The 57,671-nt window shown below is 71.5% G+C and carries 40 protein-coding genes, 3 pseudogenes and 1 riboswitch (1 of these 44 only partly in view); of the genes and pseudogenes, 29 read left to right on the forward strand and 14 right to left on the reverse strand.

Annotation, left to right across the window (positions count from 1 at the left end; all coding sequences use genetic code 11):
• A partial coding sequence (locus AB0A61_RS04150) for a hypothetical protein (protein WP_361285698.1) occupies positions 1-286 on the reverse strand: 286 nt, incomplete at its 3' end.
• 30 nt (positions 287-316) lie between these two features.
• Between AB0A61_RS04150 and AB0A61_RS04155 the strand changes: the two are divergent.
• The 6 genes and pseudogenes from AB0A61_RS04155 to AB0A61_RS04180 all read left to right on the forward strand — a co-directional run.
• Positions 317-2,200: pseudogene (locus tag AB0A61_RS04155) on the forward strand (serine/threonine protein kinase); the annotation flags it as partial.
• A gap of 135 nt (positions 2,201-2,335) precedes the next feature.
• Positions 2,336-3,964 (forward strand): serine/threonine-protein kinase, encoded by a 1,629-nt coding sequence (locus AB0A61_RS04160; protein WP_361286239.1) that lies wholly within the window; start codon positions 2,336-2,338, stop codon positions 3,962-3,964.
• 102 nt (positions 3,965-4,066) lie between these two features.
• On the forward strand, positions 4,067-5,713 hold the full coding sequence (locus tag AB0A61_RS04165; RefSeq protein WP_361285701.1) for a protein kinase: 1,647 nt from the start codon (positions 4,067-4,069) through the stop codon (positions 5,711-5,713).
• Between the two features lie 107 nt (positions 5,714-5,820).
• A pseudogene (locus AB0A61_RS04170) lies at positions 5,821-6,578 on the forward strand (hypothetical protein); the annotation flags it as partial.
• A 198-nt stretch (positions 6,579-6,776) separates the two neighbouring features.
• A complete protein-coding gene (locus AB0A61_RS04175) occupies positions 6,777-8,390 on the forward strand; it encodes a succinic semialdehyde dehydrogenase (RefSeq protein ID WP_361285704.1) in 1,614 nt (537 codons plus the stop codon).
• Between the two features lie 52 nt (positions 8,391-8,442).
• On the forward strand, positions 8,443-10,248 hold the full coding sequence (locus AB0A61_RS04180) for a GMC family oxidoreductase (protein ID WP_361285707.1): 1,806 nt from the start codon (positions 8,443-8,445) through the stop codon (positions 10,246-10,248).
• 166 nt (positions 10,249-10,414) lie between these two features.
• Here AB0A61_RS04180 and AB0A61_RS04185 read toward each other — a convergent pair whose 3' ends face one another.
• Positions 10,415-11,392, reverse strand: coding sequence for an LPXTG cell wall anchor domain-containing protein (locus AB0A61_RS04185; RefSeq protein WP_361285710.1), 978 nt, complete (start codon positions 11,390-11,392; stop codon positions 10,415-10,417).
• 769 nt (positions 11,393-12,161) lie between these two features.
• Positions 12,162-12,458, reverse strand: a complete 297-nt coding sequence (locus AB0A61_RS04190) for a chorismate mutase (RefSeq protein WP_361285713.1) — start codon at positions 12,456-12,458, stop codon at positions 12,162-12,164.
• Between the two features lie 349 nt (positions 12,459-12,807).
• Here AB0A61_RS04190 and guaA point away from each other — a divergent pair, with 349 nt between their 5' ends.
• On the forward strand, positions 12,808-14,382 hold the full coding sequence (gene guaA, locus AB0A61_RS04195) for a glutamine-hydrolyzing GMP synthase (protein WP_361285716.1): 1,575 nt from the start codon (positions 12,808-12,810) through the stop codon (positions 14,380-14,382).
• A 9-nt stretch (positions 14,383-14,391) separates the two neighbouring features.
• On the opposite strand, the gene AB0A61_RS04200 is transcribed toward guaA, so the two are convergent.
• Entirely contained in the window at positions 14,392-14,865 is a 474-nt protein-coding gene (locus AB0A61_RS04200; RefSeq protein WP_361285719.1) for a pyridoxamine 5'-phosphate oxidase family protein, read from the reverse strand.
• A gap of 153 nt (positions 14,866-15,018) precedes the next feature.
• Between AB0A61_RS04200 and AB0A61_RS04205 the strand changes: the two genes are divergently transcribed.
• Positions 15,019-15,813, forward strand: a complete 795-nt coding sequence (locus tag AB0A61_RS04205; protein ID WP_361285722.1) for a class II aldolase/adducin family protein — start codon at positions 15,019-15,021, stop codon at positions 15,811-15,813.
• A 16-nt stretch (positions 15,814-15,829) separates the two neighbouring features.
• Here the strand turns inward: AB0A61_RS04205 and AB0A61_RS04210 are convergent, their stop codons facing one another.
• A complete protein-coding gene (locus AB0A61_RS04210) occupies positions 15,830-16,723 on the reverse strand; it encodes a DUF4429 domain-containing protein (RefSeq protein ID WP_361285725.1) in 894 nt (297 codons plus the stop codon).
• A 159-nt stretch (positions 16,724-16,882) separates the two neighbouring features.
• On the opposite strand from AB0A61_RS04210, the gene AB0A61_RS04215 reads away from it, so the two are divergent.
• Both AB0A61_RS04215 and AB0A61_RS04220 read left to right on the forward strand, forming a co-directional pair.
• A complete protein-coding gene (locus AB0A61_RS04215) occupies positions 16,883-18,160 on the forward strand; it encodes a hypothetical protein (RefSeq protein ID WP_361285728.1) in 1,278 nt (425 codons plus the stop codon).
• 214 nt (positions 18,161-18,374) lie between these two features.
• Entirely contained in the window at positions 18,375-18,905 is a 531-nt protein-coding gene (locus AB0A61_RS04220) for a DoxX family protein (protein WP_361285731.1), read from the forward strand.
• Positions 18,906-18,914: 9 nt separating this feature from the next.
• Here AB0A61_RS04220 and AB0A61_RS04225 read toward each other — a convergent pair whose 3' ends face one another.
• Positions 18,915-19,160 carry a hypothetical protein gene (locus AB0A61_RS04225; protein WP_361285734.1) on the reverse strand — a complete coding sequence of 82 codons (246 nt, stop codon included), beginning with the start codon at positions 19,158-19,160 and terminating at the stop codon, positions 18,915-18,917.
• The gene (locus tag AB0A61_RS04230) at positions 19,147-20,646 is read right to left on the reverse strand and encodes a PspC domain-containing protein (RefSeq protein WP_361285737.1); all 1,500 of its coding nucleotides are present in this window, start codon (positions 20,644-20,646) and stop codon (positions 19,147-19,149) included. Before AB0A61_RS04230 ends, AB0A61_RS04225 begins: the two co-directional genes overlap by 14 nt.
• A gap of 227 nt (positions 20,647-20,873) precedes the next feature.
• On the opposite strand from AB0A61_RS04230, the gene AB0A61_RS04235 reads away from it, so the two are divergent.
• From AB0A61_RS04235 to AB0A61_RS04260, 6 genes are all read left to right on the forward strand, one after another.
• Positions 20,874-22,166 carry a PspC domain-containing protein gene (locus AB0A61_RS04235; RefSeq protein ID WP_361285740.1) on the forward strand — a complete coding sequence of 431 codons (1,293 nt, stop codon included), beginning with the start codon at positions 20,874-20,876 and terminating at the stop codon, positions 22,164-22,166.
• The gene (locus AB0A61_RS04240; RefSeq protein ID WP_361285743.1) at positions 22,163-22,900 is read left to right on the forward strand and encodes a response regulator transcription factor; all 738 of its coding nucleotides are present in this window, start codon (positions 22,163-22,165) and stop codon (positions 22,898-22,900) included. The genes AB0A61_RS04235 and AB0A61_RS04240 overlap by 4 nt, the downstream gene beginning before the upstream one ends.
• Positions 22,901-22,963: 63 nt before the next feature.
• A complete protein-coding gene (locus AB0A61_RS04245; protein WP_361285746.1) occupies positions 22,964-24,223 on the forward strand; it encodes an ATP-binding protein in 1,260 nt (419 codons plus the stop codon).
• The gene (locus AB0A61_RS04250) at positions 24,223-24,936 is read left to right on the forward strand and encodes an RloB family protein (protein ID WP_361285749.1); all 714 of its coding nucleotides are present in this window, start codon (positions 24,223-24,225) and stop codon (positions 24,934-24,936) included. The genes AB0A61_RS04245 and AB0A61_RS04250 overlap by 1 nt, the downstream gene beginning before the upstream one ends.
• 143 nt (positions 24,937-25,079) lie before the next feature.
• Positions 25,080-27,839: a class I SAM-dependent DNA methyltransferase gene (locus tag AB0A61_RS04255; protein WP_361285751.1), complete on the forward strand. Its 2,760-nt coding sequence runs from the start codon at positions 25,080-25,082 to the stop codon at positions 27,837-27,839.
• Positions 27,840-27,864: 25 nt separating this feature from the next.
• Positions 27,865-29,004 (forward strand): restriction endonuclease subunit S, encoded by a 1,140-nt coding sequence (locus AB0A61_RS04260; RefSeq protein ID WP_361285754.1) that lies wholly within the window; start codon positions 27,865-27,867, stop codon positions 29,002-29,004.
• Here the strand turns inward: AB0A61_RS04260 and AB0A61_RS04265 are convergent.
• Positions 28,990-29,436 (reverse strand): ATP-binding protein, encoded by a 447-nt coding sequence (locus AB0A61_RS04265; protein ID WP_361285757.1) that lies wholly within the window; start codon positions 29,434-29,436, stop codon positions 28,990-28,992. The genes AB0A61_RS04260 and AB0A61_RS04265 overlap by 15 nt on opposite strands.
• Before the next feature lie 131 nt (positions 29,437-29,567).
• Between AB0A61_RS04265 and AB0A61_RS04270 the strand changes: the two genes are divergently transcribed.
• The 5 genes from AB0A61_RS04270 to AB0A61_RS04290 all read left to right on the forward strand — a co-directional run bounded on the left by AB0A61_RS04270 (position 29,568) and on the right by AB0A61_RS04290 (position 36,476).
• Positions 29,568-30,386: a helix-turn-helix transcriptional regulator gene (locus AB0A61_RS04270; protein WP_361285760.1), complete on the forward strand. Its 819-nt coding sequence runs from the start codon at positions 29,568-29,570 to the stop codon at positions 30,384-30,386.
• Entirely contained in the window at positions 30,383-30,631 is a 249-nt protein-coding gene (locus AB0A61_RS04275) for a DUF397 domain-containing protein (RefSeq protein WP_361285763.1), read from the forward strand. The genes AB0A61_RS04270 and AB0A61_RS04275 overlap by 4 nt, the downstream gene beginning before the upstream one ends.
• Positions 30,632-30,939: 308 nt before the next feature.
• Entirely contained in the window at positions 30,940-31,905 is a 966-nt protein-coding gene (locus AB0A61_RS04280) for a MarR family transcriptional regulator (RefSeq protein ID WP_361285766.1), read from the forward strand.
• A gap of 114 nt (positions 31,906-32,019) precedes the next feature.
• Positions 32,020-35,685 carry a type I restriction endonuclease gene (locus AB0A61_RS04285; protein ID WP_361285769.1) on the forward strand — a complete coding sequence of 1,222 codons (3,666 nt, stop codon included), beginning with the start codon at positions 32,020-32,022 and terminating at the stop codon, positions 35,683-35,685.
• 5 nt (positions 35,686-35,690) lie between these two features.
• Positions 35,691-36,476: a SprT family zinc-dependent metalloprotease gene (locus AB0A61_RS04290; RefSeq protein ID WP_361285772.1), complete on the forward strand. Its 786-nt coding sequence runs from the start codon at positions 35,691-35,693 to the stop codon at positions 36,474-36,476.
• A gap of 24 nt (positions 36,477-36,500) precedes the next feature.
• Here the strand turns inward: AB0A61_RS04290 and AB0A61_RS04295 are convergent, their stop codons facing one another.
• Positions 36,501-37,562, reverse strand: coding sequence for an NlpC/P60 family protein (locus AB0A61_RS04295; RefSeq protein WP_361285775.1), 1,062 nt, complete (start codon positions 37,560-37,562; stop codon positions 36,501-36,503).
• Positions 37,563-38,005: 443 nt separating this feature from the next.
• Between AB0A61_RS04295 and AB0A61_RS04300 the strand changes: the two genes are divergently transcribed.
• Positions 38,006-38,359: a hypothetical protein gene (locus AB0A61_RS04300; protein WP_361285777.1), complete on the forward strand. Its 354-nt coding sequence runs from the start codon at positions 38,006-38,008 to the stop codon at positions 38,357-38,359.
• A 52-nt stretch (positions 38,360-38,411) separates the two neighbouring features.
• Here AB0A61_RS04300 and AB0A61_RS04305 read toward each other — a convergent pair whose 3' ends face one another.
• On the reverse strand, positions 38,412-39,596 hold the full coding sequence (locus AB0A61_RS04305) for an NlpC/P60 family protein (RefSeq protein WP_361285780.1): 1,185 nt from the start codon (positions 39,594-39,596) through the stop codon (positions 38,412-38,414).
• A 7-nt stretch (positions 39,597-39,603) separates the two neighbouring features.
• Positions 39,604-39,760, reverse strand: a riboswitch (cyclic di-AMP (ydaO/yuaA leader).
• Between the two features lie 364 nt (positions 39,761-40,124).
• Between AB0A61_RS04305 and pcrA the strand changes: the two genes are divergently transcribed.
• The gene (pcrA, locus tag AB0A61_RS04310) at positions 40,125-42,608 is read left to right on the forward strand and encodes a DNA helicase PcrA (RefSeq protein WP_361285783.1); all 2,484 of its coding nucleotides are present in this window, start codon (positions 40,125-40,127) and stop codon (positions 42,606-42,608) included.
• Between the two features lie 92 nt (positions 42,609-42,700).
• Here the strand turns inward: pcrA and AB0A61_RS04315 are convergent, their stop codons facing one another.
• Positions 42,701-44,236: a M23 family metallopeptidase gene (locus tag AB0A61_RS04315; protein WP_361285786.1), complete on the reverse strand. Its 1,536-nt coding sequence runs from the start codon at positions 44,234-44,236 to the stop codon at positions 42,701-42,703.
• 338 nt (positions 44,237-44,574) lie between these two features.
• Entirely contained in the window at positions 44,575-45,441 is an 867-nt protein-coding gene (locus AB0A61_RS04320) for an alpha/beta fold hydrolase (protein WP_361285789.1), read from the reverse strand.
• Between the two features lie 617 nt (positions 45,442-46,058).
• Between AB0A61_RS04320 and AB0A61_RS04325 the strand changes: the two genes are divergently transcribed.
• On the forward strand, positions 46,059-46,475 hold the full coding sequence (locus tag AB0A61_RS04325) for a cobalamin B12-binding domain-containing protein (protein WP_361285792.1): 417 nt from the start codon (positions 46,059-46,061) through the stop codon (positions 46,473-46,475).
• Positions 46,476-46,624: 149 nt separating this feature from the next.
• Here the strand turns inward: AB0A61_RS04325 and AB0A61_RS04330 are convergent, their stop codons facing one another.
• Positions 46,625-48,256 carry a DUF5691 domain-containing protein gene (locus AB0A61_RS04330; RefSeq protein WP_361285794.1) on the reverse strand — a complete coding sequence of 544 codons (1,632 nt, stop codon included), beginning with the start codon at positions 48,254-48,256 and terminating at the stop codon, positions 46,625-46,627.
• Positions 48,257-48,530: 274 nt separating this feature from the next.
• Positions 48,531-49,886: an SWIM zinc finger family protein gene (locus tag AB0A61_RS04335; RefSeq protein WP_361285797.1), complete on the reverse strand. Its 1,356-nt coding sequence runs from the start codon at positions 49,884-49,886 to the stop codon at positions 48,531-48,533.
• 133 nt (positions 49,887-50,019) lie between these two features.
• On the opposite strand from AB0A61_RS04335, the gene AB0A61_RS04340 reads away from it, so the two are divergent.
• The 5 genes and pseudogenes from AB0A61_RS04340 to AB0A61_RS04360 form a co-directional block, all read left to right on the forward strand.
• Positions 50,020-51,243: an AAA family ATPase gene (locus AB0A61_RS04340; RefSeq protein WP_361285800.1), complete on the forward strand. Its 1,224-nt coding sequence runs from the start codon at positions 50,020-50,022 to the stop codon at positions 51,241-51,243.
• 147 nt (positions 51,244-51,390) lie between these two features.
• Positions 51,391-53,916: a DUF5682 family protein gene (locus AB0A61_RS04345; RefSeq protein ID WP_361285803.1), complete on the forward strand. Its 2,526-nt coding sequence runs from the start codon at positions 51,391-51,393 to the stop codon at positions 53,914-53,916.
• Positions 53,913-55,088, forward strand: coding sequence for a VWA domain-containing protein (locus tag AB0A61_RS04350; RefSeq protein WP_361285806.1), 1,176 nt, complete (start codon positions 53,913-53,915; stop codon positions 55,086-55,088). The genes AB0A61_RS04345 and AB0A61_RS04350 overlap by 4 nt, the downstream gene beginning before the upstream one ends.
• A 247-nt stretch (positions 55,089-55,335) precedes the next feature.
• On the forward strand, positions 55,336-56,541 hold the full coding sequence (locus AB0A61_RS04355) for a hypothetical protein (RefSeq protein WP_361285808.1): 1,206 nt from the start codon (positions 55,336-55,338) through the stop codon (positions 56,539-56,541).
• 248 nt (positions 56,542-56,789) lie between these two features.
• A pseudogene (locus AB0A61_RS04360) lies at positions 56,790-57,671 on the forward strand (hypothetical protein); its annotated part runs 71 nt beyond the window's last position; the annotation flags it as partial.

Raw genomic sequence — 57,671 nt, forward strand, 5'->3', positions numbered from 1 at the left:
TGGCGCGCGGGACGTTGGTGGGTTCGGTGGACGCCCGGGCGGTTTCGGGCAGGCCGGTGGCGCGGACGCGTTCGGGGGTTCGGCGGGCGCGGGCGACTTCGGTGACGGTGCGGCCTCCGGCCGAGGCGGTGGCGGTGCGGCCTCCGGCGGAGTGGGTTCGTTCGGTGGTGCTGGTGGCGCGCGGGACGTTGGTGGGTTCGGTGGACGCCCGGGCGGTTTCGGGCAGGCCGGTGGCGCGGACGCGTTCGGGGGTTCGGCGGGCGCGGGCGGCCGGGCTTCCGGGCATCGTCCGGATTCGGGTGCTCCGGGCGGCCCGGTGGGCGGTGCGGGAGATCCCGAGGCGGCGCGGCGGGCCGCGATCGAGGCGCGGGCGGTCGGTGGACTGCCCGCGGCCGGGGCCGACCCGGCGAGCGCGGCCGGGGCGCCGGGGGCGCCGGCCCGGCGGGCGCCGGAGAGCACCGGGGACATCAGGGCCGCGCGGGCGGGCGCGATCGCCGCGTACCGCGCAGGCGCCCGGGCGGCGGCCCGGGTGCAGCAGGCGCAGCAGAGTGCGCGCGCCGCGCTGCCCGGCGCCCGGCCGCCCGCCGAGGGCGATCCCCGGACCAGCGGCACCTCCCAGTCGCCGTATGCCCCCGGACAGGGCGCGGACCACCTGGCCGGCGGCACGCCCCCGGGCCGGATCGCCGACCCCTACGGCGTCCAGGCCGCCCCCTGGCCCGGCGCCGTCCCCCGCACCGGGTCCGGCGGCGCGGCACCGGCCACCGAGCAGGGCCAGGTACGCCCGGCGCTTCCCGCCGGGGGCAGCGTCGGCGGGGGGCAGCAGGGTTCCGCGGCCGGGTTCGCCGCGGATGCCGCCCCCGGCGTCCCGGAACTCGCGAGCGCGCCCCCCGACCGGCCCTCCACCCGCTGGGACGACCTCGCCGCCGGCACCCCCGTACGGAGGGGACCCGCCACCGCGTTGGCGGCCGAGCGGGCACGGCAGGCGCGGATGACCGTGGTCGGGCCGGTGACGGAGCGATGGGCGCCGGAACAGGCCGGGCCGGTGCACGAGAACTGGCAGCTGGCCGCGCCCATCGGGCCCGCGACCGACCTGTGGGCGCTGGGCGCGCTGCTGTTCCGCGCCGTGCAGGGGCACGCCCCGTACCCGGAGGAGTCGACCGCCGAGCTGGTGCAGCTGGTGTGCGCGGAGCCGCCCGCCTTCGCCGAGGAGTGCGGACCGCTCAGGCCCGTCGTGGAGTCGCTGCTGCGTCAGGACCCCACCGACCGGCTCGACTTCGAGGAACTGAGCGGCTGGCTGCGTTCGCTGGTGCGGTCCGCGCCCGAGGCGGAGGCCGGCGCGCACGTCGTCGCCGCCCCGCCCGCCGACCCGAGCCGGCTGCCGGTCGTCCGCCGCCGGGGCGAGCTGGTGCGCAGGCGGCGCGCCGGGCTGCCCGCCCCGCACGGCAGGCACAAGCGGCCCGGCAAGGAGGCCCGTTCACCGCGCCGCCTGGGCCGCACGCTGCTCCTGCTGGTCCTGCTCGTGCTGGCCGCGGCGATCGCCTACGCGATGCTGTTCATGCCGAAGTCCGGCCACGACGGCGCGGCCGGCGGCGACCGCACCGGAGCCGCGGGCGAGGCGTCCCCCGCCCCCGCGCCCTCCTCCGGTGGCGCGAGCGGCGCGCCCCGGTCCGGTCAGACCTCACCATCCGCGGACAACAGCGCCTCGCAGTCGACCGGTTCCGCCGAGACACAGACGACCGGCCCCGACGCCGCGGCGGGCTTCACCCTGCGCAAGGACGCCGGCTTCGAGATCGCCGTCGCCAAGGGCTGGGACCGCGCGCCGAAGAACGACCACGGCCAAGTGGTGTACTCGCACGGCGGTTTCGAACTCATCGTGGTGCCCGGCCGGGACGGCGCGGCCGAGTTCGGCAGCGACCCGATGGCGTACCAGCGGGAGAAGGAGTCCGAGCTCCAGGGCTACCGCGACTCCAGCTGGGCCACCTCCTCCGGGATGCGGACCATCCAGGTCGGCGGGCGGACCATGGCCGAGGGCCAGTTCACCTGGACCGACGCCGCCGGGCACGAGCTGTTCGTACGCAACCTCGCCATCCTTCTCGACGGGCGCTACCACGTGGTGCAGGTGCGCGGCCCGGAGACCCAGCGGGACGAAGTGACCAAAGTGTACGAGCAGGCGTCGGCGACCTACCGGTTCACGGGTTGATTCCGGCGGATCCCGCCCGTCTTGGGAAGCGACAACCGTCACAGTGCGGTCTCCTTGGCACCCCGCTGGTTCCCTGTTCGAGGGGTGGTCCTTACTCTGACCCTGTCAAGACCATTGCGGGGAAACGTGAATCAGATGCAGGGCCTGCTCCTCGCGGGCCGCTACCGGCTCGCCGACGCCATCGGCAGCGGTGGCATGGGCCGGGTGTGGCGCGCGCACGACGAGGTGCTGCACCGGGCCGTCGCCATCAAGGAGTTGACCGCCGCGCTCTACGTCTCCGAGAGCGACCAGGCGGTCCTTCTGGCGCGCACCCGGGCCGAGGCGCGCGCGGCCGCGCGGATCAACCACTCCGCCGTCGTCACCGTGCACGACGTGCTGGAGCACGACGGCCGGCCGTGGATCGTCATGGAGCTGGTCGAGGGTCACTCGCTGGCCGACGCGGTCAAGGAACAGGGCCGCGTGGAACCGACGGAGGCGGCCCGCATCGGGCTGTGGGTGCTGCGCGCGCTGCGCGCCGCCCACGCCGCCGGGGTACTGCACCGTGACGTCAAGCCCGGCAACGTGCTGCTCTCCCACGACGGCCGCGTCCTGCTCACCGACTTCGGCATCGCCCAGATCGAGGGCGACACCACCATCACCCGCACCGGGGAGGTCGTCGGCTCGGTCGACTACCTGGCCCCCGAGCGCGTCCGCGGCCACGACCCGGGCCCGGCCTCCGACCTCTGGGCGCTCGGCGCCACGCTGTACACGGCGGTCGAGGGCCTGTCCCCGTTCCGCCGCACCTCGCCGCTGACCACCATGCAGGCGGTCGTCGACGAGGAGCCCGCCGAGCCCAAGAACGCCGGTCCGCTCACCCCGGTCATCACCGCCCTGCTGCGCAAGGACCCGGCCACCCGGCCGGACGCGGCCGCGGCGGTGCAGATGCTGGCGGAGGCGGCGGAGGGGCGCCGGCCCAGCGCGGCGCAGGCGTATGTGCCGACCCAGTCGGTCGGAACCCATGGACACTCGGTCCCCGCCGGGACGGAAACCGCCGCGACGACGCGGTACCAGCCGGCGGCCACTCCGACGGCCGTCGGCCCGGCACACGCCCCGGCCCCCGCTCCGGCCCCGGCCAGGCGCCGCCGACTGCGCACCTTCGCTCTCGTGGTCGTGCTCGCTGCGCTCATCGGCGGGGGCACCGCGATCGCGCTGCAGAAGTGGGACGACCGCCGACAGCAGGACGACATCCATACGGCCGCGTCGAACACGCCCGCGCCGAGCCCGACGCACACCGGCGGCGCTGCGTCGAACGACCTCCCGGCCGGCTGGGTGCGCCGCACCGACCCCTACGGTTTCAGCATCGCCGTGCCCGGCGAGAAGTGGAAGCGACAGGAGTTCGACAAGGCCACCCATCAGGTCGACTACACGCCCGACGGTGGGAAGCACTTCATCCGCATAGCCATCGACACCTCACCGGACTTCGCCACCGCCCACGATCACCAGCTCGACCTGGAGCAGCAGCTGCAGCGGCTGGTCGACTACAAGCGGGTGACCCTCCAGGCCAACACCTACCGTGACCGTTCGGGCTCGCTGTGGGAGTACACCTGGAACGCGCTGCCGAGGGACACGCCGTTCCCCGGGCCGCGCCACGCCATCGAGGAGACGTACTTCTCCCGCGACGGTATCGAGTACGCCATCTACATGTCCTCGCCGGCCAAGGACTGGGCGACCACGGAGAAGCAGTTCAAGTCGGTGCTGCAGGGCTGGAGTCCGGACTCCGCCTGACCGCTCGGCCCTGCGCCCTGTGCGATGGTGCGCCTCCGGTGCGCCCCTTTGGCTCACTCTCGGCCCCGGAGGGCGGCGGTTCTATGCGGCATGATGGGGCGCATGGGGACCGAGGGGGACGACCTCCGTGTCATCGCGGGCCGTTACCGCCTTCAGGCGCGGCTCGGGCGCGGGGGCATGGGCGTGGTGTGGCAGGCGACCGACCAACTGCTCGGCCGGCGGGTGGCGGTCAAGGAACTCCCGTTCGACGAGACGCTCTCCGCCGAGGAGGCCCGCCTTCAGCGCGACCGCACGCTGCGCGAGGCCCGCGCGGTCGCCCAGCTGCGCCACCCGCACATCATCGTCGTCCACGACGTCGTCGAGCAGGACGAACGCCCGTACATCGTGATGGAGTTGATCGACGGCGGCTCGCTCGCCGACCGGATCGCCACGCACGGCCCGATCGACGCCGGCGAAGCCGCCCGGATCGGCATCGCCCTGCTCAGCGCGCTGCGCACGGCGCACGAGGCGGGGGTCCTGCACCGTGACATCAAACCCGCCAACGTCCTGGTGGAGTCCGGCACCGACCGGGTCGTCCTCACCGACTTCGGCATCGCCCAGGTCGCGGGCGCGACCACGCTCACCGAGACCGGCTCCTTCGTCGGCTCGCCCGAATACACGGCGCCCGAGCGGATGTCCGGGGCCCGGACCGGCCCGGAGTCCGACCTGTGGTCGCTGGGGGCGCTGCTGTGCACGGCCCTGAGCGGCGAATCGCCTTTCCGCCGCGACTCGTTGGGCGGCATCCTGCACGCGGTCGTCTTCGACGAGATCCGGCCACCCGCGCAGGCCGCGCCGGTCCTTCCCGTCGTACGGGGGCTGCTGGAACGCGATCCGGACCGGCGGCTGGACGCGGCCGAGGCGGAGCGGATGCTGCGGGCCTTCCTCGACTCGGGCCGCACCCCGCAGCCACCGTCCCGCTACAGCCCCACGCAGCGGGACGTGCCCGGGCCGCCCCAGGGGGTCACGCCGCCGGTGACGCCGCCCGACGCACGGCCGTCCGAGACACCGACCCCGCACTCCACCCGGGGTGTGCTGGTCGCGGCGCTGCTGGTGGCCGCGATGGCCGGGGCGGGAGTGTCCGCCGCGGCCCTGCTGATGCAGGGAGGCGGGAACGGGGCCGGTACGCCGACGAGTTCGCCGCGCACCGCGGTCACCGCCCCGGCGGGCAAGGGCACCGGCAAGGCGTCCTCACCGGGCGCGCCGACCAGCCCGGCCTCCGCCTCGAAGGGCAGCGCCGGCCGGTCCTCGCCCGCCGCCCACGGCCCCACCGCGCCCTCTGGCTACCACACGGTCCATGACCCGGCCGGTTTCTCGGTCGCCGTGCCGGACGGCTTCACCCGCAAGCCGCAGGGCGAGCGCATCTTCTACATGTCGCCGGGGGAGACCTTCCGCCTGGGCATCAAGATCGCCGATCCGGGGGCGGGCGGCCCGCTCGCGGTGATGCGCCGCTCGGACGCCGCCGGTCCCGCCGACAACCCCGGCTACCACGACGGCGAGGTCACCGCGGTCACGCACGACGGACAGCCCGCGGCCCTCTGGGAGTTCACCTGGAACGGCTTCAGCGCGGCCGAGGGACCGCGGCACACGTACGACCTGTGCTGGGACCAGAACGCACAGATGTACGACGTGTGGGTCTCGGCTCCGGTCGGGAAGGTGCGGGAGGCCAAGGAGTACTTCGACGTGGCGCTGGACACGTTCCTCGTCGGCTAGTGCCCCAGCAGGCAACGTTGCCTGCCGGCACCCCCTAGGTCACGGGTCTGTGACCGCGGGGCCCCCGCGGTGGAGGCGGGTGCGGTCGGCGCGATGTGGATGGACCCATGAGCAGTCACGGGGGAGCCCGCTACGAGGCCGACGAGCCGACCAGTTTTGTGCTGCAACCGCCCGCCCCGCAGGCACGGGTGCCGCATTCCCGGAACCCCCGTCCCCCTGCGCCTCGCCCGCGCCCGCACCCGACGCGGGAACCGGCCGGCTGATCGCCGGACGCTACCGGCTGCTCGCCAGGCTGGGCCACGGCGGCATGGGGACCGTGTGGCGGGCCAAGGACGAGACCATGGACCGCGAGGTCGCCGTCAAGGAGCCCCGCGGTGTCCTCGGACTTCCTCAGCAGGGTCAGGCCGACACGGATGCTGCCGCTCCAGTCGCTGTAGGCCACCCAGTGGGTCTTGTCCGTCTTCCGGTCCGGCACCGAGCGCTGGTAGTCGCCGGGCACCGCCAGTGTCGCGGCTCGCTCGGCGTGGTCCTGTACACCGCCGCGGAGGGCGTCTCCCCGTTCCGCCGCAGCAACACCCCGGCCACCCTCCAGTCGGTGCTCAACGCGGTGCCCGTGCCGCCGGCCGCCGCCCCGGGCCCGCTCGCCGAGGTCGTCACGGGCCTGCTGCAGAAGGACCCGGCGCGCCGCCCGGACGCGGCCCGGGTGCGCGCCCTGCTGGAGGCGGCCGCGAAGGAGCCCGCACCACCGACGCCCACGCAGGTGGTGCGGCAGGCCGAAGGCACCGGCACGGACGGGGCGCGGCGCCGCTTCCGGCTCGGGCGCACGGCGTGGGCCGGGCTCGGCGCGGCGGTCGTCGCGGGAGCCGGCGGTCCGGGGCCGGCGGTCCGGGGCCGGCGACCCGGGGAAAAAGTGATCGGGTATTCGTTCTCCCGCACAATCTCCCTGTACAACGCGCTGATCAGCGCGTTCGTTGCCAGTGATCACTGGCGGTGTGTGAGCACTCGGTGAATCCCCATTACCGACGGGTACACAAAGCCCCCGCCGCGGCATACCCTGCGCCTCATGACGGACTCGCAGGCCCCGGAGAAAACCGGCACGAATCCCCTGGCCCCCGCCCCCGCGGGCGCCCGCACCGCCGCCGACGTGGTCACCCCCGAGCTGGTGGCCCAGCTCACCAAGGGCGTGGCCGGATCCGGCCGGACCGCCAACCACACGCCGTTCACCGGCGAGAAGCTCGCCGACCTGCCCGAGTCCACCCCCGAGGACGTCGCCCTGGCCTTCGAGCGGGCCCGCGCCGCCCAGGCCGTCTGGGCGCAGACCCCCGTACGGCAGCGCGCGGCCGTCCTGCTGCGCTTCCACGACCTGGTCCTCGACCGCCAGGCCGAGGTCCTCGACCTCATCCAGCTGGAGACCGGCAAGGCGCGCCTGCACGCCCACGAGGAGGTGCAGGCCGTCGCCGTGGCCGCCCGGCACTACGGCCGCAGGGCCGCCGCCTACCTCAGGCCCAAGCGGCACACCGGCGCCATACCCACCCTCACGCGCGTCACCGAACTGCGCCACCCGCGCGGTGTCGTGGGCCAGATCGCCCCCTGGAACTACCCGCTGGAGCTGTCGGTCGGTGACGCGCTGCCCGCCTTCGCCGCGGGCAACGCGGTCGTCATGAAGCCCGACACGGAGACCTGCCTGACCGCCCTGTGGGCCCGGGACCTGCTTATCGAGGCAGGGCTGCCCACCGAGGTCTTCCAGGTGGTCCTCGGTGACGGACCGGTCGTCGGTCCGGAGGTCGTCAAGCGCGCCGACTACGTCTCCTTCACCGGCTCCACCCGCACCGGCCGCGAGGTCGCCCAGAGCGCCGCCGCCCGCCTGGTCGGCGTCTCCCTCGAACTCGGCGGCAAGAACGCCATGCTGGTGCTGCAGGACGCCGACATCGAGAAGGCCGCCGCGGGCGCCGTCCGCGCCTGCTTCTCCTCGGCGGGCCAACTGTGCATCTCCATCGAGCGCCTGTACGTCCACGAGTCCGTCGCGGACGCCTTCCTGGAACGCTTCGCCGCGCGCACCAAGGCGATGCGGCTCGGAACCTCCCTCGCCTACGGCGCCGACATGGGCTCGCTGGTCGGCGAGCGACAACTGGAGACCGTGACGCGGCACGTGGAGGAGGCCCTCGCCAAGGGCGCCAGGCTCGTGGCCGGAGGCACCGCCCGCCCGGACATCGGCCCCTACTTCTACGAGCCGACCATCCTCGACGGCGTCGATGCGCCGATGGCCGTGTGCACCGAGGAGACCTTCGGCCCGGTCGTCTCCATCTACCGGTTCAGCACCGAGGACGAGGCCGTCGAGCGCGCCAACTCCACGCCGTACGGCCTGAACTCGTCGGTCTGGACGCGGGACGCCCGGCGGGGCCGTGAGGTCGCCGCCCGGCTGCGCACCGGCACGGTGAACGTCAACGAGGGCTACGCCCCGGCCTACGGCAGCGTCCAGTCGCCGATGGGCGGCATGAAGGACTCCGGCCTGGGCCGCCGGCACGGCTCCGAGGGCATCCTCAAGTACACCGAGGCCCAGACCGTGGCCCACCAGCGGCTGCTGCCGATGGCTCCGTCACTGGGCATGGACGACGAGAAGTACGCCGCGCTCATGAGCCGGAGCCTGAAGCTGATGAAGGCGTTCCGTTTCCGCTAGATGCCGCCGGTAGATGCCGCCGGACTCCGGCAGTTCTCAACGAGGAGAGCACGTGTCACAGGAGAACTCTGCCCACGCCCAGGACGACGGGGGCCACGACTACGACGTCATTGTCGTCGGGTCCGGCTTCGGCGGCTCCGTCACCGCCCTGCGTCTGACCGAGAAGGGGTACCGGGTCGGTGTACTGGAAGCCGGTCGCCGATTCACCCGCGACACCCTCCCGAAGAACTCCTGGGACCTGAAGAACTACCTGTGGGCCCCCAGGCTCGGCATGTACGGCATCCAGCGCATCCATCTGCTGGGCAACGTGATGGTGCTGGCGGGCGCCGGGGTCGGCGGCGGTTCCCTCAACTACGCCAACACCCTCTACGTACCCCCGAAGGCGTTCTTCGACGACCCGCAGTGGCGGGACATCACCGACTGGCAGGACGAGCTGAAGCCGTTCTACGACCAGGCGCAGCGCATGCTGGGTGTGCGGCTCAACCCGACGATGACGCCGTCCGACGTGCACCTGAAGGCGGCGGCCGAGCGGATGGGTGTCGGGGACACCTTCCACATGGCGCCGGTCGGGGTGTTCTTCGGAGACGGCGAGGACGCCGACGGGACGGCCCGGGTGAAGCCGGGCGAGCCGGTCGCCGACCCCTACTTCGGCGGGACGGGACCGGACCGCAAGGCCTGCACCGAGTGCGGCGAGTGCATGACCGGCTGCCGGCACGGCGCGAAGAACACCCTCAACGAGAACTACCTGTACCTCGCCCAGAAGGCGGGCGCGGTCGTGCACCCCATGACGACGGTCGTGTCGGTCACGGACGACTCGCGCGGCGGGTACGCGGTCGCCACCCTGCCCACCGACAACAAGAAGAAGGGCACGGGCCGGATCTTCACCGCCCGCCGGGTCGTCCTCGCCGCCGGCACCTACGGCACCCAGACGCTGCTGCACCGCATGAAGGCGGGCGGCCAACTGCCCCACCTCTCCGGCCGCCTGGGCGAACTCACCCGAACCAACTCGGAGGCAGTGGTCGGCGCCCAGACCGACAACCGGCGCTACCGCAGGGCGACCGGCGAACCCAGGGCCGACTTCACGCGCGGAGTCGCCATCACGTCGTCCGTCCACCCCGACGAGAACACCCACATCGAGCCGGTCCGCTACGGCAAGGGCTCCAACTCGATGGGTGGCCTGTCCATCCTCCAGGTCCCCTACGCGGAGGGCTCCTCCCGGGTCGCGGCCTGGCTGCGCAACGCCGCCCGTCATCCGCTGCTCGTCCTGCGCTCGCTGTCCAACCGGCGCTGGTCGGAGCGGACCATCATCGGCCTGGTGATGCAGTCCCTGGACAACTCCCTGACGACGTATCTGAAGCCGGACGGCGTGGGCAAGGGGCTGCTGACGGCGCGCCAGGGCCACGGCTCGCCCAACCCCAAGCAGATCAGGGCCGCCACCGAGGGCGCGTCCGCGCTCGCCGCCGAGATCAACGGCTTCGCGGGCTCCAACGTCGGCGAGCTGATGGGCACTCCGCTCACCGCCCACTTCCTCGGCGGCTGCCCGATCGGGGCCACCGCCGAGTCGGGGGTGATCGACCCGTACCACCGGCTGTACGGCCACCCCGGCATCTCGGTGGTCGACGGGGCGGCGGTGTCGGCGAACCTGGGCGTCAATCCGTCCCTGACCATCACCGCCCAGGCCGAGCGGGCGATGGCGTACTGGCCGAACAAGGGGGAGGCCGACTCGCGCCCGTCGCCGGGGGCGGCGTACCAGCGCCTCGCGCCGGTCGAGCCGAAGGCCCCGGTGGTTCCGGCGGACGCGTTCGGCGCGCTGCGGCTGCCGTTCCTGGGAATGCCGGCGGTACCGCCGAAGAAGTGATCGGTGCGGCAGGAGGAAGCAACAGGAGGAAGCAACAGGAGGAAGCAAGTAGAACCAAGAGACAGCGAGAACCGGCGGGATCCGGCGAGAACCGGCGGGAAAAGACGAGGGACCCGCGCCCCCCTCCTGGCGCAGGTCCCTCTTCTTGCGGTGGTCCTACGACGCGTTACGCGTCCGCACCGGCCTTGCGGCGACGCACGACGAAGATCGCACCCGCACCGGCGACGACCGCGGCGCCGCCCACCAGGCCGATCATCGGCAGCGCGGAGCTGGAACCGGTGGAGGCGAGGCTGCCGGTCGGCGGGATCTCCTTGGCACCGCCCTGCGGCTCCTTGCCGCCGGCCGGCTTGGTGCCCTTGCCGCCGGGCTTGGCCTCACCGGGGTTGTCGTTGCTGCTGCCCGGCTTGAGGACGGTGAACTCGTAGGAGTCGAACGCGCTGTGCACGCAGTTCTTCTCCTGGTCGACGTAACCGCCGAATCCCACGCTGAAGCCGTCGCCCACGGGGGCCTTCGCGGTGATGTCGACGCGCAGCTGGATGTCGACCGTCTGCTTGGGGCCGAGCGGCGTCTCACCGAAGTAGACACCGTTGCCGAACTCCTGCGCGATGGACTCCCACTTCTTGGACTGGGGGTTGAAGTACTCCAGCCGCGCGTAGGTGATCAGCCAGTCCTTCTCGTTCTCGCTCATCGAGTCGTTGTCGACGACGGCCAGCCACCGCACCTGGCCGAGGGACTGGTCGCTGTGGTTGGCCGCGGTGAGCTTGAAGGTGTGCCAGCCGCTGCCGGCGACGATCTTGCCGGGCAGGCCGGAGACCGCGATGGTGAGCTGGGAGCCGGGGTCGACCTCGCCGTCCGTGCAGGGCGTCGGGTCGGGGGTGGGCTCCGCGGAGTGGGACGGCGTCGCGGACGTCGAGGCCGACGCGGAGGCGGATGCGGACGTGCTCGGCGAAGCGGAAGCGGAGGAGCTCGGCGCGGGAGAGGTGGTGGTGGACTCGCTCGCGGACGGCGACTGGCTCCCGCTCGGCGACTCGCCGGCGCTCACACTGGCACTCGGCGAGGAGCTCTGGTCGTCGGACGCGTACGCGGCCGGTGCCGCGAGCAGCGCAAGCGGGGCTATCGCGGCCGTCGCGGCGGCTGCTGCCATGGCACGGCGAAGCTTCATGAAGACCTCGGGATGTCCGGTGTACCGCGGCTTCGCGGTACGAACGTTGGGAGAGGCCTCCGCGTGTGGGGCGCGGGAGTGGCCCGTGGTTCCGCAGATGTGACCTTGGAAGCCTGTGAAAGGTTGCACTGCTCTTCACCGGACTCTTATGTGGCCTGTGTCACACAGGCCCCCACTCGCCCACAGGGGAAGGGCCCCGCGGGACTTGGCCGCGGGGCCCTTCTTTCGTCAGCACCGACGTCAGGGCAGCGCCGGTGCCTGAGGAGCGGCGCCGGGGGGTTGCGCCGCTTGCTCGACATGCTCCAGGTCGGCGCCCCGGCGCACTTGAGGCGCACGGTTGGTCTCGACCTCTGGCGGTCGGGCGGTGCACTGCAAGGCGGTTGTCCGGGCGGGGACTTGGGGTCCGGGGGCTTTCTACGCATCGTGCTGGATGAGCGCCGCGCCCGCAACCGTTTGACCCAGCCCTGTGCATTTTTCTGTTTTCGCCGGTCGGCTTTCCCGCCGGCCGGCCCCGGGCGTCCCCGGAGCCGGCCTTTACCTGGGTGACCGGGCTGCTGTCCCCTGCCGTCCGGTCACTTCCCTGGGGCGAGGTCCCACGACGCACAGCACGATCCGAACGCCTCATCGCCCCAGAGAGCCACGCGTGGTTCCTTCAGTCCGCCCCTGGCTGGCACGGACACCCGGTGCAACGAGACGCCCGCGTGGCGGTCACGCGCCGTACGGGTGAGAGCTTCGGACGCGTGTCCGCCGCTCAGATCCGGCCGCGGCACAGCTCGAGCAGGGTCATGGCGAGCGCGGTGCCCGGCTTGCCCAGCGCCTCCCTGTAGTGGCCGAGGATCTCCATCTCGCGGGAGAGGTTCACGCGCCGGCCGCCGGAGGCGATCCGGGCCTCCTGGACGACGGCGGACACGGCCATCCGCTCCTGGACCAGGCCGATGATGCGGTCGTCGAGTGCGTCGATGCGCTCGCGGGCACCGGTGATCACGTCGGCGGCCTCGGGGGTGCGGGCGCCGGTCTTCTCGGTGGTCTGCGTCGTGGTGGCGGTCATGTCGGAGGCTCCTCGTCGGAACGGGACGCGGTGCCCCGGAGCGGCAGGATCCGGAAAACGCCAGGCGCCCCGGACCTTGTCGGCCCGGGGCGCCTGGGAAGTCGCTTGTCAGTGGCTCAAGCAGCACGACCATGGCAGCCGGTGGGCCGGTTGCCATAGGTAAACAGGAAGGTCGTCTGCGCGAGCATGCGGCCAGTATGCCACGGCGCCTTCCCCCGCGGCCGAGATCGGTGGTGGGCGGGCACGGGCCGGGGGTCTGGGGGCGGAGTCCCCGGCGGCGAGGCCGCGCACGGCCGCCCCGGTAGAATCGTCAGCACAAGACCCCCGCCCACCCGCCGGAAGGCACCCCGTGTCATCAGCGACCCCCGCCGCCCCCGACACCGTCCTGGTCGTCGACTTCGGCGCGCAGTACGCCCAGCTCATCGCCCGTCGCGTCCGCGAGGCCCGGGTCTACAGCGAGATCGTGCCGAGCACCACGCCGGTCGAGGAGATGCTCGCCAAGAACCCGGCGGCGATCATCCTGTCCGGCGGCCCCTCCTCGGTGTACGAGGAGGGCGCCCCGACCGTGGACCGCGCCCTGTTCGAGGCCGGGGTCCCGGTCTTCGGCATGTGCTACGGCTTCCAGCTGATGGCGCAGTCCCTCGGCGGCACCGTCGACAACACCGGAGCGCGCGAGTACGGCCGTACCGGCCTCCACGTGTCCCGGCCGTCCTCCACCCTCTTCGAGGGCACCCCGGACGAGCAGGCGGTGTGGATGTCGCACGGCGACGCCTGCTCGGCGGCCCCCGAGGGCTTCTCGGTGACGGCCTCCACCGACGTGGTCCCGGTCGCCGCCTTCGAGAACGACGACAAGAAGCTCTACGGCGTCCAGTACCACCCCGAGGTCATGCACTCCACGCACGGCCAGCAGGTCCTGGAGCACTTCCTCTACCGCGGCGCGGGCCTGAGCCCCTCCTGGACCACGGGCAACGTGATCGAGGAGCAGGTCGCCACGATCCGTGAGCAGGTCGGCGACAAGCGGGCGATCTGCGGTCTGTCCGGCGGAGTGGACTCGGCGGTCGCCGCCGCCCTCGTCCAGAAGGCCATCGGCTCCCAGCTGACCTGTGTGTACGTCGACCACGGCCTGATGCGCAAGGGCGAGACCGAGCAGGTCGAGAAGGACTTCGTGGCCGCGACCGGCGTCCAGCTGAAGGTCGTCGACGCCGAAGAGCGCTTCCTGACCGCGCTCAAGGGCGTCTCCGACCCGGAGGAGAAGCGGAAGATCATCGGCCGCGAGTTCATCCGGGTCTTCGAGCAGGCCCAGGCAGAGATCATCGCGGACGAGGGTCCCGCGGTGGAGTTCCTGGTGCAGGGCACGCTCTACCCGGACGTGGTCGAGTCCGGTGGCGGCACCGGCACCGCCAACATCAAGTCCCACCACAACGTGGGCGGCCTCCCCGAGGACCTGGAGTTCAAGCTCGTCGAGCCGCTCCGCAAGCTCTTCAAGGACGAGGTCCGCATGGTCGGCCAGGAGCTCGGCCTGCCGGAGGAGATCGTCCAGCGCCAGCCGTTCCCCGGCCCCGGCCTCGGCATCCGGATCGTCGGCGAGGTCACCAAGGAGCGCCTGGACCTGCTGCGCGAGGCCGACGCCATCGCCCGCGAGGAGCTCACGGCGGCCGGCCTCGACCGCGACATCTGGCAGTGCCCGGTGGTCCTGCTCGCGGACGTCCGCAGCGTCGGCGTCCAGGGCGACGGCCGCACCTACGGCCACCCGATCGTGCTGCGCCCGGTCTCGTCCGAGGACGCGATGACCGCCGACTGGTCGCGCCTGCCCTACGACGTCCTGGCGAAGATCTCGACCCGCATCACCAACGAGGTCCGCGACGTCAACCGGGTCGTCCTCGACGTCACCTCCAAGCCCCCGGGCACCATCGAGTGGGAGTAGTCCCGGCGGTCAGGTCCGTTTGAGCGTGCGCACCGGCGCTCCGGGCCGCCAGACCTGGACGACCAGATGCGCGTCGTCCTCGACGTAGGTCCGCACGACCTCCGTCAGCTCGGTGCGGAAGAGGTGGAACGGCTGCGGCGGTTCCACCTCTTTCACGTACGCCCCCTTCGCCCCCGGATCGTCCACCTCGACCGCCCGTCCGCCGATCCGGACGTCCCCGCCGCCCATCCCGGTACCGGGCCCCGGGTTCGCCTGAAGCGCGAAACGCGGGTCGCGTCGCAGGTCCAGCGCCTTGAGCGAGCCCGGCATCATGCCGAGCCACAGCTCCCCGTTCGCAAAGCGCACCTCCAAGCCGGTGGTGCGCGGCGCACCGTCCCGGCGCAGGGTTGCGAGGACATGATGCGTGAAGGCCCCGAAGCGCTCCTCGACGGTCCTGGCGAGCTCGGGTTCCACCGCGGCGAAGGCCGCCCAGTTCGTTGCCATACGGCGAGTGTGGCGTCGATACCCGACATCTTCTGTCGGGTATCGAGTCGTGTACCGGGCCGGGTGCGCGGCATCTTTACAAACCAGCCCTGTCATCCTGAGCCGGCCGGCGGTAGCTTCCGGCGCGTAAGCGATTCCAGTGCCGGAGGACCCATGCACGGCCCCACTCCGCCCCCGCCCCTGCCCACCGACCAGCTGCAGTTCGCGATGCCGCCGATGCACGAGTCCGTCGAGGACGAACGCCGGCACCGCAAGGAGCGGCTCGCGGGCGCGGTGCGCATCTTCGGGCGGTACGGCTTCGAGGAGGGCGTCTCCGGGCACATCACCGCCCGCGACCCGGAGTACAGCGACTGCTTCTGGGTGAACCCCTTCGGCATGTCGTTCAAGCACGTCACGGTGAGCGACCTGGTACTGGCCAACCAGGACGGACAGGTGATCGAGGGCCGCTACCACGTCAACCAGGCCGCGTTCACCGTGCACGCCCAGGTCCACGCGGCCCGTCCCGACGTCGTCGCCGTCGCCCACTGCCACTCCGTGCACGGACGCGCGATGGCGGCGCTCGGCGAACTGCTCGACCCGATCACGCAGGAGAGCTGCGCGTTCTACGAGGACCACGCTCTGTACGACTCCTACACCGGTGTCGCCGTCGACACGGAGGAGGGCCGCCGGATCGCGGCCGCGCTGGGCTCCGGAAAGGCGCTGGTGCTGCGCAACCACGGGCTGCTGACGGTCGGTGACTCGGTGGACGCCGCGGCCTGGTGGTTCCTTTCGATGGAACGCTCGTGCCAGGTGCAGCTGACCGCGCGGGCGGCGGGCCGGCCGGTCCTGATCGACCACAAGCTGGCGGTGGCCACCCGCGAGCAGCTGGGCGGGGACCTGGTGGCGTGGATCAACTACCAGCCGCTGTGGCAGGACATCAGCCGCAGCGAACCCGATCTGCTCGGCTAGGGGGCGGTCCAGGGGGTCAGAAGCACCGCAGAACGGCCGCCTTGGTCATCGCGAACTCCTCGTCCGTCAGGACCCCTTCCCGGTGCAGTTCGCCCAGCTCCCGCAGGCGGCGCAGCAGCACGTCGTGGTCGCCGCCCGCCGCCGGCGCGAGCACACCGGGCTCGCGCCGGTCCGTGTGTTCCGTGTATCCCGTGCCGGTGCGGGCGGACGGGTGCGGCAGCCGGGCGGTGACCGCGGTGGCGACCAGGGCCGTCAGCAGGTCCCGGCGGACGCTGCCCCACAGGTCGAGGGCGTACGGGTCCTTCTCCGGCGGCAGTTTGGAGAACGCCGTCTCGCGCGTCACGAAGCGCAGGAAGCCGTCCTCGTAGCCGGAGTTGGGCAGCCACTCGACCTGGACCAGGTCGCGGACGCCGATGATCCGGGGGCCGGTGGCCCGCTTGACCCGGTCGGAGCTGTCGGCCCAGTCGATGCGCACCTGGGAGCCGTCGAAGGACACCGTGCCGTCGGAGGAACGAACCGAGACCGGCACCGGTGGGCCGGTGAGGAGATAGGCCTTGGTGGGGTCCTTGGGTACCTGGTCGAGCAGCAGGGCCCGGCGGATCTCCTCGGCGACGTACTCGGCGACTCCGGAGCGGTCGATGTCCACGACCAGCCGGTACGGGTCGGCCGCGTCCGGCAGCCGGCCGCCCGTCGCCTGCAGGAGCGGATCGGCGCCCTCGCGCAGCCGCATACGCAGCCGGCCGCGCTTGCGCTCGGGTTCGTAGACGACGCTCGCCACGGCCTCCAGCGGCACGGCGATCTCCCCGTACGTCTGCCGGAAGAGCGGCACGGAGCGGTGGAGTCCCGGCGTGATCCTGACCGTGCTGCCGTCGAAGGCCCAGGTCCCGTCGCGCTGGATGATCTCGGCCATACGGGAATTCTCCCAGCCGGGTCAACACGGTCGCCCGTACTTCACTCGCGCTGACCAGCCGGGCGGACGCAGAGGAGGTGGTGTAGGGCACAATTCGCAGTCGGCGTAGGGGTGTTGTCTGCGATCTTGTGCGGGTCTCGGGGAAGGCGGGCGTCGGGCGTGGCGGTGCAGGGGGCGAGGAGCGGGACGGGCGCGGGTGTCCACGAGGGCGGCTGCACCTGCGGGGACTGTCCGCACGGGGCGCGTGCGGGGCACCGGCGCGCGGTCGCCGCGTTCCTGCTCAAGCGGGACGAGTTCGCCGCCGGTCAGGGCCTGCCCGCGGCGGTGGCGCACTCGCCGTCGGCCTCTCGGCAGTGGGTCTCGGAGGAGCTGACGCAGTCCGCGGAACTGGTCGCCGAACGCGGCCGGGCCGAGGGCGAGGCCTGGCTCGTGCGGCTGTGGCGCCGGACCGCTGACACGGTGGGGGCGACCGTCGTGCTGCTGCTCGTGGTGCAGGCACTGACGGCCATCGGCGCGGGCTGGACGGCGGCGCGAACGGCGGGACTCCTGGCGGCGGCCCTGGTGGGCGGGGTGCTGACGGCCGCCTCGTGGTTCCACCGGGCGCGCGGTGGGGTCCTGGCCCCGGTCATCGGCGAGGACAACCGGCTGTCCACCTCTCGTGGCGTGGCGGCGGCCTGGGTGCTCTTCGTGGTCTACGCCGTACTGGTGCTGGCCGGCCGGCTGGCGCTTGCATCGGACCACGCGGAACGCGATGCGCTCATGGCCGGGCTGGAACTGGCCCGGGGCGCCGGTGTGGTGACCGTCCTGGCCGTGGTGTGCGGGATCGCGGTGCTCGTGCGGCGAGTCGTCGGGCTGCGCGTCCTGGCCCAGCGGCTCCAGAAGGTGCGGGCGGATCGGCCGCGGGCGGCCGACCTGCTGACCGACGACGCGGGGCGCGGAAATTTCACGGACATCCAGTACGTCGTGATCAGCGCCGTGGCGGTGGTGTTCGCCGCCGTGCGGCTGGCCCGGCGGCCCGACCAGCTGCCCGATCTGCCGTGGGGGCCGGCGGTGGTGGTGCTGGTGTCGGCGGCGACGTATCTGGCGGGCAAGTACGCGGAGGGCGGGCGACCGGTGATCCTCTCGGTGGTACGGGCGAGGGAGGCAGGCGACCTGGACGCGCCGGTCCGCACCGGCGACGACATCGAGATCCGCGGGGCGGGGCTCGTGCCGCCGGGCGCTCAGGGGGCCGACCGGCTGTCCCGGATGGTCGTCCGCATCGGCGCGGTGAACGTCCATGTCCCGCTGGTCCCGGTGACGGGCGGCTTCAGCAACCCCACGGACACCGTGCTGACGGTCCCGGTTCCGGCAGATGTCGAGCCCGGGCGGGTGGACGTGCAGGTGGTGACGGCGGCGGGAGCCGAGACGAACCGGTATGCGATCGACGTGACGGAGTGACGCGCTCCCCGGGGGCGCGATCATGCAGCACCGGTACGGAGTTTTCGCGGTCCCCGTGCGGCAGTTGACGCGTCGAGCGCATGCTGGGGCACACGGGATCGAATCCGTGCGATGGTCGCCGAAACGGACGTCTCCGGATTGAGCGGGGGTCGGCTGTCATACGTATCGTCGGTTGAGGGACGAACGCCAAGGCGGTGAGAGGCGGCTGGCAGAGATGACTCACGGTATTCACACGGACACGTACACCGCGCCGATCGACCGACGCGGAGACTGGCGGGACACCGCCAGTCGCTACGCCCTCCTTCCCCTCCGGGTCTTCCTCGGCGTCACCTTCATCTACGCCGGCCTGGACAAGCTCACGAGCGGCAGCTTCATGAAGGACGGCGGCTCCGGCTCGATCGGCGACACGATGCGCGCGGTCCGCGACTCCTCCGCCATCCCGGCCCTGGTGGACCTCGCCCTGAAGAACCCGGTCGGCTTCGGCTATGCCATGGCGCTGGGTGAACTGGCTGTCGGCATCGGCATCCTGATCGGCCTCTTCGGCCGTCTGGCGGCGCTCGGCGGCGCGCTGATCTCCCTCAGCCTGTGGCTCACGGTCAGCTGGGCGTCCACCCCCTACTACTACGGCAACGACCTCGCCTACCTGATGGCCTGGCTGCCCCTGGTACTCGCCGGGACCTCGATGTTCTCCGTCGACGCGGCACTGCGGGCACGTCGCCGGCAGCGGGCCGGCGGATACCAGTAGCTCACCTTCTCACCCGGTTCCGTCCGCCCACGCTCCGCCCGCGCCCCTGCGGCCGGGCCGTCCGCGGCGCCTTCGTATGCCCCGGTTCACCATGGCCGCCGCGCCCGCGAGGCAGAGGCCGCCCACGACGAGCGGGATGGCCGCGAACCAGGGGGTCTGCCAGGCGCCCGCCGCGTCTCCGGCGTACAGCACACCTGCCGCGGTGAGAACGACGCCCGCGACCAGCTTCCCGGGCTGGAACTCATGACGCAGCACGGCTCACCTCCGCCTGTCCCAGGCCGACCCGCAGATCGAGGTCGACCGTCCCCGCACCCTTGACGCCCGCCGCCGGGGGCAGGGTCACCTGCTGGTGCCTGCCCGGCTCGACGTCCACGTCCTTCGTGCTGTCACCGGGCAGCCGGATGTCGCCGACGCCCACTTCGATGGTCGCCTTCACGGTCACATCACGGGGAACGATCACCCGCAGGCGCCCGGCGCCGACCTCGGCGTGCGTCGTGAGTGTCTGTCCCCTGCCGAGGTGTATTCGGGTCAGGTCCAGCGTGCCCTCGCCGGTGCCGAGGTCGTACTTCTGCTGCACCTGCGTGGCCGCGGAGGGCTGCCAGGTGAGGTGCGTCCAGTGGGTGCTGATGTCCTTGGGGAGCGCCGCCGACGCCGCGAGCAGCCCCGCCGTGACGATCGCCAGCAGGATCGATCCCGCGCCCGTACGGCCCAGGAAGGCGCTCACCGCGATGCCGAGGCCCAGGGTGACGAGCGCGCAGGACAGACCGGTCTGCAGGCTGCTGCTCAGCGTGTGGTCGTGCCACGTCCGGCCGGTGCCCAGGCCACCGGCGAGCAGTGCCAGCAGGAAGACCCAGCCGCCGATCCAGCGCGGGCCGCGTGGCCGCGGCGGTTCGGTGCGCGGGGTGCGCGGTTCCGTGTGACCGCTTTCCCGGGTGCCGAGGCCGATGTTGACGGCCGCCGCGATGTCCCGGTCCCGCGAGTCCGGCGGGCCCCACAGATAGCCCGTACCTCCGACGTGCGTGCCGTCCTTGACGATCGGGTCGCGCCACCAGGAGGGGTAGCAGGCGGGCACCGGTGGCGCCTGGGCCTCCGGTGGGGCGTCGGCGACGGCCTGGGCGGCTATGGGGCTTCCGGAGCGCCACCGGGAGCTCGGGGAAGGGTCGGGGTCGGGAGCGCTGCGGTGCTGCGACCAGTAGCCCGCACCCGCGAGCAGCAGGGAGAGGACGACCGCGAAGGCCAGCACCCCGCCGTTGCGCAGCATGGACAGGAACACTCCGCAGCCGACCAGCGCGAACAGCACGGCCGCCAGCGCCTGACCGTCGACCCGGCCGGTCAGGAGCTTGCGCACCTCGTTCTCGTCCTCTTCGTCGTACGGTGCGAAGAGCCAGACGAAGCCGTAGAAGATGAGGCCGATTCCGCCGGTGGCGGCGAGCACCGCCAGCGTGATCCGGAAGATCACCGGGTCCATGTCGCACTGCCGGCCCAGACCCGCGCACACTCCGGCGATCATCTTGTGCCGCCGGTCGCGCCGGAACCTGCGGACCGCCCCGCCGGCCTCCGCTCCACCCTCATCCGCGACCGCCGCCCCGGGCGGCCCGTCGGCCGGACCCGGCTGGCCGCCCGTGGCCGGCCCGCTCGCCTCCTCCTGCGCGCGCGGTTCCTCACCGGCACCGGGCGCCGGGGCCGTGTCGGAACCGGAGCCGGGTTCCGGGCCCGTCGCGGCGTGCTGGTGATTGTTCATGCGTCCATGGTGACGGGCGCGCAGCCGTGGTGGGAGCCGGGACGACCCTGGCCGAACCCTGATATCGGCCCTGATCCATTGCCGGGGATGCGTTCGACGGGCCGCGGACCCGCATCCGCCGCGTTCTCCGGACTTCAAGGGCGTTCAGGGGGATCAGGGGAGATCAGGGGAGTCTCGGGGGTCGACCCTGATGCCCCGGTCACACGGGCCGTGTGACCATCAATGACATGCCGGACGCCGCAGCACTGCCCCTCGACGAACCGCGGCCGCCGCGCAAGCTCTACCGCAGCAGCGACGGACGCTGGCTCGGCGGGGTGGCGCGGGGTCTCGCCGGGCATCTCGGGCTCCCCGTGATCTGGGTCCGGCTCGTGTTCGTCGGCCTGTTCATGGCCGACGGCCTGGGCGCGCTGCTGTACGCGGCCTTCTGGTTCTTCGTACCCCTCGGCGTGGGCGGCGTCGGCGGCCAGAAGCCGCCGTCCCTCGTCACCACGGAGACCTCTGCGGACGGCCGCCGCAAACTCGTCGCCCGCAAGCCCGACCGGGGCCAGATCGTCGCCCTGCTCCTCATGGTCGTCGTGGCCATGGTCTTCGTCAGCAGCGTCAAGCTCGGCAGCGGAGCCAAGGCGTACCTGCTGCCCGCCGTCCTCGTCGGCGCGGGCGTCGCCCTGGTCTGGCGGCAGGCGGACAACGCGCGCCGGGCCCGCTGGATGGAGGTCGGCCGGCGCCGGCGCACGCTCACACTGCTGCGTGCCGGTGCCGGCGTCCTGCTGGTCACGGCGGGCGTCTCCGGCATCGTCGTCCTCCAGGGCTCGGCCGCCCACCTCGGCTCGGTCCTGCAGGCGGCCCTCGCGGTCCTCGTCGGCATCACGCTCCTGGCCGGCCCGTACCTGGTGCGCATGACGCAGGACCTCTCCGAGGAGCGCCTGATGCGCATCCGCGCGCAGGAGCGGGCCGAGGTGGCCGCCCACGTCCACGACTCGGTGCTGCACACCCTGACCCTGATCCAGCGCAACGCGGAGAACGCGAACGAGGTTCGCCGCCTCGCCCGCGCCCAGGAGCGCGATCTGCGCGCGTGGCTGTACAAGCCGGAGGGCACCGGCAAGGACGAGGCCGACGAACCGACCACCCTCGCCGACGCGGTGAGGCGCAACGCCGCCGAGGTCGAGGACAAGCACGGCGTGCCCATAGAGGTCGTCGTGGTCGGTGACTGCCCGCTCGACGACCGGATCGGCGCACAGATGCAGGCAGCGCGGGAAGCGATGGTGAACGCCGCCAAGTACGGTGGCGAGGGCGGTGCCGTACAGGTCTACGCCGAAGTCGAGGGCCGGACGGTCTTCGTGTCCGTCCGGGACCGCGGACCCGGCTTCGACCTCGACTCGATACCCACCGACCGCATGGGTGTCAGAGAATCGATCATCGGCCGCATGGAGCGCAACGGCGGTACGGCCCGGCTGCGCGCGGTGCCGGGCGGCGGCACGGAGGTCGAGCTGGAGATGGAGAGGGCGGAGAACACGTCATGAGCGACCCGACCGAGGCGAACGGCATGCCGGGGGAGGCGGCCGAGTCCGCGGAGTCGACGGGCGGCGCGGCCAGGCGGCACGTGCGCGTGGTCCTGGTCGACGACCACCGCATGTTCCGCACGGGAGTGCAGGCCGAGATCGGCCGGACCGAGCAGACCGGCGTGGAGGTCGTCGGCGAGGCCGCCGACGTCGACCAGGCCGTCACCGTCATCACCGCGACCCGGCCCGAGGTGGTGCTCCTCGACGTCCACCTGCCCGGGGGCGGCGGGGTCGAAGTGCTGCGGCGCTGCGCCGCGTTGACGGGCGACAGCGAGCGGCCCGTCCGGTTCCTCGCGCTGTCGGTCTCGGACGCGGCGGAGGACGTGATCGGCGTGATCCGCGGCGGCGCGCGGGGATACGTGACGAAGACGATCACGGGCTCGGACCTCGTCGACTCGATCTTCCGGGTGCAGGAGGGCGACGCCGTCTTCTCCCCCCGGCTGGCGGGCTTCGTGCTCGACGCCTTCGCCTCCACCGACGCCCCGCCGGTCGACGAGGACCTCGACCGCCTCACCCAGCGCGAGCGGGAGGTCCTCCGCCTCATCGCCCGCGGCTACGCCTACAAGGAGATCGCCAAGCAGCTCTTCATCTCGGTGAAGACGGTGGAGTCCCATGTGTCGGCGGTGCTGCGCAAGCTCCAGCTGTCCAACCGGCACGAGCTGACCCGCTGGGCCACGGCACGCCGGCTGGTCTGATCGTCCGGTAGGCACGCCGACGATCACACCGTTACGCTGTGGCCGACGGGAGGAGGGCTCGCCATGCTGCTGCGTTTCCGTACGGCGAACGTACGGTCACTGCGCGACGAGCAGGAGCTGTCCTTCGTCGTTCCACCCGGTGAGGGATCCGACGCGGCGCGAACGGTCCAGCTGTCGGACGGCAAGCAGCTGGGGATCTATCCGGTCATCGGGGTCTTCGGTGCCAACGCTTCGGGGAAATCCAATGTCATCACCGCGCTGAAGAAGATGAGAAGCGCGGTCCTGGATTCCTACGGGTTGTGGACCTCCTACACCGGCGTACCGGAACGCGAGCCTTTCGCCCTCGACGCCGAGTCCGCAGGCGAGAGCACTTTCTACGAGGCGGACTTTGTCCTGGACGATGGAGTGCGGTGGACCTACGGGTTCGAGCTCGGGGACCGACGGGTTGAGTCGGAATGGCTTCACGCCTATCCCAAAGGCCGTCGGCAGGTATGGCTGGACCGGGACGCCTCGCGGGACAACGTCTTCGACTTTCCGGGTGACCGCGTCCATGACCGTGCCCGCCTGGCCCGCTCCACACGACCCAACGCACTGCTCCTCAGCCGCGCCGCGAGCGACAACCACCCTCAGCTGTCCCGCATCTACGACTGGTTCCGGTCGAACCTCTGGGACATCACCCCTGAGACCGAGCTGAAGGACCGGGAAGGCTATACGGCTCAGCAACTCCTCGACGACAGGAACAGCGAGCGGGTCCGGGAGCTGCTGAGAGTGGCTGACCTGGGCATCCAGGGTGCCGAAGTGGAGCGCCAGCCGGGAGGCAGAGCCCCCGCGGTGAGATTGCTGCACGGTAGTGACCGCGACACCGCGGTGGCCCTCGACTGGGCGAAGGAGTCGTTCGGCACCCGTTCCTGGTTCGCTCTGATCGGCCCGCTCCTGCTGGCCCTCGACAGGGGCGCCGTGCTGCTCATCGACGAACTTGACGCCAGCCTGCACCCGAAGTTCGCATCCGAGGTGGTCAGGCTGTTCCAGGCTCCTTGGTCCAACGAGAAGAACGCCCAGTTGCTCTTCACCTCGCACGACGCCTCTCTCCTGAAGAACCCCCGAGGGGGGCGGCTGCTGGAACCAGGGCAGATCTGGCTGACGGAGAAGGACAAGCGCGGAGCCACCGAGCTGTACCCGCTGAGCGACTTCGACCCCAAGCCTGAGGAAGACCTTGAGGACTCGTACCTGGCCGGCGCGTACGGTGCCGTACCGAACGTCGACCAGGGGCAGATCGGACGCAAGGTGCTCACAGCACTGGCAGGGGAGGCAGAGCGTTCCTGATGGCGAGGGACAGGGGGCGGGACAATCCGGTACGCGCCAAGCGGCAGCGGAAGCTGCGACGCGAGGTGTACGTCTTCACCGAGGGCGCGGTCACGGAGCCGGGCTTCATCACCTTCGTGACGGAGAACGGCACCCGCAAGGAACCCGACCGCGAGATCGTCTGCAAGGTCGAGAACCGGAGTGCCCCGACCAAGCGCCGCAAGCCGCTCCCGCTGGTCGAGGACGCCATCGCGAAGTGGCGTGAGGTCCGCCGCGCCGCCGAGAAGGCGGGCATCGGTCCCGACGACTGGAACTGGCCGCAGGTGTGGTGCCTGTTCGACCGGGACCAGCACCCCGACATCCCGACCGCGTTCTCCCGGTCCCGCAGCGAGAAGATCCATGTCGCCTACTCGCATCCCTGCTTCGAGCTGTGGCGACTGCTGCACTACCAGAACTACACGAGCAACTTCTCCGGAGTGTGCGGCAGCGCGGCGGGCATGCTGAAGCAGCAGCCGGGCTTCGCGCAGACCTACGGGCCGACGATCCGCTCCGTCTCCGAGGAGCAGGCCAAGCATGTCAAGCCGGGACAGTTGAGCGGCCGGTACAAGACGGCACAGCGCTACGCGGAGCGCCTGGCCCAGCGCCACGCTGGCCGGACGGACCAGAACAGCTGGGATCCGTACACGGATGTGTGGAAGTTCGTCGAAAAGGGCCTGGACGTATCCGACTACTGACCGGACGCTCGACGGACCACCCAAGGTCACCGTCCGCATACGGTGAATGATGCTTCGTAAGACCGTAGGCTTCCGTTTGCACCCTCGCGTTGCAATGCCGGATTGCGACCGGAAGTCGATCAGTCACCAGGGGAGAGCCGTACGTGGCCAAGCTCACGCTCGCGCAGTTGGAACGCCATCTCTTCGCGGCGGCCGACATCCTGCGCGGCACGATGGACGCCGCCGAGTACCGCGACTTCATCTTCGTGCTGCTGTTCCTCAAGCGGGTCAACGACGAGTTCGAGGCTGCCCGTGAGGCGATCATCAAGGATCGCCTGGCGGAGGGCGACACCGAGGAGGAGGCGAAGGAAGAGGCCGAGTCGTACGAGTGGTACGACGAACACGGCGCGATCTTCGTCCCGAAAGCCGCCCGCTGGGACCGGCTGGCCGGCGCGGTCGACAACGTCGCCACCGAGTACCTTCAGCCCGCCCTGGACGCGCTCGAACGGCAGCCCGGCAACAGTGAGCTGCGCGGCCTCTTCGCGCACGTCAACTTCAACCGCATCGGCGGCGGCAGCGCCCGCAAGTCCGCCGCCGAACTGGCCGACAAGCGCCTCGCCGCCCTGATCGACCACTTCGGCAGCATCAGGCTGCGCGGGGAGGACTTCGAGTTCCCCGACATGATCGGTGCCGCCTACGAGTACCTGATCAAGGACTTCGCGGACTCGGCGGGCAGCAAGGGCGGCGAGTTCTACACCCCGCGTGCCGTCGTCCGCATGATGGTGGAACTGGCCCGCCCGCACGGCGACATGCGCGTGTACGACCCGTGCGTCGGCTCGGGCGGCATGCTCATCCACGCCATGGAGTACGTGGACGAGCACGGCGGCGACTCCCGCAACCTCGGCCTCGCCGGGCAGGACGCCAACAGCGGCTCCTGGGTGATGGCCACGATGAACATGCTGTTCCACGGGGCGAAGAAGTTCTCCCTGCGCACGGGCGACACCCTCACCAACCCGCTCCACCCCGAGGGCGGCTTCGACCTGGTCCTCAGCAACCCGCCCTTCTCGATGGACTACAAGAAGGACGAGGTCCCGCGCCTGAAGGAGCGCATGCCGTACGGCGAGACGTCCGAGCGCGGCAAGGCGGACCTGATGTTCCTCCAGCACATGCTGGACATGGTGAGGCAGCGGTCGGGCGCGGTCTTCACGGTCATGCCGCACGGTGTGCTCTTCCGGGGCGGCGAGGAACAGAAGATCCGCGCGAAGCTCCTCATGGAGCACGACCTGATCGAGGCCGTCATCGGCCTCGCGCCGAACCTGTTCTACGGCACCGGTATCCCCGCCTGCGTGTTGGTCCTACGCCCGCCGAGCCGTCGCCGCCCGGACCGCCGGGGCAAGGTCCTGTTCATCAACGCTGACCGGGAGTTCCACGCCGAGCGGGCGCAGAACATCCTGCTGCCCGAGCACATCGAGAAGATCGTCTCCACGTTCCACTCGTGGCAGGACGACGAGGTCTTCCAGGACGTGCCGGGATTCGCCCGCGCGGTGACGCGGGAGGAACTCGCGGAGAACGGGTTCAACTTCAACATCCGCCGCTACGTCGACAACACGCCTCCGCCGGAACCGCAGGACGTACGGGCCCACTTGGTGGGCGGTGTGCCGGTAGCGGAGATCGAGGCGAAGAAGCCGTTGCTGGACGCGTACGACATAGAGGTGTCGGACCTTTTCGACGTACGAGCTGACGACCCGGCATATGTCGATTTCCCGCCTCCGGAGCGCCGTCCCGACGCTGCGCGCCTCGCGGAGTTGGCGAGCGGGCGGGAAAAGAAGCTGTGGGACGCCTTCGACGCGTGGTGGGAGGCGGAGGCGGAGCAGATCGCGGCGCTCGAGCCGGTGACCGGCGATGACCGTACCGAGCAGGAGCGCAAGGCCCAGCTGGCGCGGCTGCGGAAGGATCTGATCGACAGCTTCGGGGAACTGCTCCTGGGAGTCGGCCTCCTCGACCGGTTCGCGCTTGCGGGTGCGGTGGCCGGCTGGTGGCACGATGCGAAGAACGAGCTGAAGGCGTTGTCGGTGACCGGCTTCGCGGGGGTGGTCGACGGCTGGGTGGAGACCGTCGAGACGATGCTGGCCCCGGAACCCGACCCGCGCACGGGCGGCCGACGCGAGCGTACGGCGGCGGAACGGCGTCAGGCTTACGACCACAAGGTGGTCGCCGCGATCGCGCCGGGGTTCCTGGAGCACCTGGCGTCGGCGGAGCGCACGTACGCCGCACTGGACGCGAAGGTGAAGGCAGCGCAGGAGGCGGAGGCGGCGCTGGCCGAGGCGCAGCAGGCTGCACTGGACGGCGATGACTCCGAGTCGGGGTCGGACGGGGGCGGCGGCATCGACCCGGCGCTGGCGGAGGCGGTCTTGAGCAAGACCGAGATGCGGGACCTCCTGAAGCGGCGCACGGAGGCGAAACGGCTGGTCGAGGACCTGGAGGACGGGTTCTGGCCGGTGGCCGCGATTCGCCGGAGGCGTGAGGCTGAGCGTGAAAAGGCCGCAAAGAAGGGCGTTGCGGGGTCCGGTAAGGGCAAGCGGGCGGTTGCGGCGGAGGAGGGGGCCGGACAGGGGGCGCTGCTTCAGTTGCCGGTCGAGCCGGAAACAGAGCCCCAGGTGACTTCCGAGCCGGGTCTCACGAAGGCACGCCGGGAACTGGCTAAGAGGGCTGGGGAACGGGACGTGGTCCTGGCCATCCTGCGCGCTGATCTGTCTACCAAGCTCAATGGCCACGTGGTACGGAGTCGTCGGATGTTGGCGGAGGCGTACCGGGTGTGGGAGCAGAAGTATGGCGTTTCTCTGCGGGAGATCGAGGAGCGGCGGGAAGCGGCTGCGGAGGCTTTGGACGGGTTCTTGAGGGAGCTGGGTTATGTCGTCGACTGAGCCACCTGCGCGGACTTTGCGTGACGTGCTGTTGCGGATTGAGTCCGGCTGGAGCCCGGTCTGCGAGCCGCGTGAGCCCGGGGGTGCTGAGTGGGGAGTTCTTGGGCTGGGCGCTGTCACGTCGGGGACGTTCCTGGCGAACGAGGCGAAGAGGTTGCCGTCGTCTCTTCCGCCGCGAGAGTCGCTTGAAGTTAAGCCCAATGACGTTCTGGTCGCGCGCGCGAATGGCTCCAAACGCCTAGTTGGGGTTGGCGTCGTGGTTCCCGAAAATGCGCGCGGCAGGCTGATTTTTCCGGATCTCGTGTATCGCCTCATCCCTGACCCGGGAATGCTGGACCCCCGCTATCTGGGAGTGATCGTGGCGGCCCCGGCGTTCCGACGCCAAGTCGAGTCAGCTATGCGTAGTACGAGCGGTCAGTTCAAGATCTCGAAGGCTGACCTCGGCGAATTTGTCGTCCCGGTGCCAGCTCTTGTTGAGCAGCGACGCGTCGTCGAGGTCTTGGACGCACTGGTCGAGAAGGAGCGGGCCATTGAGGCAGCGCTCCTCAAGCTGGAGTTTGTTGAGGAAGGGATGCTGCAGGACGCCTTCGGATCAAGAAATCCTGTAGGGGTCGTATCGGACCTTGGCGTTGTCGTAACTGGCGCTACCCCTCCACCTGATTGGGATTCCAGCACCCTAGAGGGTGGAATCCCGCTCTTCACGCCATCTCAAGTACGCGATGCTGAAGGTTCGCTCTCTGATCCCGAGAGAAGCATTGCCAGGTATCGTGCAGGAGATCTCCGGATGGTTCCAGCTGGATCTACGCTTGCCGTCTGTATCGGCTTTGGTGCTGGAAAAGTTGCCCTGTCCGCCGTAGAAAGCTGCACCAACCAGCAGATCAATGCCGTGATTCCGTATCAAGGTTTTGATCACCGCTTCGTCTATCTGGCGGTGCGGTCTGCGATGCGTCGGGCCAAGTCTTTGCTCAACCTGCAAGTCACGCCGATCATCAACAAGACCGACTTTTCGCAACTTCCCGTGGATCTGCCGTCGGAGGCGGAACAGAAGCGAATCGTTGAGCAGATCTGGGCTGTGCGAATGAAGAAGTCGGCACTTGTGGCCGAGAAGGTGAAGCTGGGGCGGTTGAGAGCAGGCCTTTCCGGTGACCTGCTACCCGTGGTTTGACGGCTTCGCAATCAGCTCGAACCACGCTTCCTTTCCGATGCCGCACTCCCTTCTCTCCGTGCCCCAGTCGTTCGACAGTGCCGCCACCAGCGCCAAGCCCCGGCCGGATTCGTCGTTCAGGGATGCATTGCCCGGCGTCGGGAGGGCGTCGTTCGCGTCGGTCACCGTTACGCGGACTCGGTCGTCCGTGACCACGCAGCGGGCCCAGATCTCGCGGCCAGCCGGGGCCTTCGCGTGGCGGTAGGCGTTTGTCATCAGCTCGCTCAGGAGGAGTTCGGCCGTGTCCGTCACCTCCTGCGGTAGTCCCCAGGACGCTGCCTGTTCGCGGAACAGTGCGCGTGCCCTGCTCACGCTGCGCGCGTGACGCGGCAGGCGCCACTCGATGTCCTTCGGGGCGGTCGTCGTGGGCAGCGGGGGCCACGGGGTCTGCATGCGCTTTTCATCCCTTGCGTGGAAGTTCTGGCGTTTGGCCAGATCACGGTCCCGGGTCGCGCGTAGCCTCACGAGTAACGGCGCGGGTACAGCAGGTGGTTGTACCCGTCGTGGACCCGGCGGAGGTGTGCGTGACGACCGAGGTGAACTCCCAGCCGCCGATCGCCTGGCGGTACTGCGGCAGCCAGATCAAGATGTGGCGCACGGAAGCCGGCATCGGTCGTGAGGCGCTGGCCAAGGAGGCCGGTTACGACTACGAGTACGTCAAGTCCATGGAGAACGGCCGCCGTCGGCCCACGCTGCGGTTACTGCAGGTCGCTGATCAAGTGTGTGGGGCGGGTGGGAAGCTCGTCGCGGCTCAGGAGTACCTGAAGCCGGAGCCGTTTCCGGCGCGCTCACAGGAGTTCATGGCCATCGAGGCCGAGGCCATCAGCTTCTCCTGTTACGAGTCCCTGCTCATTCCAGGCTTGCTGCAGACGGAGGAGTACGCGCGGGCTCTGATCGGAGGTAGTTGCCCGCCCCTCGATGATGAAACGGTCGCTGAGCGCGTGGCTGCCAGACTGCGCCGTCAGGAGGCGCTGACCCGGCGCATCAGCGTTCTCTACAGCTTCCTGATCTACGAAGCAGCGCTGCGGACGGAAGTCGGCGGTAGGGATGTCATGAGGGCGCAGCTCGGGCATCTCTTGGAAGTTGGCCGTCTCCGCAATGTGTCGGTACAAGCGCTGCTCGTCGGCCGGTGCAATGGCGTTGCCCTTGCCGGTCCCATCGTTCTGCTGGAGTCACCCGAGCACGACCACTTCGCGTACGTTGAAGGCCCGGAGGTGAGCGTGCTGCACGCCAGTCCGGACAAGGTGAGCGCACTGAACCAAAGGCATGCCATGATCCGCAGGCATGCCCTCAGTATTGAGGAGTCGGCTGAGTTCATCAGAAGGGTGGCGGAGGAGCTGTGAACGACAGCCTGGTGTGGTTCAAGTCCAGCTACAGCGACGACCAGGGCGGCAACTGCCTCGAAGTCGCCCTCGACTGGCGCAAGTCCAGCCACAGCAGTGACTACACCGGCAACTGCGTCGAAGTCGCCCCCTGCCCCCACACCATCCGCGTCCGAGACTCGAAGCTCGGCCCTCAGAGCCCCCGGTTCCAGGTCGCCGGGGCGGCCTGGACCGCGTTCGTCGCGTACACCCGTACCGGCGCTTGAGCTTCGAGAACCAAGGGCCGGGAGTCGAGCGCCGTTTGTGAGGAATGGGTGGTTGGTTTGAACCCACCACCCACCCTCCCCGAGCCGCGACCGCCAGTCGCCCAGCGCTCAACTTGCGGCCTCACCGGCGTACATGACTTTTCGTGATCGGCTTGCGACGCGCCGTTGTCACCCTCTAGCGTTCGCGACAACAAACAACCCCGGTCGGGTGTTAGCAGCACCCGCCGGGGTCTAACCTCAAGATCGAACAGGACGATCTCGTGGCTTGCGAAAACTCTAACGCTGCCCTGCCCGCCCCCGCACACCCCATGGCCAACCCCGGCTACGGAAAACGCACTGTCCCGGGCGAGCCCGGCGCCGACCTCCGCGCCGCCGCCGACTTCTCGCACCTCCCCGCCCGCGAGGCCTACATCGCCGCATTCATCGACCGGCTGCGCGATGGCGCCGCCATGGACATCAAGAGCCTCGCCAATGCCCTGCCCCTGCATGGTCAGCAGGCCGTCAGCAGCGCCCTCACGGCCTTGTCTCGCGCCGGGCACCTCCACCGCGCTCGCGGACTGGCCGCTACCGGCGACAACGGCACCCGCTGGGTCTTCCGTACGTACTGGTCCCGCGTCGCACGGGATGATGCCTGGTGGGGTGCCTTCCTGGGCGGCGGTGAGGCTCCCGCCTCGGACAGCCCCACCGTCCCCGACGTCAACCCGGCGCCCGACCACACCACCCCATCCACCGATCCGGTAGCCGAGCCCGCGCTCACAGGGCCGCACACCACCACCGCCTACCGACTCCTCGCCCGCCTCGGCACCTTCGAACCACGGCTGACCCTCTCCGCCACCGACTGCGACGCCCTCACCGACCTGGTCGTCCCCTGGCTGGAGCGGGGTGCCAGCACGGTCACCCTCATCCAGGCCCTCACCGCCGGCCTGCCCGACGCCGTTCACGCGCCGCGCGGCTTCGTCACCCGCCGACTGCGGGACAAGCTGCCGCCCGAGCCGGTGCCCGCCTCCGTACCGGCGGCCTCGGACGAGCCCCACCTGGACCGCCCCCGCCGTCTCATGCCGGAGTGCACCGAGTGCGGCGTCCCAGGCCGCCCCGCGGCCTTCGTCGGCGGCCTGTGCCGGGGCTGTCGTAGCGTCACAACGGGCACCCGCACAACAGTGCCCTCGCAGCCCCGCAGGGAGAGCGCGGCCGTCCTCGCCCGCGAAGCCCTCGCCGCCCGCGACCGTCGACAATCAGCCAAATCCCGTCCCAGCACGGCAAGACAGCCCTCGTAGCTGCGCGGACTCCTGTCACCCAAGCCGCACAGGTCGCAGAATGAGGGAACGGTCAACGGCTTGACGGTCGTTGCCCGAGCGGCAGCGCGGTCGCACGGGAGGGGCACGGGGTACATGGCGCGGGGCACGGCCGAGCGGGACGAGACGGAACAGCCGATCATCGACCAGCTGAAGGCGATGGGATGGCGGCACCTCCACGGACCCGACCTCAGCAAGGCGGACCCCGACGGCGACGAGCGCGCCTACAGCGACCTGCTCCTGCTGAAGCGGCTGCGCTCCGCAGTCCGACGCGTCAACCGGCTCCCCGGCGACGGCGGCCCCTGGATGACGGACGCGGACGCCGACGCCGCCATCGACGACCTGCGCCGTGCGGCACGCAATGTCGCAACCACTTCTCTCATCTCCGTCAATGGCGAAGTGACCAGCCGACTGATCAAGGGCACCCCGGTCACCGGTGACGAGGAGCACCACCACGGCTCGACCGTGCACGCCCAGTTCATCGACTGGGACCTGGAGGGTCTGGGCGACGCCGAGATCCTGAAGAAGAACGATTTCCTCGTCGTCGATCAGCTCCGCGTGCGGACCTTCGACGGGGCGGAGATCATCCTCGACCTCGTGCTGTTCGTGAACGGCGTCCCCATCGCCGTCGTCGAATGCAAGGCCCCGGATGTCAAGGACGCCATCGGCGAGGCCATTCGTGATCTGCGCGGGTACGCCGGCGTACCGCTGGACGACGACAGCGGACGGGACCGCCGTGACGTGCGCTCCCAGGTACCCGAGTTCTTCGCCCCCGTACAGTTGCTCATCGCCGCCGCCGGTCAGCACGCGGCGCTCGGCACCATCACGTCCGACGAGAGCCACTTCGCGGCCTGGCGCAGCGTGACGCCGGACTTCGCCGACGACAAGGCCTTCGCCCGCGCGTTGCAGGAGGTGCGACGGGCCGACGGGACGCGGTTGCTGGAGCCGGGCGGGGCACCCACCGACCTGCATCGTCTCGTCGGCATCGTGCTCAAGCCCCGCAACCTGCTGAACATCGTGCGGCACTACGTCTTCGAGATGCCAGTGAAGGCCAAGCCGGGGGAGCCGCCCGTCATCGTCAAGGCCGTCTGCCGCCACCAGCAGTACCGTGCCGTCGAGAAGATCGTGCGCAAGCTGCGTACCGGACGGACCGTGGACGATCCGGCCGCCACGCAGGACGAGCGCGGTGGTGTCATCTGGCACACCCAGGGCTCCGGCAAGAGCCTCACCATGGCCTTCCTCGCCCGCAGGCTGCAGACCAGCCGGGATCCCGAACTGAACCGCTTCACCCTGCTGGTCGTCACCGACCGCAGGCAGCTGGAGCAGCAGTTGAGCGCCGCGGTTCGGATCAGCGGGTCCGACGTGCGGGTCGCGCAGTCCCGCTCCGACGTCGAGGGCATGCTGGAGCGCGCGGGCAGGCACGGCGGACGCGCCGTCATCTTCACCATGATCCAGAAGTACCTCGGGCGGATTCCCGGCGTCGTCGGCACCGGAGAGGGCGAGTCCAGCGACGACCGTGACCCGGTGGCCGACTTCGAGGCGACGCAGGAGCGCCTGGCCGAGGGCGCGTCCGCCGAGGAGGCGTCCGACCCCGCGCCCGGAGAAGAGGTCGTCGACGAGGTGCGCCGCCGGTTCACCGAGTGCAGCCCTTCGCCGTACGTCCTCGTACTCGTCGACGAGGCGCACCGGTCCCACACCTCCGTACTGCACGCCTGCCTGCGTGACTCCGTGCCGAAGGCGGCCCGTGTCGGCTTCACGGGTACGCCGATCATGAAGGGCCGGCGCAAGCACACCGGACGCATCTTCGGACTGGAGGCAGACGGCACGTTCCTCGACTCGTACCTCATGGACGAGGCGGAGAGGGACAAGGTCGTCGTGCCTGTGCGCTACGAGGGCCGTACGGGCCCGGCCGGGGTGCGCGACAAGGACGAGCTGAACGGGAAGTTCGAGAACCTGATCGCCCAGTTGCAGGCCGGTCAGCAGGCGAAGATGCGCAAGCTGCTCAAACCGACCAGCCGTACCGTCGCCGAGTCGCTTCCCGTGATCCGCGCCAAGGCCCAGGACATGCTGGAGCACTACGTCACCGGCCCGTTGACCGGAGGGTTCAAGGCGCAGGTCGCGGCGGTGAGCCGCAGCGCCGCCGTGCTGTACCGGCACATGCTCAACGAGGCCCGTGCCGAACTCCTGGCCAGAGTGCGGAGCTTCGACCCCGAGACGCTGCGGCACAAGGACCTCGCCGACTACACCTGGGACGATCTGGTGCTGCTGCGGGCCTGGCAGTACCAGGAGATCCTGCGTCGGATCGACTTCGTACCGGTCATCTCCGCCGGGAGCGAGAAGAAGCGCGGGCAATGGCGTGAGTGGACCGACCCGGTGGCCCAAGAGGAGCATGTCGAGCGTTTCCTGGAGCCGTTCCCGCAGCTCCCGCCGGACAACCCGTGGGTGACGCACCACATCCCCGAGGACGACCCCGTGCCGGCGGGCGGCATCGGCCGTAACCCCTGGAGCGGGTTGGCCACACCGCACGTCGAGGAACCGAGGCCCGTCGCCTTCCTCATCGTGAAGTCCATGCTGCTCACCGGGTTCGACGCACCCATCGAGCAGGCGCTGTACCTCGACCGCCCGATCCAGGACGCCGAACTGCTCCAGGCCATCGCTCGCGTTAACCGCCCGCGCCGGGGCAAGTACGAGGGGCGTGTCGTGGACTACTACGGCGTGCTGAGCGACCTGGCGGTCACCCTGCCCGCGTACAAGGGCGACGGGCGCACGCTTCAGACCGTCAGCAGCCTCGACGAGGTCGAGGTGCCGGAGATGCGGGAGGCCGCGAAGGCACTGCGGGACTTCCTCAGCGATCTGGGCATCACCGGCCTCGACACTCCCGGCGGCATCGCCCAGGGCATGCTCACGCTCGGCGACGAGGGCGCGCGATCCGAGTTCGACACCCGTATGAGTCGCTTCACCTCCGCGCTGGAGCGCGTCCTGCCGCACGAGGCGGCGCTGAAGCTGGTGCCCGAGGCCCGGAACTGGACGCTGCTGCAGAAGCGGGTACGGCGGCACTACCGGGACGCCGAGGGCGGAACCTTCTCCGTACGGGCGTACGGACGCAAGGTGCGCGCCATGGTGGCGGACCACCTCGAACTGCCCGAGATCAATCAGGTCATCGCGCCGGTCTCCATCCTGGCCCCGGACTTCGACGAGGTGGTGGCGCGCATCCCGGGCGTGCGGGAATCCGCCGCCGAGCAGGTGCAGGCGCTGCGCTACCACCTGGAGGAGAGGCGGCAGTCGGAGGACCGGCCCGTGCTGCGGACGATCTCCGAGGAACTGGAGGCGATCCTCGAGGAGTTCGCGGGGCGCTGGGACGAGATCAAGGTGCGCATCGGCCCGCTGATCGACCGGGCCCGACAGGCTGAGGAGGTCGATCCGGAGGTCGCCGACCTGACACCGGCCGAGCAGCAGCTCTACACGAAACTCTCCGACCGCATGACCGAGGACCCGGCCTTCGACCTTCCCGATCCCGCTCTGCTCAGGAGCGTCACGGTCGAACTCGCCGCGATCATAGAGCGGCATGTGTCGAGTGCCGCCTGGTCGGACAACGAGGCCAGCCTGGACTCGCTGCAGAGCGCGCTCTGGCGTGAACTGCGCCGGGCGGGCGTCAAGCCGAGGGAACGCGCCAGGGAGCCCCTGCGCAATCTCTCGCAGGTGCTGACCGGGCACGCCCAGCGGCATGCGGCGGCGTTCCGGGCGGCGGCTCGGGGACAATAGGCCGCGTGCCGACGACAGCCGACCCGCGAGACCCGTGCCGAACCGTCCTGGAGGACGGTCAGGTGATCGTCGTGGGAGGCAGGGAGTTCCGGGTGGTCGTCAGCGGACGCCGCCGACGTCTCGGGCTCACGGTGGAACGCGACGGATCCCTCGTCCTGCGCGCGCCGCAGGGCTGCGATGCCGAGCGGGCGCAGACCTTCCTTCGGGATGGGGAAACTTGGTTGGCCGACAAGCTACGACGGCGTGAGGGTCATCCCCCGGCCCACCCCGTGCGTGAGTTCCGGGACGGTGAGACGTATGCCTATCTGGGCCGTGCCTACCGGCTCCGTATCAACGACGAAGAGCAGGCCACCGTCCGGCTCGTCGCCGGGCGGATGGTGATCGACAAAGGGCTCGTACGAGATCCGGTCGCCGCAAGACGTGCCCTCATCGGCTGGTATCGGCGTGCGGGACAGCGCTGGGCACAGGGAAGGCTTCAGCCGTGGGCCGCGCGGATGGAGGTCCGGGAGCCGGACATCGTCGTACGCGATGTCGGCAACCGGTGGGGGACCTACCGGCCGGGTGACGGCGCTCGCGGGACCATGGCGCTGCACTGGGCCCTGTTCCAGCTGCCCGCTCACCTGGTCGACTACGTCATCGCCCACGAACTCGCTCACATCAGGGTCCCGGGGCACGGAGCTGACTACTGGTCTCTGCTTCGACAGGCCATCCCCGAGTGCGAGGAGCGCAAGCAGGAGCTGGATGACCTCGGTCGTCGGCTGTGGCTCGGAGATCTTCGAAAAGAGTCCTGACGCCTCCGATTACAAGAGGGGGCCTCACACCACCCGCGTAGCCCCCGCGAACGGCATCTCGTCGATCGGGGCCAGACGGACCGGGGCCGAGGGGTTGGGGGCGTGGATCATCAGGCCGTTGCCGACGTAGAGGCCGACGTGGCTGATCCCGGAGTAGAAGAACACCAGGTCGCCGGGGAGCAGTTCGGAGCGCGCGACGCGGCGGCCTGCGTCGATCTGGGCGTAGGTGGTCCGCGGGAGCGAGATGCCCACGGACCGGTACGCCGCCTGGACCAGGCCCGAGCAGTCGAAGGCGTCGGGGCCCGTGGCGCCCCAGACGTACGGGCTGCCGAGCTTCTGGTAGGCGTAGGCGACGGCCGCCGCCGCACGCGAGGTGGGGGCCGCGACCGATCCCGGGGTGGCGAGCGCCCCCCTCGCACCGGCGCCGGAACGGGAGACGCGCCCGGTGTCCCCGCCCTGGCCGAGCGCCGCCCGCTGCTCGGGCGACAGCCGGGACAGCAGGCGCCGGGCCTCGCCCAGCTTGCCGTTGATCGTCGTCTGCTGCCGCCTCAGTTCGGCCTGCCGCGACCGCAGCGAGGACAGCTCGACACGGGCGGCCCCGCGCAACTGCTCGATCTCCCGCAGCTGCTGCCGTACGCGCGCCAGGGCCGCCGTCTGCCGGGCACCCGCCCGCTCGGCGAACTCGGCGCCCTCCAGGTAGTGCTGGGGATCGCCGGAAAGCACCAGGTGCACCGTGGGGTCGATGCCGCCGTCCCGGTACTGCGCCCTGGCGATCGAACCGAGCGCATCCCGTGCCGAGTTCAGCCTCTCCTGCTCGCGCGCCGCCTCGTCCCGCAGCGTGTTCAGCCGTTTCCCGGCCGCGTCCGCCTTCTCCTTGGCGCCGTTGTACTTCTCGGTGGCGACCTCCGCCTCCTGGTACAGCTTGTCCACCTCGGCCCTGACCTGCTCCGGCGTCGGCTGCGGCCCGGCGTGTCCGGTGCCGTCGAAGCCCGTCGCGGTCGCCGCGCCCGCCAGGGCGATGGTGGCGGCGGTACGGGCGGTGCCCCCGCCGAGCGAGCGCTGTCGGGGCTTGCGATGCGCTGCCACGTGGACCGTCACGTCCCTTCTACGACCGCGACGTCCCCCGGGTTGGACCGTGGGGCGGCTGTCACGTCCGGCGGCGGCTCGCACAGGGGGAGCAGGCCGCCGCCGGACCTTCTCGGCGGTGGTGTCCGACTGCCGCCCTGGCCCGGGCGGCGATGGGGAGCCGGTCACCTGGGGGAGGACGCTAAACCTGTCCGTGTCCGCCCGGTAACGCCAAGTACGGAACTGGCGACAGCCGTGCGGCGGGTGACCGCATGTGACCGTGATCCCGGCGGGAGGGCGTCGGCTTCACGCGGAGCGATGACCGATGCGGCGGTTCGGGACGGGGCGGGGACGGCGGAGTGCTATGGGGGCGCCTTGGGGGCGCATCCACACACCCAGCGGTGCCGGCCGTGCGGCGGCCCGGTGTCCGGGGGCGGGAGGGCCTCTGGCTAGGCTCCCGCCTCATGGACGTACTCATCCATCTCTTCGTCGCCCTGCACATCATCGGCATCGCCGCGCTGCTCGGCGGTTTCCTCACCCAGATGAAGGCGATGGGCCGGGGTACGGCCCGGTTCGTGCCCGGGATGCTGCACGGTGCGCTGACCATGCTGGTCACCGGCGCCGTCCTGGTCGGGCTCAACCAGGCCGAGGGCCACCACGTCAACACCGTCAAGATCGGCGTGAAGCTGGCGCTGCTGGTCGTGATCCTCGGCCTGGTCTACGTCAAGCGGGACGAGGAAACGGTGGACAAGCGGCTGTTCGGCCTGGTGGGCCTGCTGACCATGGTGAACATCTTCATCGCCGTGCTGTGGACGTGAGACGGCCCCCGTGCCGCGCGTCGGCAGCAGGGGGGCCGGTGCCGCCCGTGCGTCAGGCCGGGCGCACCACGCTGTGGATCGCCGACTCGCCGCCGTAGTAGATCGACTCCTCGCGGACGTAGGCGCCGGGCTTCGGGGCGTGGATCATCATGCCGTTGCCGATGTAGAGGCCGACGTGGCTGATGTCGTCGTAGAAGAAGACCAGGTCGCCGGGCCGCGCCTCGGAGAGCGGGACCGTCGTCCCCGCGTTGACCTGGTCGTACGTCGTGCGCGGCAGGCTGACGCCGGCGGCTCTCCACGCGGCCTGGGTGAGGCCGGAGCAGTCGTACGAGCCGGGGCCGGTCGCGCCCCAGACGTACGGCTTGCCGATCTGGGCGCGGGCGAAGGCGAGGGCCTTGTCGGCCTTGCTGGTGTAGGAGGAGCCGGACGACGAGGAACCCGTTGAGGATCCCGAGCTCCCGGCAGGCCCGGCGGACCCGGAGGTCCCCGTGGCGGGGGCCGAGGTGCTGTTCTGTCGCTGGGCGGCCTGCTCCTGCGCCTGCTGCTTCGCCAGTTCCGCGGCTCTGCGGGCGGCCTGCTCCCGCTTCTGCTCCTCGATCGCGGCGAGCCGCGCCTTCTCCTCGGTGTTCAGCTTGGACAGCAGTTCGCGCGCGTCGGCCAGCTTCTTCTGGACGGTGGCCTTGGCCGTCTTGATGTCGCCCTGCGACTCGGACAGCGTTTCGAGGCTCTGGGTGGCCTCCCGGCGCTTCTTCATGGTCGCGGACTGCTGGGTGACGTAGTCGTCGACCATGCCCTTCTGACGCGCGGTGAGCCGGCTCATCAGCTGGGCCTGGTCGAAGTATCCCTCCGGAGTGTCCGCCAGCAGGAAGGTGGCGGTGTCCGGTGCGGCGGCTCCGGTGCGGTACTGGGCCGCGGCGAAGGAGCCCAGCTTCTCGCGCGCCTTGTTGAGCATGTCCGTGCGCCTGGCGACGTCGTCGAGGAGAGCGGCCACGCGCTTGCGCTGCTTGGCGGTGTTCTCCTTGGCCGCGTCGTACTTCTCGGTCGCCGACTCCGCCTGGCGGTACAGGTCGTCGACCTTCTTCTCGACCTCTTCGATGCTCGGCCTGCCGCCGGAGGGGGCGGCGTTGGCCGTCTGGGAGAGCAGGGCCACGGAGGTGATGGCGGCCGTGGCCAGCGCGGGGGTGCGCAGGCCTGCCGAGACCGTAACGGCGGGGCGCGTCTTGCGGTGCGACGCCAAGGGGGACGACTCCTTCCACGGTCCGCCTACCGGGTTAGCTGTCGGGTTCGGGCGGGTGGTTCGGAAGGGTTGCCCTACGGTCCTCGCGGGAGGGTCGGACCGATTCACCCCGGGGGTTCTGGGTGGGTCCCCGGCTCCGGCTCGCGTGTCGGCGATGCCGGACTCGGCGGAGGCCGCGCGGCCCGGCGACGGTTCGCCGGAAGGGGGTCGTGCGGCCCGACGGCACGGTAGCCAACTCGTGTGGCTGATGTGAAGGTTGATGTGCGATATGCCCGATACATTTTCGTAACCTCATTTGAAAATCACATCGACGTGACCACGCGGCTCCACAGCGTGAAGACACTGACCGGTCGCTGGGACGGGAAAGTTCCCGGCCCGGGGAGCGGGGACCGCTCGGCTTCCCGGCCCGGGGAGCGGGGACCGCTCGGCTTCCCGGGCCGTGGAGCGAGGACCGCCCGGCTCGGAAGGTTCGCGGAGTTTTCAGGGCGGCCACGGGTTGTCGGTGGGGCGCCCTAGACTCGTAGAGCGATGAGCAGCCTCTTTGACGACAGCTTCCTGGCGGACCTCCAGGCCTCCCACGGCCGCGAGGAAGAACCCGCACCGCCGCCCGAGGACGATCACGCTCCGGAGCCGGTTCCGGACGATCTGTTCGGCGGGAAGTTCGACCTGCCGCCGGACCGGGACGCGTACTACCGCGACGGCGCCCCGCGCCCGGCCGTGGACCCCGCCGTGCTCCTGGAGGGTCTCAACGAGAACCAGCGCGCCGCGGTCGTCCACTCCGGTTCGCCGCTGCTCATCGTGGCCGGCGCGGGCTCCGGCAAGACCCGCGTGCTCACCCACCGCATCGCCCACCTGCTCGGCGAGCGGGGCGTCCACCCCGGCCAGATCCTCGCGATCACCTTCACCAACAAGGCCGCGGGCGAGATGAAGGAACGCGTCGAGCAGCTCGTCGGCCCGCGCGCGAACGCCATGTGGGTGATGACCTTCCACAGCGCGTGCGTGCGCATCCTGCGCCGGGAGAGCAAGAAGCTCGGCTTCACCTCCTCCTTCTCGATCTACGACGCCGCCGACTCCAAGCGCCTGATGGCCCTGGTCTGCCGCGACCTGGACCTCGACCCCAAGCGCTATCCGCCGAAGTCGTTCAGCGCCAAGATCTCCAACCTGAAGAACGAGCTGATCGACGAGGAGGACTTCGCCGCCCAGGCCACCGACGGCTTCGAGAAGACCCTCGCCCAGGCCTACGCCCTCTACCAGTCGCGGCTGCGCGAGGCGAACGCCCTCGACTTCGACGACCTGATCATGACGACGGTCAACCTGCTGCGCGCCTTCCCCGATGTCGCCGAGCACTACCGCCGCCGCTTCCGCCACGTCCTCGTCGACGAGTACCAGGACACCAACCACGCGCAGTACGCCCTGGTACGGGAGCTCGTCGGCACCCTTGAGCACCCCGTGGACGTGCCGCCCGGCGAGGACGACCTCCGGCCTGCCGAGCTGTGCGTGGTCGGCGACGCCGACCAGTCCATCTACGCCTTCCGCGGTGCGACCATCCGCAACATCCTCCAGTTCGAGGAGGACTACCCGGACGCGACGACGATCCTGCTGGAGCAGAACTACCGCTCCACCCAGACGATCCTCTCCGCCGCCAACGCGGTCATCGAGCGCAACGAGTCCCGCCGCCCGAAGAACCTGTGGACCAACGCAGGCGCGGGCGCCCGCATCACCGGGTACGTCGCCGACACCGAGCACGACGAGGCCCAGTTCGTCGCAGACGAGATAGACCGCCTCGTCGACGCGGGCGAGGCCAGGGCCGGCGACGTCGCCGTCTTCTACCGCACCAACGCCCAGTCGCGTGTCTTCGAAGAGGTCTTCATCCGGGTCGGCCTGCCCTACAAGGTCGTCGGCGGCGTCCGCTTCTACGAGCGCAAGGAGGTCCGGGACGTCCTGGCCTACCTGCGGGTGCTGGCCAACCCCGAGGACTCGGTGCCGCTGCGCCGCATCCTGAACGTGCCCAAGCGCGGCATCGGCGACCGCGCCGAGGCGATGATCGACGCCCTCGCCCAGCGGGAGAGGATCAGCTTCCCGCAGGCCCTGCGCCGCGTCGACGAGGCGTACGGCATGGCCGCGCGGTCGACCAACGCCGTCAAGCGGTTCAACACGCTGATGGAGGACCTGCGCACCATCGTCGAGTCGGGCGCCGGCCCGGCCACGGTCCTGGAGGCGGTCCTCGAACGCACCGGCTACCTTGCCGAGTTGCAGGCCTCCACCGACCCCCAGGACGAGACCCGCATCGAGAACCTCCAGGAGCTCGCGGCCGTCGCCCTGGAGTTCGAGCAGGAGCGTGCAGAGGGCGAGCAGGGCACCCTGGCCGACTTCCTGGAACAGGTGGCCCTGGTCGCCGACTCCGACCAGATCCCCGACGAGGACGAGGACGGCTCCGGCGTCATCACCCTGATGACCCTGCACACCGCCAAGGGCCTGGAGTTCCCGGTGGTGTTCCTGACCGGCATGGAGGACGGCGTCTTCCCGCACATGCGGGCGCTCGGCCAGACCAAGGAGCTGGAGGAGGAGCGCCGCCTGGCGTACGTCGGCATCACCCGCGCGCGGGAGCGGCTGTACCTGACCCGCTCGGCGATGCGCAGCGCCTGGGGGCAGCCGTCGTACAACCCGCCCTCCCGCTTCCTGGAGGAGATCCCGGCGGCGCACGTCGACTGGAAGCGCATGGGGGCCATGGCTCCGGCGGCGTCCGGTCCGGCCGCCGGCGTGGCCGCCTCGCTGTCGTCGTCCCGGTCCCGCTCGTCGGCGTCCGGCGCCTCCGGCTTCGCCACGCGCCGGGCCGCCGACAAGCCGGTGGTGTCGCTGGCCGTCGGCGACCGGGTCACCCACGACCAGTTCGGCCTCGGCACGGTGGTCGCGGTCAAGGGCACGGGCGGCAACGCGGAGGCGACGATCGACTTCGGCGACGCCAAGCCGAAGCGCCTGCTGCTCCGGTACGCGCCGGTGGAGAAGCTGTAGCTCCATGAGGCGAGCCCCCGCTCGCTCGGCGGGGGCTCACTGGTGGGGGCTCACCGGTCGCCCGAGTCGGGCCTGCGCCGGTCCGCGCCGGGCTATGTCGGGTCGAGGTCGTGGCTGCGCAGCCAGGGCAGCGGGTCTATGGGCGCTCCTCCGGCGGGCCTGACCTCGAAGTGCAGGTGCGGGCCCGTCGAATTGCCGGAGTTGCCCGAGTATGCGATCGGCTGCCCGGCCTTCACGGTCGTTCCGGAAGCGACGCGGTAGCTGGAGAGGTGGCAGTACCACGTCTCCGTACCGTCCTTCGCGGTCACGATCATCATGTTGCCGTACGCGCTGTTCCACTGCGTACGGGCCGTGCCGTCGGTCGCGGCCATCACCGTCGTGCCGTAGGAGACGGGGAAGTCGATGCCGGTGTGCACGGACATCCAGTTCACGCCTGCCTGGCCGAAATAGGCGCTGAGCCCTTTCTGTGTGACCGGAAGCACGAACTTGGGACGCAGCCGCTCCTTGCGCGCCGCCTCCTCGGCAGCCTTCCGCTTGTCGGCCTCCTGCTGTGCCTTGAGGTCGATGCGCTCCTGCGTACGGCTGGCCCGGTCGGCGAAGTCGTCGGCGCCGGCCGACAGGCTCTGCAGCTGGCTGTCCAGCTTGTTGTTGGCGGCCGACGGCCGCACGGGGTGCGCGTCGGGGGCGGAGGCCGACGTGTCCTTGCCGCCGTCGGTCAGGGTGCCGACGGAGGCGGCGGCGATTCCGGCCACGCCCATCACACACGCCGAAGGCACGGCCACGGTCAGCAGCGCGGAACGTTTGGCCGGGCGGCGCCGAGAACGGCCCGCGCCGCGGGAGGCGGCACGCGGGGCCGGCGTGACCTCTTCCTGGTCGTCGAGCAGGGGAGTGACCGCGGGCAGCTCACCGGTGTCCGACAAGTCGCCCTCGCCGGAAGCGGTTTCGTCGTAGGAACCGGCCTCGAACGCGGCGGTCGCCGGGTCGTCCTCGACCTGCTCGAAGGTGGCGGTGGCCTGCTGGTCGAAGGGTTCGGGCTGCTGCTGCCCGTGCTCGTCGTACCCCTCGGTCGCCGTGGTGGTGCCGTCGGGTGCGCCGCCGGTGTTCCACTGTGTGGCGTCGTAGGCGCCGGTGTCGAAGCTCTGGGTGCCCCACTCCCACTGCTGCGTGTGGTCGGCGGCGGAGCCGGACGGGTCGGCCTGGAGCCAGGCGTTCGCGTCCCACTGTCCGGTGGCGTCGACGGGCGTGGCCTGCTGCGGCACCGTCGCGAGCTGCTGGTGGCCCATGCCCCAGGCGGTCGTGTCGTAGGCACCGGAGTCGTAGGCGGCGTGGTGCTGGGCCGCGTACGGGTCGTAGTGCGGGGTGTGGTGGCTGCCCGTGGCCCAGTGCGCGGTCTCGTACGTGCCGGTCGTGTGGTTTCCGGCCACCGGGAGATCACCGAAGAGCGGGTCGGTCGAGAAACTCGTCGTGCCGTGCGTGCCGGTGTGCAAACCGGTGGCGTCGTAGGTGTTGTACGTGGTGAAGTCGCCGTACGCGGCTTTCTGCCCGCCGTACGACGCGTAGTGCGCCGAGGCGGCATCGGAGGCCGGAGCCGGGGGCGTCACGGTCCCCGACGGGTGACGGTCGTTCACCAACTTCTCTTTCGCCTCGACAACAGGGGCTGCCAGAGCAGTGCGGCGACTGTACCCGGCGGTATGCGGGCGCGACAATCTTCGGCAGGTTTCCCGGGCGGGGGAAACGGGCAATCGCCCGTGTTTCGGGGGACTGCGGACGCGGCTTTGGCATTGCGTTCGAGATGTGTTCGACGCCGATGGCTCAATCGGACGCGCAATTCGACGGCCCCGGGCAGGCGTTGCGCCACCGGGCGCCACCTGCCGTTGGCCCGGAGCTCACCTCCCGTCGGCCCCGCGGTCACCTTCGGATCCGGTCTGTGCACCGGGCTGCCCCTGCCCGGGGGCCCGGCCCGCCCTCACGCCACGGTGAGACCGCCGGTCTGCGCGGCGCCCTTGTCCCCGGTCCGTGCGGTGTCGAGGGCCTGCCGTATCCCGGTGGCGACGGCCGGGTGGACCGGCAGGGCGAGATGTCCGATGCCGCTCACCTGCACGTTCTGCACCATCAGGTCGGGGTGGTCGATGCAGGCCGACTCCAGCGGGTCCATCAGGTGGTCGAGGTCGCTCCAGAAGCTGACGAAGTGCGTACGGCAGCCGGGTGCGGGGCGGGCCAGCTCCTCGATCACCTCCGAACCGGGACGCATCTGGCGCACGATCGGGTGCGCGTTCGCCAGCGGCGCGACCCGGGTGCCGGAGTGGGGGGTGCCGAGGGTGACGAGAGTGCGGACCCGGAGGTCGCCGCCGAGCCGCTGCACGTAGTAGCGCGCGATCAGTCCGCCCAGGCTGTGTCCGACCACGTCGACCTGGCTGCTGCCGGTGCGCTCACAGATCTCCTCTATGTGCCGGCCGAGCAGTTCTGCCGCGGTTCGGATGTCGCAGGTGAGCGGCGAGTAGTTGAGGGACTCCACCCGCTGCCGGCCGTGCTGGGCGAGGTTGCGGCGCAGCAGTACGAACACCGACCGGTTGTCGATGAACCCGTGCAGCAGCACGACCGGGGGCTTGGCCCCGGTGGGCAGCTGTGCCGCGCCGTCCGGCGCGGGCAGCGGGCAGGTACCGGCGCGGCGCTCCTGAACGATGCCGGAGGGATACAGCAGGAGGTGTCCCGCGAGGATCGCGAGCTCCAGGGCGGTCGCCTTCAGAAGGGCCAGCGAAAGACCTGCCAGCCTGACCGGGAGCAGACGCTGGCAGAGCGGAAGAATGGGTTCTGCGACGCTGGTGACCTTCATGGCCGACCTCCTGTCGGCACGCGGGAGGACAGCCCTGTCCCCCGTGTGCTCTCGTGGGCAGTCGCGACGAAGGCGGCCGACGGGGCATGAGCGGGGCCCCCGGGGCGGGTGCGGAGCGCGGCGTGACCGACGCCGATGGCCTGACGGGGTTCCCTGCCGGTGTGGCTACGAGGCTCCCCGTTGTCGTGCCGTACCTGCCCTGTGTGCCCTTCGTGCCCTCGCCGATGCGTCGCACCACCGCGGCGCGCGGCCTGCGGCGCGGTGGTGCGACGACCTCGTTGCGGCTCCCGTGGCGCTTGTTTCCGCTGCGGTTCCCGTGCCGCGGCCGTGTGCGGCGCGGGGACTGCGAAGACCCGGAACGGTGCGCGGTGAACGTGTCCCACCGTGTGATTTCCCCCTCGGTCCGCACCGCGAAACTGCCGGTTGCGGGATGCTGGCGATAACGTTCGTTCACTTCCCCGGACACTCTGGTGCGGGGTATCCGTGCCGTAGGGGAGTACCCGGCGCGGTGAGCGACGGAATGCCGGGCATGTGAGGTGTGCTCGGCATGTTGGATGCGCTCGACATGTGCGGTACTTGTCGGTACGGATGGATGTAGTCGCTTCATGGAGGCAGTGATGGGTGTGGCAGCCGGTCCGATCCGCGTGGTGGTGGCCAAGCCGGGGCTCGACGGCCACGATCGCGGTGCCAAGGTGATCGCGCGGGCCCTGCGCGACGCCGGTATGGAGGTCATCTACACCGGGCTCCACCAGACCCCGGAGCAGATCGTCGACACGGCGATCCAGGAGGACGCCGACGCGATCGGCCTGTCCATCCTCTCCGGCGCGCACAACACGCTGTTCGCCGCCGTGATCGACCTGCTCAAGCAGCGTGACGCCGAGGACATCGTGGTCTTCGGAGGCGGGATCATCCCCGAGGCGGACATCCCCCCGCTGAAGGGGAAGGGCGTCGCGGAGATCTTCACCCCCGGCGCCACCACCCAGTCGATCGTGGACTGGGTCCGGGCGAACGTCCGCCAGCCGGCGCAGGCGTAGGGCTCCCTGCAGGTGCGCGAAGGCGCGCACCTGCCGGCGCGGGCCGGGTACTTCCGGCCCGTCCGGCGTTCCGGGGGGAGGCTGCTCCAACCGCGGGGGGAGCCGGGCGCACCGCCCCCGGGGGCGGCCGCCTCGACCCGGGACGAGGCTCAGCCGGCCTGTGCCGCACCCAGCTCCTCGGCCATCGCGGAGCGCAACCGCAACGTGGTCACCAGCCGCTGGAACGCCTCCGCCCAGTACCCTCCGGCACCCGGCGAGGCGTCCTCCGCCTCGTCCGGCACCGCCAGCAGCCCGTCCAGCCGGCCCGCCTCCGCGGGATCCAGGCACCGTTCGGCCAGTCCCATCACTCCGCTGAAACTCCATGGGTAACTCCCCGCGTCCCGTGCGATGTTGAGCGCGTCGACCACCGCCCGCCCGAGCGGCGCGGCCCAGGGCACCGCGCAGACCCCGAGCAGCTGAAACGCCTCGGACAGCCCGTGCGCCGCGATGAACCCGGCCACCCAGTCGGCCCGTTCGGCGGCGCCCAGCGTGCCGAGCAACTTGGCGCGCTCGGCCAGGGACACCGCCCCCGGCCCGCCGGCCCCGGGTGCCGAGGGCGCCCCCAGGAGCGCCCGCGCCCACTGCGCGTCCCGCTGCCGCACCGCCGCCCGGCACCACGCGGCGTGCAACTCGTCCTGCCAGTCGTCAGCCACGGGCAGCGCCACGATCTCCTGCGGCGTCCGCCCGCCCAGGCGCGCCGGCCACGTGCCGAGCGGCGCCGCCTCCACCAGTTGGCCCAGCCACCACGACCGCTCGCCCCGTCCCGTCGGCGCCTTGGGGACGACACCGTCGCGTTCCATCCTCGCGTCGCACTCGTGTGGGGCCTCGACGGTGATCGTCGGCGTCCCGCTCGTGCGGTCGACGGCCACACAGGCGCCGGCCCGGGCCGCCATCCGTGCGGCGAGGGCCGAGCCGGGCAGTGCCGACAGCAGCTCCGCCGCGGTGGCCCGTACGTTGCGGCTGCGGTCGGCCAGTGCCTGTTCCAGGAACGGCTCGTCCTCCGGCCCCAGTCCCGTGCGCAGTGAGTCGAGGAACATCAGCCGGTCCTCGGCCCGCTCCGTCACCCAGGTGGTGGCGAGCAGCTCGCGGGCGGCCGCGGGCCGGCTCGCGCGTATCGCCGCGAGGAGCGCCACCCGCTCCGCGAACAGCCCTTCCTCCCACTGACGGCGGATCCGGTCCGCGTCCTCGGGGCCGGGCAGTGCCGCCGCGCCACCCGGGGTGGCGCGCAGGGCGAACCGCCAGTCCGGGTTCAGCCGCGCCAGCCACAGCGCGCGCGGACCCGCGAAGGCCAGCACCGCGGGCCGCAGGTCGGTACGTCCCCGGGCAGCGTCGAGCAGTGCGGGCAGCGCCTGCGGCGGCGCGGCGAACCCGTGCGCGTTCGCCGCCTGGAGCCACTGGGGCAGCAGCTCCATCAGGTCGGGGGCGGTGCCCCTGCGGCCACCACCGGCCGTTCCGGGGCGGTCGGCCAGCAGCATCGCCAGCCTGCGGGCGGCCGCGGCGGGCAACGGTGGCCGCAGGTCCGCGGGCGCCGGCTCCGGGCGCTCGGCCGCCGGGGACGGACGCAGACCCGCCCTTCGCCGCACGGTCTGCACGGCCGCCGTGTCCAGCAACGTCACGGTGGCTTCCTGGCCCGCGACGTGACCCGGGGGCGTACGGCGGTCCGTGCCGAGCAGTGCCGTGGTGACCAACTCCTCCCAGGCGCCCGAGGTGGGCGCGTCCGCGCGGGCGGAGGTCCTGATCATGAGCTTCCCTTCCGTTGCCGGTGCCTGGGAGTGGTTGAAGGGTCACTCGGATCGAGTTTCCCATGGGACAGAACAAATGCGCAGATCGGACAAGAAAGGACGGATGGGTAACCCGGGTGGGTGTACGCGGGCGCGTTCGGACCGGTGCGCGCACGCCTTCTGCGCCGGTCGGCGGTGCGGGACCCGCTCCGGACCGCCCCGTGGTGGGGGTGGTCCGGCGTGCGCCGTTCAGGTGAGATCCCGACCGGCGGGAGGCACCGGTGGTACCCGTCGCTCAGCACAGCGTCACCGCCTCGCCGTCGCCCTCCGGCCAGGCGGTCAGCGGAGTGAAGCCCCGGTGGCCGCACTCGCCGAAAACCGTGACGGGCGCACCGCCCGACAGCGCGACCAGCCGCCACAGGCCCGGACGGGCGCGGGCCGCGGGAGCCAGCGGCAGCGCCGAGTCGGCGTCGGCGTCCGCGAGCTGCCAGGAGTCGCCGTCCGGCACCGGCACGACCTGGTCCAGCGTCACCGGCACCGACTCCAGCCACGGGTCGTCCCGCAGCGCCTCGCCGTACCGGGCGGCCGCCTGCGCCGTCGTCACCCCCCGTGGGCGTATCCGCGTGGGCGCCGCGGGCGCGAACCGCTCGCCCAGGGTCCCGCGCAGTTGCCCGCCGCCCGAATGGGCCGACACCTCGGCCTCCACGGCCAGACCCACCGGAAGCGACAACTCCGGGGCGCGCCCGGCGGCGCCGTAGGAGAGCAGCAGAGCCGTACGGGTGGAGTCGGCGCCGTACAGCCAGATCCTGCGGGTGGTCAGTTTCGCGTCCGCGGTGTCGTACTGCGCGAGGACGAGCCAGCGGTCCCGCACCGGTGGGCCGTCCGCGGCCGAGGGCAGGCCGACCCGGGAGCGGACCGTCCCCGCCAGCCCGTCCGGCAGTCGTTCACGCCGCAACCAACCCTGGTCGAGGAGGTGCAGCAGCGCGCACTCCTCCAGCAGGCGCACCGGCCAGCCCGGTCCGGACGACGGGATCGCCCCCAGTTCCCGTACGCGCGCGGCCAGCCCCGGTGCCTGCGCGTCGACCATGCGGGCCGCCGTCTCCTCCCACAGCCCGTACCCGGCCTGTTCGGCCGTGGCCAGACCGCCGCGCAGCAGGTCGGCCAGGCGCTGCTCCAGCTCCGTCGCCCCCGCGGTGATCCGCTCGGCCCGGCGCTCCGCCCGGCGCCGCGCCGCCTCCGGATCAGCGGCACCGGACGCGGAACCCGCCGCCCCCGCCGTCCGCTTCTCCTCCGTCCGCCTGCGTCTGCCCGCTATCCACTGCTCGGCCCAGTCCGGAGCCCGCCCCGGCGGCACCGCACCGTGCCCGCCCGTCCACAGCAGCAGCAGTCCGAGCGCGTGCTTGCACGGGAACTTGCGGCTCGGACAACTGCACTTGTACGCGGGACCGGTCGCGTCCGCGATGTCGACGACCGTCTGATACGGCCTGCTGCCACTGCCCTTGCACAGCCCCCACACCGTCCCCTCGTCACAACTGCCCGCCTCGGACCACGGACCGGCCGCGCCGAGTTTGCTTCCCGCTTTGCGTGACGCGTCGTCAGGCGCCAGTGCCAGCACCTGGTCCGCCGTCCAGCGCACCCCCTGCTGTGTCATGCCATCGAAGGTAGATCCCGCCACTGACAATCGGCCCGGCGAGCGCGTTTGTGCAGGTCAGAACGCATTGTCAGTGCCGTGGTGCACGGTGGATGCCAGATCCGAACCGGCCGAGCTGGAGGGGGCCTCAGCCATGTCTGTGTCCGTCGACCCGACGTCCGTCGAACCGAGCCAGAACCACTCCGCGCCCGCGAACCCGGGCACTCCCGCACCCGCGGGCGCACAGCCGCCGGCGGGCGCGGACGCACCCACGCCCACGGGCGCGAGCACAAACGGAGCCGACGCGCTGCGGCCGCACGCCGAGGACGCGTTCGCCGCCGAACTGGCCGCGCTGGCCGCGCACGACGACCGGCCGCGCCCGGCCCGCTGGAAGCTGTCCCCGTGGGCCGTGGCGACCTACCTCCTCGGCGGCACGCTGCCGGACGGCACAGTGATCACACCGAAGTACGTGGGCCCGCGCCGCATCGTCGAGGTCGCCGTCACCACCCTCGCCACCGACCGCGCCCTGCTCCTGCTCGGCGTACCCGGCACCGCCAAGACGTGGGTGTCCGAGCATCTGGCGGCGGCCGTCAGCGGTGACTCGACGCTGCTCGTGCAGGGCACCGCGGGCACCCCGGAGGAGGCGATCCGCTACGGGTGGAACTACGCGCAGCTGCTCGCGCACGGCCCCAGCCGCGACGCCCTGGTGCCCAGCCCGGTCATGCGGGCCATGGCGGAGGGGATGACCGCCCGCGTCGAGGAGCTGACCCGCATCCCGGCCGACGTGCAGGACACACTCATCACGATCCTGTCGGAGAAGACCCTGCCGATACCGGAACTGGGCGCGGAGGTTCAGGCGGTCCGCGGCTTCAACCTCATCGCCACGGCCAACGACCGCGACCGTGGGGTCAACGACCTGTCCAGCGCCCTGCGCCGCCGTTTCAACACGGTGGTGCTGCCGCTGCCGGAGACCCCCGAGGCCGAGGTCGACATCGTCTCCCGCCGCGTCGAGCAGATCGGTCGCTCCCTCGACCTGCCGTCCGTGCCCGACGGCCTGGACGAGATCCGCCGCGTCGTGACCGTCTTCCGCGAGCTCCGCGACGGCGTCACGACCGACGGGCGGACGAAGCTGAAGTCGCCGAGCGGCACGCTCTCGACGGCCGAGGCGATCTCCGTCGTCACCAACGGGCTCGCATTGGCAGCCCACTTCGGGGACGGCCTCCTGCGGCCCGGTGACGTCGCGGCGGGCATCCTCGGTGCCGTCGTGCGCGACCCGGCGGCCGACCGTGTCATCTGGCAGGAGTACCTGGAGACGGTGGTCCGTGAGCGCGACGGCTGGAAGGACTTCTACCGAGCCTGCCGCGAGCTCGGCGCATGAGTGGCCGCGGGCGGCCGCTCGGGCAGGCCGAGCCGACCGCGGGCAGGCCTCCGGCCGCGAGGCCGGTGACGCGGGCGCACGGCGACGTCGCGCCCGGTCGTACGGGGGCACGGCACGGGGAACCGTGCGGGGAGCGAGGAGGACGGTGTGACAGGCGCTGACGGGACCGGGAACCGATGGCCCGGCACAGGCCCGCTGCTGCTCGGGGTGCGGCACCACGGGCCGGGGTCCGCGCGGGCGGTCCGGGCCGCACTGGAGGCGGCGCGGCCGCGGATTGTGCTGATCGAGGGGCCGCCGGAGGCGGACGCGCTGATCCCGCTCGCCGCGGACGAGGGTCTGCGGCCACCGGTCGCCCTCCTCGCGCACGCCGTGGACGAGCCGGGCCGCTCGGCGTTCTGGCCGCTGGCCGGTTTCTCCCCGGAGTGGGTCGCCATCCGCTGGGCCCTGGAGCACGACGTCCCGGCCCGCTTCATGGACCTGCCCGCCACGCACACGCTGGCGTGGGAGATGAAGGACGCCGATCCGTCCGCGGAGACGGAGAACCCGGCGGACGGCCGGGCTGCCGGGGCGGAGGGCCGGGCTGCCGGGACGGAGGGCCGGGCTGCCGGGACGGAGGGCCAGGGCGCCGGGGCGGAGGGCCGGGATGCCGAGAACGGGGAAAGGCCCGCCGGGGAGGGGGAAGGCCCTGCCGGGGAGGGGACCGCGGAGCGCCCGCCCGGGGTCGACGTCCGTATCGACCCGCTCGCCCTCCTCGCCGAGGCCGCCGGGTACGACGACCCCGAACGCTGGTGGGAGGACGTCGTCGAGCACCGGGGTGTGCAGGAGAGCGACGCCTTCGCTCCGTTCGCCGCGCTCGAGGAGGCCATGGGGGCGCTGCGGGAGGCGTACGGAAGTGGTGGACACGACCGGGACCTGGTCCGGGAGGCGCACATGCGGCTCCAGGTGCGGGCGGCCCAGCGGGAGTTCGGGAACGCCGTCGCCGTGGTGTGCGGGGCCTGGCACGTGCCGGCACTGCGGCAGAAGAGCGCCGTCACCGCGGACCGGGCCGCGCTGAAGGGGCTGCCCAAGGTCAAGGTGGACATGACGTGGGTGCCGTGGACGCACCGCCGGCTGTCCCGGGTCAGCGGCTACGGCGCGGGCATCGACTCGCCCGGGTGGTACGAGCACCTGTTCGGCGCGCCCGACCGGCCGGTCGAGCGGTGGCTGACCAAGGTGGCGGGGCTGCTGCGTGAGGAGGACCGCATCGTGTCCTCGGCTCACGTCATCGAGGCGGTGCGGCTGGCCGAGACGCTCGCCGCGATGCGCGGCCGCCCGCTGCCGGGGCTGAGCGAGACCACGGACGCCGTGCGGGCGGTGATGTGCGACGGTTCCGATGTGCCACTGGCGCTGGTGCGGGACCGGCTGGTGGTCGGTGACGTGCTGGGGGAGGTGCCGGAGTCGGCGCCCGCGGTGCCCCTGCAGCGGGACCTGACCCGCCACCAGCGGCGGCTACGGCTCAAGCCGGAGGCGCTGGAGCGGGAGCTGGAGCTCGACCTGCGCAAGGAGACCGACGCCGGGCGCAGCAGGCTGCTGCACCGGCTGCGGCTGCTGGGCGTCGGCTGGGGCGAGCCCGCTGTGTCGCGGGGCAGCACGGGCACCTTCCGGGAGACATGGCGGCTGCGGTGGGAGCCGGAGCTGTCCGTGCGGGTGGCCGAGGCCGGGGTGTGGGGTACGACGGTGCTCGCCGCCGCCACCGCCAAGGCCGAGGCCGACGCCGTCGCGGCCCAGGCGCTCGCCGAGGTCACCGCGCTCGCCGAGCGCTGCCTGCTCGCCGAACTCCCGGACGCGCTGCCCGTGGTGATGCGCGTGCTCGCCGACCGGGCCGCACTGGACGCGGACGTCGGACACCTCGCGCAGGCGCTGCCGGCCCTGGTCCGTTCACTGCGCTACGGCGACGTGCGCGGCACGGACACGCAGGCCCTGGCCGAGGTCGCCGCGGGTCTGGCCGAGCGGATCTTCGTCGGTCTGCCCCCCGCCTGCGCCGCGCTGGACCCGGACGCGGCCGAGGAGATGCGGCGCCATGTCGATGCGGTGCACGGAGCGGTGGGCCTGCTCGGCGACACTCCGGCCGCCGGGCACGGCGACCTGCGTGCACGCTGGCGCTCCGTGCTCGGGGTCCTGTCGGGTCGGGAAACCGTGCCCGGCGTGATCCGGGGGCGTTGCGTGCGGCTTCTGCTGGACGACGGGGAGTTGGAGCAGGAGGAGGCGGCGCGGCTCATGGGGCTGGTGCTGTCGCCCGGCACGCCGCCGGCGGACGCGGCCGCATGGATCGAGGGCTTCGTCGGCGGCGGAGGCGGGATGCTCCTCGTGCACGACGAGCGGCTGCTGGGGCTGGTCGACACCTGGCTGACCGGCGTACCCGCGGAGGCGTTCACGGATGTGCTGCCACTGCTGCGACGCACCTTCTCGGCGTACGAGCCCGGTGTGCGCAGAACGCTCGGCGAACTCGTCCGGCGCGGTCCGGCGCCGGGCGGCGGAGCCGGGACCGGGACCGGGACGGCGGGCATACCCGGCTTCGCCCCGGAACTCGACGAGCAGCGGGCGGACGCCGTGCTGCCGGTGCTGCGGCTGCTGTTGGGGCTGGCGGGTCCCGAGGAACACGCCGACGACGAATGTGCGGGGGTGGCGGGATGACGGTGCAGGCAACCTACGACATGCGGGATCCGGCGCAGGAGCGCCTGCGCCGCTGGCGGCTCGTGCTCGGCGGTGACGCCGCGGACGGCACCGGATGCACCCTGTCCGGGCAGGACGCGGCGATGGACGCGACGCTCGCCGCACTGTACGGAAAAGGGGACAAGCCGCAGCAGCGGCGCGACCGTTCGGCGGGGCTCGGGGCCTCGGCGCCGTCCGTGGCGCGGTGGCTCGGGGACATACGGAAGTACTTCCCCTCATCCGTCGTTCAGGTCATGCAGCGGGACGCCATCGACCGGCTCGGGCTGGCCACGCTGCTGCTGGAGCCGGAGATGCTGGAGGCGGTGGAGGCGGACGTGCACCTCGTCGGCACTCTGCTCTCGCTCAACAAGGCCATGCCGGAAACGACGAAGGAGACGGCACGGGCCGTCGTGCGCAAGGTTGTCGAGGACCTGGAGAAGCGGCTCGCCACCCGCACCCGCGCCACCCTCACCGGCGCCCTCGACCGCAGCGCCCGCGTCAACCGTCCGCGCCACCACGACATCGACTGGAACCGCACGATCGCGGCCAACCTCAAGCACTATCTGCCGGAGTACCGGACGGTGGTGCCCGAGCGGCTCATCGGCTACGGGCGGGCCTCCCGGTCCGTGAAGAAAGAGGTCGTCCTCTGCATCGACCAGTCGGGTTCGATGGCGGCGTCCGTCGTGTACGCCTCCGTGTTCGGGGCCGTGCTGGCCTCCATGCGGTCGATCAGCACCCGGCTGGTCGTCTTCGACACGGCGGTCGTCGACCTCACCGACCAGCTCGAGGATCCGGTCGACGTCCTCTTCGGCACGCAGCTCGGTGGCGGCACGGACATCAACCGGGCACTGGCGTACTGCCAGTCGCAGATCACCCGGCCCGCGGAGACGGTCGTCGTGCTCATCAGCGACCTGTACGAGGGGGGCATACGGAACGAGATGCTGAAGCGGGTGGCGGCGATGAAGGCGTCGGGGGTGCAGTTCGTCGCGCTGCTCGCGCTGTCCGACGAGGGGGCGCCCGCGTACGACCGGGAGCACGCCGCGGCGCTCTCGGCGCTCGGAGCACCGGCGTTCGCATGCACGCCCGACCTGTTTCCGGAGGTGATGGCGGCGGCGATCGAGAAGCGTCCGCTGCCGATACCGGACACCGTGTGACGAACAAGGTCCCAGCGTCGGCAAGGTGCGGTGGTGCGGTGGTGCGGTGACGACTTGTCGACCGAATCCTGCCAGCAAAACGGACATGACTACCCATCGGTAACAGGGGGCTTGCGCAACCTCGGGAGTCGCGTGCGAGGATCGACGCCTTGTCGACGGTGCTGCGCGCGCGGCCCGTCCGCACCGCGTGGTACCGCGTCGTACCGACCCGTCACTCGTTCCGCCGTACGGGAGGACCCGCCCCCTCTTGATCTGGCCAGCAGCCCTGCCCGGTGCCGCTGCGCGCGTGATGCGCACGGCGGCCGGTCGGCGTGCGCTGCAACTGGGTCTGCTGGTGGGGGCGTTGTTCGCCCTGGGGTTCGTCTGCGGAGAGCAGGCGCACGCGGCGGAGGGAGTGCCGACGGTGACCTCGGCGGGGACCGGGGTGCCGTCGCGTTCCGTCGACGGGGTCCGGGGGTTGGCCGGCGACGCGGTCGCACACGCGCTGAACTCCCCGGAGAGGCCTGCCGCCCACGGCGTGCCGGCCCCGGAGGCCGAGGGGGACCACTCTCCCAAGGGCACCGAACCCAACCTCGACACGGCCAACCTCAACGCGGCCAAGATCGACACGGCCGACTTCACGACGGCCAAGCTCAACGCGGCCGGCTTCAAGGAGCCCAGCCTTCACGCGCCCAGCCTCCGCACGTCCAAGGGCAACGAAGGGCTCCCGCCTCAGGGCAGCGCCACAGGCATTCGCCTCACGGACCCGAACCCGCACACGGACACGGACACGGACACGGGCGCCCCGCGGACCGTGCTCTCTGTGGTCCGTCCTGTTGCCGGTTCCGGCGTTGCCTCAGTGACCGGCCTGGCCGTGCGGCCGGTCGGGGACCTCGTGCAGGTCGTGACGGACGGGTTGGCAGAGGCGCGGGCGAGTGTGCCGGCTCATGTGCCGGCGCTGCCCTCGCTCCCGGCGCTGCCTGCGTTGCCGTCGGGCCCCGGCTCGCCCGCGCTGCCGTTGCCGGGGCTTCCCGGCCGGTGCGAGCTGCCCGGACGACTGCTGCCCGCGCCCGTCACCTCGCTGCCGCAGCGGCCGGGCAGCGCGCACAGTCCGTCGTCCGGCCGGAAGGCCGCGAGCGGGCAGTCCGGTACGACGGCCCGTACGGCCGTAACCGCCACCGCAGGTCCGCGGCTCGCCGTCCCGGTCGGCGCAGTGGACGTGGACGCGTTCGCTCCCGCCCACCGTGCCCCCCGGGCCGAGCACACACCCGCGCACCGTTCGCCCGACGGTGATCCCAGCGGGGCCGTCGGCAACCTGTCGACGACCGACACCGGCACGTCGCGACACGGCGACGCGCATGCCGTCACCCTGAACGACCGGGCCCCGCTGCACCTGCTGCCCGGCGCCGCCGCGCGTGTCGACGCGGCCGGGATCCGGGACAGGCAGCGGGACATCCCCGTCTTCCCCGGCTAGGCAGACCCGCAGAACCGCCCCTCCCCGCCCAGACCTGTCGCGCGGGGGCGGAACAGGTTTGCCCGCCCGTCCGGACCCCCTCCGATCGCCGGACGGAAGCCGCCGGAGCCCCGCCGCGTCCACCGGTCCCCGTTTCCCGGACCGCGACCGTGACCGGCACGGCCACCGGCGCCGCACAGTCCCACCATCCCCGGAGCCCCGGAGCCCCCTTCCGGGCGTCTCGGAATCCCAAAGGATCTGACGCACGCATGAACAAGAACATCCGCCGCTCCATCGTCATAGCCGCCGGTGTCACCGGCGCGTGGACGCTGGGCTCGGCCGTCGCCAGTGCCGACGAACTGCCCGCGTCTTCCCTGTCCGCACCGGACGCGACCGCCGACGCCGCCACCACCGCCGGTTCGTCGACCGGCTCGGTGACCGGCGCCGTCACCCACACCGTGGACCACACCGCCGATGGCGTGGTCTCCGGTGTGCAGAACACCGTCTCCGGCGTCACCGACGGCGTGACCCACGGCGTTACGAACGGTGCGGCCGTGCAGGGCGCCGCCTCGGCCGTGTCGGACACTGCCGCACGCGCGCAGTCCACGGCCTCCGGCGTCACCGGCACCGCCGCGACGACCGCACACACCGGGAAGGCCGGCAGCGCCGCCGAGCAGGCCCGCCGGTACGTGGACGCCCACGTCACCGTCCCGCACGCCGACAGGATCAGGGGTGCGCAGGCCATCCGGGGCGCACAGGCCGCGCGCGCCGCGTCGGCCGGGGCGACCGCGGCCGCCGGCCAGGCGGCCCGCACGGTCGCCCACGACGCGACCGGTGTCACCTCCGGCGCCTCGTCCACCTCCCAGGACGGCATCGACTACCTCTTCGGCCCCCTCTCCGCCTTCGCACCGGAGCTGGAGCAGGCCCTCGCCGGCGCCCAGACGAAGCTCCAGGGCATCCAGGCGGCGGCCCACGCCCAGGCTCAGGGCGTCGATGGCGTCGTCCGCACGAAGGCGCAGCACGTCGCCGCGGGCGCCGGTCGTACGGCCGCGGGCGTCACCGCAGCCGGGCAGGCGGCGGCCGCCGGTGCCGCGGACCGGGCCTCGGGCGTGGCCGCCGCAACCCAAGGCACGGTCGCGGGTGCGGAAGGC

It is taken from the genome of Streptomyces sp. NPDC046197 (assembly GCF_040646295.1).
Taxonomy (GTDB): Bacteria; Actinomycetota; Actinomycetes; order Streptomycetales; family Streptomycetaceae; genus Streptomyces.

What these genes read in the sequence shown, in the direction of transcription:
- AB0A61_RS04160 (WP_361286239.1), top strand. Translation starts at nt 2,336, where the DNA reads ATGCAGGGCCTGCTCCTCGCGGGCCGCTACCGGCTCGCCGACGCCATC.
- AB0A61_RS04165 (WP_361285701.1), top strand. Translation starts at nt 4,067, where the DNA reads ATGGGGACCGAGGGGGACGACCTCCGTGTCATCGCGGGCCGTTACCGC.
- AB0A61_RS04175 (WP_361285704.1), top strand. Translation starts at nt 6,777, where the DNA reads ATGACGGACTCGCAGGCCCCGGAGAAAACCGGCACGAATCCCCTGGCC.
- AB0A61_RS04185 (WP_361285710.1), bottom strand. Translation starts at nt 11,392, where the DNA reads ATGGCAGCAGCCGCCGCGACGGCCGCGATAGCCCCGCTTGCGCTGCTC.
- AB0A61_RS04190 (WP_361285713.1), bottom strand. Translation starts at nt 12,458, where the DNA reads ATGACCGCCACCACGACGCAGACCACCGAGAAGACCGGCGCCCGCACC.
- AB0A61_RS04200 (WP_361285719.1), bottom strand. Translation starts at nt 14,865, where the DNA reads ATGGCAACGAACTGGGCGGCCTTCGCCGCGGTGGAACCCGAGCTCGCC.
- AB0A61_RS04205 (WP_361285722.1), top strand. Translation starts at nt 15,019, where the DNA reads ATGCACGGCCCCACTCCGCCCCCGCCCCTGCCCACCGACCAGCTGCAG.
- AB0A61_RS04210 (WP_361285725.1), bottom strand. Translation starts at nt 16,723, where the DNA reads ATGGCCGAGATCATCCAGCGCGACGGGACCTGGGCCTTCGACGGCAGC.
- AB0A61_RS04220 (WP_361285731.1), top strand. Translation starts at nt 18,375, where the DNA reads ATGACTCACGGTATTCACACGGACACGTACACCGCGCCGATCGACCGA.
- AB0A61_RS04230 (WP_361285737.1), bottom strand. Translation starts at nt 20,646, where the DNA reads ATGAACAATCACCAGCACGCCGCGACGGGCCCGGAACCCGGCTCCGGT.
- AB0A61_RS04235 (WP_361285740.1), top strand. Translation starts at nt 20,874, where the DNA reads ATGCCGGACGCCGCAGCACTGCCCCTCGACGAACCGCGGCCGCCGCGC.
- AB0A61_RS04240 (WP_361285743.1), top strand. Translation starts at nt 22,163, where the DNA reads ATGAGCGACCCGACCGAGGCGAACGGCATGCCGGGGGAGGCGGCCGAG.
- AB0A61_RS04245 (WP_361285746.1), top strand. Translation starts at nt 22,964, where the DNA reads ATGCTGCTGCGTTTCCGTACGGCGAACGTACGGTCACTGCGCGACGAG.
- AB0A61_RS04250 (WP_361285749.1), top strand. Translation starts at nt 24,223, where the DNA reads ATGGCGAGGGACAGGGGGCGGGACAATCCGGTACGCGCCAAGCGGCAG.
- AB0A61_RS04265 (WP_361285757.1), bottom strand. Translation starts at nt 29,436, where the DNA reads ATGCAGACCCCGTGGCCCCCGCTGCCCACGACGACCGCCCCGAAGGAC.
- AB0A61_RS04280 (WP_361285766.1), top strand. Translation starts at nt 30,940, where the DNA reads ATGGCCAACCCCGGCTACGGAAAACGCACTGTCCCGGGCGAGCCCGGC.
- AB0A61_RS04285 (WP_361285769.1), top strand. Translation starts at nt 32,020, where the DNA reads ATGGCGCGGGGCACGGCCGAGCGGGACGAGACGGAACAGCCGATCATC.
- AB0A61_RS04300 (WP_361285777.1), top strand. Translation starts at nt 38,006, where the DNA reads ATGGACGTACTCATCCATCTCTTCGTCGCCCTGCACATCATCGGCATC.
- pcrA (WP_361285783.1), top strand. Translation starts at nt 40,125, where the DNA reads ATGAGCAGCCTCTTTGACGACAGCTTCCTGGCGGACCTCCAGGCCTCC.
- AB0A61_RS04320 (WP_361285789.1), bottom strand. Translation starts at nt 45,441, where the DNA reads ATGAAGGTCACCAGCGTCGCAGAACCCATTCTTCCGCTCTGCCAGCGT.
- AB0A61_RS04325 (WP_361285792.1), top strand. Translation starts at nt 46,059, where the DNA reads ATGGGTGTGGCAGCCGGTCCGATCCGCGTGGTGGTGGCCAAGCCGGGG.
- AB0A61_RS04330 (WP_361285794.1), bottom strand. Translation starts at nt 48,256, where the DNA reads ATGATCAGGACCTCCGCCCGCGCGGACGCGCCCACCTCGGGCGCCTGG.
- AB0A61_RS04335 (WP_361285797.1), bottom strand. Translation starts at nt 49,886, where the DNA reads ATGACACAGCAGGGGGTGCGCTGGACGGCGGACCAGGTGCTGGCACTG.
- AB0A61_RS04340 (WP_361285800.1), top strand. Translation starts at nt 50,020, where the DNA reads ATGTCTGTGTCCGTCGACCCGACGTCCGTCGAACCGAGCCAGAACCAC.
- AB0A61_RS04350 (WP_361285806.1), top strand. Translation starts at nt 53,913, where the DNA reads ATGACGGTGCAGGCAACCTACGACATGCGGGATCCGGCGCAGGAGCGC.